Annotated in this window: 51 protein-coding genes, 2 pseudogenes and 1 riboswitch (2 of these 54 cut by a window edge); of the genes and pseudogenes, 27 read left to right on the top strand and 26 right to left on the bottom strand. The window is 51.8% G+C overall.

Annotated features, from left to right (window positions below):
* From ACZ5PT_RS13940 to ACZ5PT_RS13925, 4 genes and pseudogenes are all read right to left on the bottom strand, one after another.
* Window positions 1-202, bottom strand: partial view of a CheR family methyltransferase gene (locus ACZ5PT_RS13940; protein ID WP_464263638.1) — the 5' end (the start) only. The gene continues 638 nt to the left of window position 1, outside the view; only the first 202 of its 840 coding nucleotides appear in the window; the start codon lies at window positions 200-202; the stop codon falls past the left edge of the window.
* Window positions 202-4,302, bottom strand: a complete 4,101-nt coding sequence (locus tag ACZ5PT_RS13935) for a response regulator (protein ID WP_464263637.1) — start codon at window positions 4,300-4,302, stop codon at window positions 202-204. Before ACZ5PT_RS13935 ends, ACZ5PT_RS13940 begins: the two co-directional genes overlap by 1 nt.
* Before the next feature lie 298 nt (window positions 4,303-4,600).
* Window positions 4,601-5,095, bottom strand: a pseudogene (locus ACZ5PT_RS13930) (transposase); the annotation flags it as partial.
* A gap of 232 nt (window positions 5,096-5,327) precedes the next feature.
* Window positions 5,328-5,888, bottom strand: coding sequence for a recombinase family protein (locus ACZ5PT_RS13925; RefSeq protein WP_464263636.1), 561 nt, complete (start codon window positions 5,886-5,888; stop codon window positions 5,328-5,330).
* A gap of 160 nt (window positions 5,889-6,048) precedes the next feature.
* Here ACZ5PT_RS13925 and ACZ5PT_RS13920 point away from each other — a divergent pair, with 160 nt between their 5' ends.
* Window positions 6,049-6,291, top strand: coding sequence for a type II toxin-antitoxin system ParD family antitoxin (locus ACZ5PT_RS13920; RefSeq protein ID WP_464263635.1), 243 nt, complete (start codon window positions 6,049-6,051; stop codon window positions 6,289-6,291).
* Window positions 6,291-6,608: a type II toxin-antitoxin system RelE/ParE family toxin gene (locus tag ACZ5PT_RS13915; RefSeq protein WP_464266744.1), complete on the top strand. Its 318-nt coding sequence runs from the start codon at window positions 6,291-6,293 to the stop codon at window positions 6,606-6,608. The genes ACZ5PT_RS13920 and ACZ5PT_RS13915 overlap by 1 nt, the downstream gene beginning before the upstream one ends.
* A 466-nt stretch (window positions 6,609-7,074) precedes the next feature.
* On the opposite strand, the gene ACZ5PT_RS13910 is transcribed toward ACZ5PT_RS13915, so the two are convergent.
* Together ACZ5PT_RS13910 and ACZ5PT_RS13905 are read right to left on the bottom strand one after the other, a co-directional pair.
* Complete coding sequence (locus ACZ5PT_RS13910) at window positions 7,075-7,461, bottom strand: cytochrome c3 family protein (RefSeq protein WP_464263634.1); 387 nt, start codon at window positions 7,459-7,461, stop codon at window positions 7,075-7,077.
* A 22-nt stretch (window positions 7,462-7,483) separates the two neighbouring features.
* Window positions 7,484-9,025, bottom strand: coding sequence for a flavocytochrome c (locus ACZ5PT_RS13905; RefSeq protein ID WP_464263633.1), 1,542 nt, complete (start codon window positions 9,023-9,025; stop codon window positions 7,484-7,486).
* A 213-nt stretch (window positions 9,026-9,238) separates the two neighbouring features.
* On the opposite strand from ACZ5PT_RS13905, the gene ACZ5PT_RS13900 reads away from it, so the two are divergent.
* Complete coding sequence (locus ACZ5PT_RS13900) at window positions 9,239-9,511, top strand: hypothetical protein (RefSeq protein ID WP_464263632.1); 273 nt, start codon at window positions 9,239-9,241, stop codon at window positions 9,509-9,511.
* Between the two features lie 304 nt (window positions 9,512-9,815).
* Here the strand turns inward: ACZ5PT_RS13900 and ACZ5PT_RS13895 are convergent.
* Window positions 9,816-10,181: pseudogene (locus ACZ5PT_RS13895) on the bottom strand (IS30 family transposase); the annotation flags it as partial.
* Between the two features lie 30 nt (window positions 10,182-10,211).
* On the opposite strand from ACZ5PT_RS13895, the gene ACZ5PT_RS13890 reads away from it, so the two are divergent.
* Genes ACZ5PT_RS13890 through ACZ5PT_RS13865 form a run of 6 tightly spaced genes read left to right on the top strand, consistent with a single transcriptional unit; the run spans window position 10,212 to window position 14,462 of the window.
* Window positions 10,212-10,430, top strand: a complete 219-nt coding sequence (locus tag ACZ5PT_RS13890; protein WP_464263631.1) for a hypothetical protein — start codon at window positions 10,212-10,214, stop codon at window positions 10,428-10,430.
* A 42-nt stretch (window positions 10,431-10,472) separates the two neighbouring features.
* Entirely contained in the window at window positions 10,473-11,687 is a 1,215-nt protein-coding gene (locus ACZ5PT_RS13885; RefSeq protein WP_464263630.1) for an IS256 family transposase, read from the top strand.
* Between the two features lie 4 nt (window positions 11,688-11,691).
* The gene (locus ACZ5PT_RS13880; protein ID WP_464266743.1) at window positions 11,692-13,317 is read left to right on the top strand and encodes a BCCT family transporter; all 1,626 of its coding nucleotides are present in this window, start codon (window positions 11,692-11,694) and stop codon (window positions 13,315-13,317) included.
* Window positions 13,317-13,445 carry a hypothetical protein gene (locus tag ACZ5PT_RS13875; protein ID WP_464263629.1) on the top strand — a complete coding sequence of 43 codons (129 nt, stop codon included), beginning with the start codon at window positions 13,317-13,319 and terminating at the stop codon, window positions 13,443-13,445. Before ACZ5PT_RS13880 ends, ACZ5PT_RS13875 begins: the two co-directional genes overlap by 1 nt.
* Before the next feature lie 18 nt (window positions 13,446-13,463).
* Entirely contained in the window at window positions 13,464-13,928 is a 465-nt protein-coding gene (locus ACZ5PT_RS13870; protein WP_464263628.1) for a hypothetical protein, read from the top strand.
* Window positions 13,929-13,949: 21 nt separating this feature from the next.
* Window positions 13,950-14,462, top strand: a complete 513-nt coding sequence (locus ACZ5PT_RS13865) for a hypothetical protein (RefSeq protein ID WP_464263627.1) — start codon at window positions 13,950-13,952, stop codon at window positions 14,460-14,462.
* Between the two features lie 342 nt (window positions 14,463-14,804).
* Here the strand turns inward: ACZ5PT_RS13865 and ACZ5PT_RS13860 are convergent, their stop codons facing one another.
* Complete coding sequence (locus tag ACZ5PT_RS13860) at window positions 14,805-16,586, bottom strand: HD domain-containing phosphohydrolase (protein WP_464263626.1); 1,782 nt, start codon at window positions 16,584-16,586, stop codon at window positions 14,805-14,807.
* Between the two features lie 532 nt (window positions 16,587-17,118).
* Between ACZ5PT_RS13860 and ACZ5PT_RS13855 the strand changes: the two genes are divergently transcribed.
* Window positions 17,119-18,138 carry an IS110 family RNA-guided transposase gene (locus tag ACZ5PT_RS13855; protein WP_464263625.1) on the top strand — a complete coding sequence of 340 codons (1,020 nt, stop codon included), beginning with the start codon at window positions 17,119-17,121 and terminating at the stop codon, window positions 18,136-18,138.
* 318 nt (window positions 18,139-18,456) lie between these two features.
* Here ACZ5PT_RS13855 and ACZ5PT_RS13850 read toward each other — a convergent pair whose 3' ends face one another.
* Window positions 18,457-21,234 carry a PAS domain S-box protein gene (locus ACZ5PT_RS13850; protein WP_464263624.1) on the bottom strand — a complete coding sequence of 926 codons (2,778 nt, stop codon included), beginning with the start codon at window positions 21,232-21,234 and terminating at the stop codon, window positions 18,457-18,459.
* 1,201 nt (window positions 21,235-22,435) lie between these two features.
* On the opposite strand from ACZ5PT_RS13850, the gene ACZ5PT_RS13845 reads away from it, so the two are divergent.
* The 3 genes from ACZ5PT_RS13845 (at window position 22,436) to ACZ5PT_RS13835 (ending at window position 24,680) form a co-directional block, all read left to right on the top strand.
* Window positions 22,436-23,257 carry a sulfide/dihydroorotate dehydrogenase-like FAD/NAD-binding protein gene (locus ACZ5PT_RS13845; protein ID WP_464263623.1) on the top strand — a complete coding sequence of 274 codons (822 nt, stop codon included), beginning with the start codon at window positions 22,436-22,438 and terminating at the stop codon, window positions 23,255-23,257.
* A 36-nt stretch (window positions 23,258-23,293) separates the two neighbouring features.
* Window positions 23,294-23,488, top strand: a complete 195-nt coding sequence (locus tag ACZ5PT_RS13840) for a hypothetical protein (RefSeq protein WP_464263622.1) — start codon at window positions 23,294-23,296, stop codon at window positions 23,486-23,488.
* 241 nt (window positions 23,489-23,729) lie between these two features.
* Window positions 23,730-24,680 carry an IS1595 family transposase gene (locus ACZ5PT_RS13835; RefSeq protein WP_464263457.1) on the top strand — a complete coding sequence of 317 codons (951 nt, stop codon included), beginning with the start codon at window positions 23,730-23,732 and terminating at the stop codon, window positions 24,678-24,680.
* A gap of 6 nt (window positions 24,681-24,686) precedes the next feature.
* Here the strand turns inward: ACZ5PT_RS13835 and ACZ5PT_RS13830 are convergent, their stop codons facing one another.
* Window positions 24,687-25,295, bottom strand: coding sequence for a hypothetical protein (locus ACZ5PT_RS13830; protein ID WP_464263621.1), 609 nt, complete (start codon window positions 25,293-25,295; stop codon window positions 24,687-24,689).
* A 268-nt stretch (window positions 25,296-25,563) separates the two neighbouring features.
* Here ACZ5PT_RS13830 and ACZ5PT_RS13825 point away from each other — a divergent pair, with 268 nt between their 5' ends.
* A complete protein-coding gene (locus tag ACZ5PT_RS13825; RefSeq protein ID WP_464263620.1) occupies window positions 25,564-25,929 on the top strand; it encodes a hypothetical protein in 366 nt (121 codons plus the stop codon).
* 87 nt (window positions 25,930-26,016) lie between these two features.
* On the opposite strand, the gene ACZ5PT_RS13820 is transcribed toward ACZ5PT_RS13825, so the two are convergent.
* The 10 genes from ACZ5PT_RS13820 to ACZ5PT_RS13775 all read right to left on the bottom strand — a co-directional run bounded on the left by ACZ5PT_RS13820 (window position 26,017) and on the right by ACZ5PT_RS13775 (window position 36,419).
* Entirely contained in the window at window positions 26,017-26,451 is a 435-nt protein-coding gene (locus ACZ5PT_RS13820; protein ID WP_464263619.1) for an MOSC domain-containing protein, read from the bottom strand.
* Window positions 26,452-26,469: 18 nt separating this feature from the next.
* The gene (moaA, locus tag ACZ5PT_RS13815) at window positions 26,470-27,447 is read right to left on the bottom strand and encodes a GTP 3',8-cyclase MoaA (RefSeq protein WP_464263618.1); all 978 of its coding nucleotides are present in this window, start codon (window positions 27,445-27,447) and stop codon (window positions 26,470-26,472) included.
* 37 nt (window positions 27,448-27,484) lie between these two features.
* Entirely contained in the window at window positions 27,485-27,766 is a 282-nt protein-coding gene (locus ACZ5PT_RS13810; RefSeq protein WP_464263617.1) for a DUF4242 domain-containing protein, read from the bottom strand.
* 52 nt (window positions 27,767-27,818) lie between these two features.
* On the bottom strand, window positions 27,819-29,816 hold the full coding sequence (locus ACZ5PT_RS13805; protein WP_464263616.1) for a (Fe-S)-binding protein: 1,998 nt from the start codon (window positions 29,814-29,816) through the stop codon (window positions 27,819-27,821).
* Window positions 29,817-29,864: 48 nt separating this feature from the next.
* Complete coding sequence (locus tag ACZ5PT_RS13800; RefSeq protein WP_464263615.1) at window positions 29,865-31,196, bottom strand: FAD-binding protein; 1,332 nt, start codon at window positions 31,194-31,196, stop codon at window positions 29,865-29,867.
* A gap of 32 nt (window positions 31,197-31,228) precedes the next feature.
* Window positions 31,229-32,041, bottom strand: a complete 813-nt coding sequence (locus tag ACZ5PT_RS13795; protein ID WP_464263614.1) for an electron transfer flavoprotein subunit beta/FixA family protein — start codon at window positions 32,039-32,041, stop codon at window positions 31,229-31,231.
* 75 nt (window positions 32,042-32,116) lie between these two features.
* Window positions 32,117-32,935 (bottom strand): HesA/MoeB/ThiF family protein, encoded by an 819-nt coding sequence (locus tag ACZ5PT_RS13790; protein ID WP_464263613.1) that lies wholly within the window; start codon window positions 32,933-32,935, stop codon window positions 32,117-32,119.
* Between the two features lie 2 nt (window positions 32,936-32,937).
* Window positions 32,938-33,162, bottom strand: a complete 225-nt coding sequence (locus ACZ5PT_RS13785; RefSeq protein WP_464263612.1) for a MoaD/ThiS family protein — start codon at window positions 33,160-33,162, stop codon at window positions 32,938-32,940.
* 125 nt (window positions 33,163-33,287) lie between these two features.
* Window positions 33,288-35,015 (bottom strand): aldehyde ferredoxin oxidoreductase C-terminal domain-containing protein, encoded by a 1,728-nt coding sequence (locus ACZ5PT_RS13780; RefSeq protein WP_464263611.1) that lies wholly within the window; start codon window positions 35,013-35,015, stop codon window positions 33,288-33,290.
* Window positions 35,016-35,054: 39 nt separating this feature from the next.
* A riboswitch (molybdenum cofactor riboswitch) is annotated at window positions 35,055-35,173 on the bottom strand.
* 82 nt (window positions 35,174-35,255) lie between these two features.
* Window positions 35,256-36,419 (bottom strand): iron-containing alcohol dehydrogenase, encoded by a 1,164-nt coding sequence (locus tag ACZ5PT_RS13775; protein WP_464263610.1) that lies wholly within the window; start codon window positions 36,417-36,419, stop codon window positions 35,256-35,258.
* Window positions 36,420-37,072: 653 nt separating this feature from the next.
* Here ACZ5PT_RS13775 and ACZ5PT_RS13770 point away from each other — a divergent pair.
* The 8 genes from ACZ5PT_RS13770 to ACZ5PT_RS13735 all read left to right on the top strand — a co-directional run bounded on the left by ACZ5PT_RS13770 (window position 37,073) and on the right by ACZ5PT_RS13735 (window position 45,454).
* On the top strand, window positions 37,073-37,873 hold the full coding sequence (locus ACZ5PT_RS13770) for an ABC transporter substrate-binding protein (RefSeq protein WP_464263609.1): 801 nt from the start codon (window positions 37,073-37,075) through the stop codon (window positions 37,871-37,873).
* 9 nt (window positions 37,874-37,882) lie between these two features.
* Complete coding sequence (locus tag ACZ5PT_RS13765; protein WP_464263608.1) at window positions 37,883-38,569, top strand: ABC transporter permease; 687 nt, start codon at window positions 37,883-37,885, stop codon at window positions 38,567-38,569.
* A 4-nt stretch (window positions 38,570-38,573) separates the two neighbouring features.
* Window positions 38,574-39,296, top strand: coding sequence for an ABC transporter ATP-binding protein (locus ACZ5PT_RS13760; protein WP_464263607.1), 723 nt, complete (start codon window positions 38,574-38,576; stop codon window positions 39,294-39,296).
* Window positions 39,263-40,456 carry a molybdopterin molybdotransferase MoeA gene (locus ACZ5PT_RS13755; RefSeq protein WP_464263606.1) on the top strand — a complete coding sequence of 398 codons (1,194 nt, stop codon included), beginning with the start codon at window positions 39,263-39,265 and terminating at the stop codon, window positions 40,454-40,456. The genes ACZ5PT_RS13760 and ACZ5PT_RS13755 overlap by 34 nt, the downstream gene beginning before the upstream one ends.
* Before the next feature lie 96 nt (window positions 40,457-40,552).
* Window positions 40,553-41,701, top strand: coding sequence for an iron-containing alcohol dehydrogenase (locus ACZ5PT_RS13750; protein WP_464263605.1), 1,149 nt, complete (start codon window positions 40,553-40,555; stop codon window positions 41,699-41,701).
* 24 nt (window positions 41,702-41,725) lie between these two features.
* A complete protein-coding gene (locus tag ACZ5PT_RS13745; protein ID WP_464263604.1) occupies window positions 41,726-43,402 on the top strand; it encodes a GAF domain-containing sensor histidine kinase in 1,677 nt (558 codons plus the stop codon).
* Window positions 43,403-43,408: 6 nt separating this feature from the next.
* Window positions 43,409-44,944, top strand: coding sequence for a sigma-54-dependent transcriptional regulator (locus ACZ5PT_RS13740; RefSeq protein WP_464263603.1), 1,536 nt, complete (start codon window positions 43,409-43,411; stop codon window positions 44,942-44,944).
* 60 nt (window positions 44,945-45,004) lie between these two features.
* Complete coding sequence (locus ACZ5PT_RS13735; protein WP_464263602.1) at window positions 45,005-45,454, top strand: NUDIX domain-containing protein; 450 nt, start codon at window positions 45,005-45,007, stop codon at window positions 45,452-45,454.
* 173 nt (window positions 45,455-45,627) lie between these two features.
* On the opposite strand, the gene ACZ5PT_RS13730 is transcribed toward ACZ5PT_RS13735, so the two are convergent.
* The 5 genes from ACZ5PT_RS13730 to ACZ5PT_RS13710 all read right to left on the bottom strand — a co-directional run bounded on the left by ACZ5PT_RS13730 (window position 45,628) and on the right by ACZ5PT_RS13710 (window position 51,199).
* A complete protein-coding gene (locus ACZ5PT_RS13730; RefSeq protein WP_464263601.1) occupies window positions 45,628-45,807 on the bottom strand; it encodes a hypothetical protein in 180 nt (59 codons plus the stop codon).
* A 128-nt stretch (window positions 45,808-45,935) separates the two neighbouring features.
* Window positions 45,936-47,503 (bottom strand): IS3 family transposase gene (locus ACZ5PT_RS13725; RefSeq protein ID WP_464263600.1). Its coding sequence is split into 2 segments (ribosomal slippage): window positions 45,936-47,023 and window positions 47,023-47,503, totalling 1,569 coding nucleotides; the frame shifts between segments, so codons are not numbered across the junction.
* Between the two features lie 818 nt (window positions 47,504-48,321).
* Window positions 48,322-48,777 carry a hypothetical protein gene (locus ACZ5PT_RS13720; protein WP_464263599.1) on the bottom strand — a complete coding sequence of 152 codons (456 nt, stop codon included), beginning with the start codon at window positions 48,775-48,777 and terminating at the stop codon, window positions 48,322-48,324.
* Between the two features lie 804 nt (window positions 48,778-49,581).
* On the bottom strand, window positions 49,582-49,992 hold the full coding sequence (locus ACZ5PT_RS13715; protein WP_464263598.1) for a response regulator: 411 nt from the start codon (window positions 49,990-49,992) through the stop codon (window positions 49,582-49,584).
* Window positions 49,993-50,998: 1,006 nt separating this feature from the next.
* Window positions 50,999-51,199: a hypothetical protein gene (locus tag ACZ5PT_RS13710; RefSeq protein ID WP_464263597.1), complete on the bottom strand. Its 201-nt coding sequence runs from the start codon at window positions 51,197-51,199 to the stop codon at window positions 50,999-51,001.
* Window positions 51,200-51,284: 85 nt separating this feature from the next.
* Between ACZ5PT_RS13710 and ACZ5PT_RS13705 the strand changes: the two genes are divergently transcribed.
* The 5 genes from ACZ5PT_RS13705 to ACZ5PT_RS13685 all read left to right on the top strand — a co-directional run bounded on the left by ACZ5PT_RS13705 (window position 51,285) and on the right by ACZ5PT_RS13685 (window position 55,396).
* Window positions 51,285-51,422: a hypothetical protein gene (locus tag ACZ5PT_RS13705; RefSeq protein WP_464263596.1), complete on the top strand. Its 138-nt coding sequence runs from the start codon at window positions 51,285-51,287 to the stop codon at window positions 51,420-51,422.
* Window positions 51,423-51,511: 89 nt separating this feature from the next.
* Complete coding sequence (locus ACZ5PT_RS13700; RefSeq protein ID WP_464263595.1) at window positions 51,512-52,195, top strand: DUF4336 domain-containing protein; 684 nt, start codon at window positions 51,512-51,514, stop codon at window positions 52,193-52,195.
* Window positions 52,196-52,380: 185 nt separating this feature from the next.
* Window positions 52,381-52,752: a DUF4389 domain-containing protein gene (locus ACZ5PT_RS13695; RefSeq protein ID WP_464263594.1), complete on the top strand. Its 372-nt coding sequence runs from the start codon at window positions 52,381-52,383 to the stop codon at window positions 52,750-52,752.
* Window positions 52,753-53,003: 251 nt separating this feature from the next.
* Complete coding sequence (locus tag ACZ5PT_RS13690; RefSeq protein ID WP_464263593.1) at window positions 53,004-53,714, top strand: ABC transporter permease; 711 nt, start codon at window positions 53,004-53,006, stop codon at window positions 53,712-53,714.
* Window positions 53,715-54,202: 488 nt separating this feature from the next.
* Window positions 54,203-55,396, top strand: a complete 1,194-nt coding sequence (locus ACZ5PT_RS13685; protein WP_464263592.1) for a Fic family protein — start codon at window positions 54,203-54,205, stop codon at window positions 55,394-55,396.
* Between the two features lie 623 nt (window positions 55,397-56,019).
* Here ACZ5PT_RS13685 and ACZ5PT_RS13680 read toward each other — a convergent pair.
* Window positions 56,020-57,671, bottom strand: the 3' portion of a protein-coding gene (locus ACZ5PT_RS13680; protein ID WP_464263591.1) for a bifunctional diguanylate cyclase/phosphodiesterase. 505 nt of this gene lie beyond the right edge of the window; the window shows 1,652 of its 2,157 coding nt (coding positions 506-2,157); the start codon falls outside the window, past its right edge; the stop codon is at window positions 56,020-56,022.

The raw sequence follows: 57,671 nt of genomic DNA, 5'->3' as shown, positions 1-57,671 counted from the left end.
CGAAACAGGCTTTGTCATAAAGAACTTCATGCTGCAGAGCGGATATGCTGGGGACATTCAACTTCTGCATGGCATGCTTGATTCTGCGCCGCAGATGCGCCTCGGAATAATCCCTGAAGTCGTAACCATATTTACGGAAAACCGTCTCCGCCAACATGGCCAATTCGATCTGGACATTTTGTAGATCCTGAGTGTCACCCATCAGCTGTATAACCAGACCCGCAAGAGTGAAAGTAACTTCTTGGTATCAACCGGTTTCGACAGGTAATCGTTAGCACCCGCCTGAATACATTTATCCCGATCACCCTTCATCGCTTTAGCCGTCAGGGCGATGATCGGTAGTTTCCGGTATTTGCTGTTTTTACGGATCTGGCGCATCGCTTCATAACCGTCCATCTCCGGCATCATGATGTCCATCAGCACCAGATCGATACCAGGAACCGATTCAAGTTTGCTCAGACCTTCCCGACCGTTTTTACCAACAATCACCTGCATACCGTTCTCTTCCAGTACACTAGACAGAGCAAAGACGTTACGCATGTCGTCATCAACCACCAGGACCAGCTTACCTTCACAGCCGCTATCGGCACTCTGCACACTACGCAGCATTTTTTGTTTGGCGTCCGGCAGCTGGGTTTCGACCCGATGCAGAAAAAGAGTCGTCTCGTCCAGCAACCGTTCCGGGGAATGAGCTCCCTTGATAATGATGCTTTCCGCACTCCGCTTCAAACGCATCTCCTCGTCCTGGGTCAACTCCCTGCCGGTGTAAATGATAATCGGCACATCCGCAAGCCGGGGGCTCTGCTTGATGCGATCAAGCAGCTGGTAACCATCCGAGCCCTTGAGGCCAAGATCGAGGATCATGCAGTCGTAACTGTCGTTACAAAGGGCCTGGTAGGCCTCTTCAGCAGTCGCAACCGCCTTCGAGTCGACGTCGTTATCCCCGACCAGTTCAATAATACTGTCACGCTGAATCTTATCGTCTTCAACGACCAACAACTTTTTCATCTTCTTGGAGATGACCTGTTCAATTTTGCCAAAAGCTCTGAACAGCTCGTCCTCGGCAACCGGCTTGGTCAAAAAACCGATCGCCCCCATACTCATGACATTGGCTGAGCGCTCCCGACCGGAGATGATATGCACGGGAATATGTCGCGTGGCGGGACTGGCCTTCAAACGCTTGATGACTTCCAAACCGTCGATTCCGGGCAGACCAAGATCGATGATGGCGGCGGAGGGATGGTAGTAATCAGCAAAGTGCAGGCCCGACTCCCCATCCTCGGCGACCAGACACTTAAAGCCGCGCTCCCGTGCCAGATCCCTGAGCACCCGGGCAAAGTCCCGGTCATCTTCGATGATCAACAGCACCCGATCATTTTCATGCAGCTCTTTCCGGTCATCTTCGACATAACTGGTTGCGGGTGGTTTACTGACCGGGGCACTGGTCCCAGACTCCACGGCCATCGGGGTTTCAGTCGTTACTTGTTCCTCAACGACAGATGGTTCCGGCGCCGGGATCTTCTCAACAGGGGTCAATGACGGCAGGAAAACGGTAAAACGGCTCCCCTTGTCCGGTTTGCTCTGCAACTGGAGCTCCCCTTCCAGCAACCGGGTAAATTCTCGCGAGATAGACAGACCAAGTCCGGTCCCGCCGAACTTGCGACTGGTTGTGCCGTCGACCTGCTGAAAGGCTTCGAAAACCGCGTCCTGCTTGTCGAGCGGAATTCCGATACCGGTATCCTCAACAGTGAAGGCGATAACCGACCGGGCGCGCAAACTCTCATCCTTAAAAAGGGTCTCCGCCGCTGGCGTGGAGATCCGCAGGGCAACCGAGCCTTTAGCGGTAAACTTGATGGCGTTGGAGAGCAGGTTCTTGACTATCTGTTGCAGCTTCTGCCGATCACTCAGAAAGGGCGTCGGCAGGTCGGGGCTGCAGTCGACGATGAATTCTATCTCTTGATCTGTGGTCAGCGGAACAAACAACGACTCCATCTCATGGGCAACTTCAAGCGGACTGACCTCCTCGACCAGGATTTCCATCTTGCCCGCCTCAATCTTCGAGAGATCGAGGATATCGTTGATCAGGTTGAGAAGATTGGTGCCCGAGTTATGGATGGTCTGGGAGTATTCCAGTTGTTTTTCCGTAAGATTGACCTCCTTATTATTGGTCAACAGTTGTGACAGGATCAGAATACTGTTCAGTGGGGTGCGCAATTCGTGCGACATGTTGGCCAAAAATTCGGTCTTATACTGACTGGCCCGCTCCAGATCGCGGGCCTTCTTTTCAACGCTTTGATTGGCTTCCAATAGTGCCAGGTTCTTGCTTTTAACCACGTCACTCTGCTCTTCCAGGGCTTTGCTCCGTTCTTCCAATTCCTCATTGGTAACACGCAGTTCTTCCTGCTGGGCCTGCAACAGCGCTTCAGACTCTCGCAGCTTCTTGGTCTGCTCCTCCAACTCTTCGTTGCTGACCCGCAACTCTTCCTGCTGGGCCTGTAATTGTGCCTCCGATTCCCGCAGTTGCCGCGCCTGAGCCTCCAAATCTTCGTTGGTCACCCGCAGTTCTTCCTGCTGCTGCTTGGCCTGTTGCAGCAGCTGCTCAATCAATTTACGGGATCTTGCCGCATTAAAGAGAATGGCAATATTGCCGAGATTCTGCTCCAGCAGTGTTTTCTGCAAAGGGGTAAAAGGGGTCTGGGAGCCGACCAGGAAAACCGCCAACACCTGATCTTCAAAAATCAGCGGGGCAATCACGAAATGAGCAATGTCGGTCTCTGCGACCCCGTAGTTCAGATCCGGCGCCTGGTCTTCGACGTGGGAGAAATAGAGAATCTGTTTCTCCCAGGCGGCCTGACCGACCAGCCCCTCGCCGAAGGCAAACTCCGTGAAGTGACCGCGGCGGTCGCTGAAAGCGTGGCTGGCAACCAGCCGCAACTTGTCACTCTCTGCATCCGCCAGGTAGAGGGCGCCCAGCTGAGCAGCGAAATGCCGGGTCACAAAACCGATAAACCGTTCTGCCAACTGCTGAATATCATGGTCTCCGCGTAGCTCATCATCGAACCCCTCCTTGCCCCTTTTGAGCCAATCGAGGGCACGCAGGTTCCCGGCCATGCCGTTCAGCGCTGCAGCCAAGTTGCCAAGCTCGTCATTCTGATCCAGGTCGAGACTCGCCTCCAGCTCGCCCCTGGAGATCGATTCGGCAAAGCGGATGTTGTTGAGGATCGGCCGGCTCAGGTTGCGCGCCAGCAGATAGGAAGAAATAGCCAGCCCTAGCAGAATAGCCAAGCCGGACAGCAAGATGCTGTCGATCAAATCCCGGATCGGCGCAGTCACTTCTGTCTTGCTAATCTTGGAGATCAACGCCCAGCTGATATCCTGAACATCGACCTTGTCATAGGCAATCAATACCTCGCTGCCGATACTGTCGAAGTAGAGCCCCTTGCCGCTATCCGCTGTATTCTCATCAAAGGCGTCCAGCCAGTATTCGGTAGGGCTGATCGAAGCCCCGACAACATATTTACCGGCCCCCATGGTCTGCATATTACTGCGGAACTCATAACGCCGATGCAGCTGATCATAAGCCACCAGATAGGTTTCGCCGGTTTCTCCCATACCATCGCGGGAATCCATGATCTGATTGATCGTTTCAGGTCCGAGCTGCAGAGCAATAACACCGGTCATACGGCCATTCTGGTCATAAAAGGGGTAACCGAGATAGGCTGACTCCTGTCCGTCACTTAAGGAATCATCGCTAAAATCGATAAAAACATAAGCCTGACGCTCTTTGACCGTTTGCCAGAGTTTGGACAGATTGGAATTATTATGCTGACCATGGCGCAGGTTGGTGCCGGCTGCGGCCTTATTGTTCAGGGTGAACATCACATGCCCATGTTCCTCACAAAGAATAAATATCTCGCGGTAGGCAAAGGCCTTGATGTAGGCATCAAAAAAATCTCTATTGGCTAAATGGAGCGCCACATACTCTTCATTATCAATCGGAAAAGGATGGTCGGGGAAAATCACTCTTTTGCTACGATAGTCGTGTAAGGCCGCGTAGGTTGCAGCGATATCCCGGCTGTTCGCCAGAATTTTCAAGTCCGTTACCTGATCTCTGAAGTAGGCTTCAATCTGATTTTTTTTCGCGGCTTGCGAGAGGAGGAACTGATCGAAAGACTTATCCATCAAGGTATTGGTCACCAGATGACTGACCAGAAAGCTGATCAACAGCAGCGGGATCAGTCCTGCCAAGAGAAAAAGCGAGACCAGTTTCGGTTTTAATTTCAGGTCCTTAAGCATTCTCATAAATGCCAACTCCAACAACATTGCTAAACATCAACCGTCCCAAGAGCAAACAACGGGGCTAAAGAATTATGACCGACGCAGAAACTCTTGCAAGCGGCTCTCCCCAAAAAAACTTCTCAGGAGCAGCCTGCATTCCGCAGCACAGCTGAAAACAACTCGGAAAAGCAGGGTTGCAAAGCAAAAAAGTGCCCTCCAGGTTTCGCCTGAGGGGCACTTACAGATCACTGACAAACCCCACGTTTTCGAATGTGCGGTTTTGTTTTGCTCTTTTTACGGGTTCCCTTGAACGTTCAGAACTTCAATCCCAGGCGGATCTTTGCGCCAGCCCCATAAGTTCAACTCCGCGACTAAATAGCGTCCAAAATGTAAGCGAAGAGCCTTTTTTGCTCTTCCCCTCTGAATTGCCCAGCATCAACGCCATCTTTTTTATATTCTGACAGGCGGCTGACAGCAAACACTGCTCTTGGGCACGGAGTAATCCACGCATCCGGATGTAGCGGTGCCCATGGAGCTGTTTGGCATCGGCGAAGCTGCGCTCGATGGTCTCCTTGCGTCGTTTGTAGAGGGCTTTCCCCTGCCTGGTTTTACGGTGGGAATCAACCTTCTCCCGATAATCTTCCCAAACATGTCGAGTGACGATTTTTATGTATTGAGCGTTGCTGGTGCATTGTCCCAGCAGGGGACAATGCTGGCAGACTTTTGGGTCGGAGCGGTATTCGCGATAGACTTCCCGGTTGGTGGTGCGGTAGGTCAAGAGCCGGCGGGTGTCACGGTAGTCGTCGTGCCGAACCTCAACATAGTAAGAAACGTCCGAAATGTTGTGTTATTGAAATTAGCCGGTCATTTGGGGCAGAAGTAGAGCTCTCCCACCTGCCCCAATATTCTGGAAATCAGATAGAGGTGACAACTACGCTGACACATAGGGATTGGAATTTTGATGGGGCTGGATGTCTGATAAGTCACCCCATTTAAACACGTGAATGACCCATGATTAGCAGATCATGGACCATTCTTGCTTTGCTGCATTAATCGGAAAGGTTTTGGCAGCGTTCTTTGTAGATTCGATAGACCGATGAACGACTTAGACCATAGAACTCAGCTAGGTCTTTTTTACTGACATCTGGACTTTCATAATCCCGAATTAGTTGGGCGATTTCAGTTTCTGATAGCTTCTGCGGTGCTCCAAACTTAACTCCGTTAGCGATTGCCTTCTCGCGGCCCTCTCGGGAGCGCTCTTTTATGATCTCTCGCTCGAACTCACCAATCGATGTCAGGATGTTGAATTGAAGCCGTCCGTACATGGTTGTCGTGTCGATTCCCTGATCAAGAACGACGAGATCTACCTCTTTCTCCTGCAGGAGGGTGATAATCATAGCCATATCGACAACCGAGCGAGCGAGTCGATCTAGCTTGGTGACAACCAAAACATCGTCGTCCCGAACAAAATCCAGTGCTTTCAAAAGTTCTGGCCATGAGGTCGTAGAAGATTCGGATGTTTTTTCATAATAGACACGATCACAGTCTTCCAGTTTGTCAAGCTGCACATCAAGTTTTTGCCCGGCACTACTGTACTCTCGCGTAACCAATTCTCATTCCCATGGCTTCCTCCTTCCGGTAGAGAAAAGAAAACCCTGTCGTGGGAGCGGTTAAGTGAAAGTGAAAGTGAAAGTGAAAAGAGTGTGACTTATTCCCCTTGATCAATACCGATAAGTATTAGATAATAATATCGTCTTTTGTGGAGGTTTTATGTCGAAAAATACTAGCGTCACTCTTGGTCCCCATTTCGAGGAATTTGTTGGTAAACAGGTAGAATCGGGCCACTATGGCTCGGTGAGCGAGGCCATCCGTGCCGGTCTTCGTCTTTTAGAAGAAAAGGAAGCCAGGCTCAATCTTTTACGCAAGGCATTGGTAGAGGGTGAAAACAGTGGTACTTCTGATTATTCGCTGAATAGCTTGATTCAGGAACTCGACGCAGACGATCTGAAATGATGGCAACATTCACCCTTACTGAAAAGGCCAAAAGTGATCTGAAGGATATTGCACGTTTTACGCAGAAGCGTTGGGGCCGTGACCAGCGGAACAAATATCTCAAGGATTTAGATGCCTGCTTTTTTCGCTTGGCAGCCAATCCATCTCTGGGGCGAGAATGCAGTGAGGTTCGAACCGGGTATCATAAGTTCCCAACAGGGAACCATGTGATTTATTTCCGCAGCATCGCAAAATCACAAGTCGAAATTGTCCGCATTCTCCATGAGAGTATGGACGTAGAAATTCAGCTTACAACCAGACAGGAAGATCCGCACTGATAATTAATCATGCGGCTCTTTTACTGGAAGTGGCGATATTCAGGGGATCAGGGTCCGATAAGTCAATACTTGCAGGATTCAGAGCGGTGGATGTCAGTCCAACTTACTATATTGGAGACTGGGAATTGTCTGCTTGACTGACAGCGATTCAATCGCACCAACCTACTCGCCAGCGTGAATGGAAAATGCGGCGCTTCAAGTCGCGAAGACAGCTCCAAGCATTATCTATCATTCCATGGTCTGGCAAATAATCTGTTCCGCCATCAGCGACATTTGATGAGCGAGAAAAACTATCGTACCCTTCGTGATCGAGTCGTTGAAATCTGGCAGCAGAATACCTGTGCCAGTTGGACCGGATGAGTTTGAATTGACTTAACAAAACTGCTGGTTCACACCCCAAACCTGTTAAGTTGTCAATACAGCCCGGCAGGTACTGCCGGGCTGTTGATGTCTCTAAGTTGTTTAATTATTCCTGGAACTTATCATAATGGAACGAGTGGCAACCTTGGCAAAGCGGCTTGCGTGATTCATGCTCACCGTGACACTCCATGCAGGGCACGTCTTTGCCGTAATGCATGTTGTTATGCGGGTTCTGCCCTTCTTCATCTTTCGGGCGCTCGGTTGATTTGATCAGCTCGTCCAGATCGTGACACGCCAGACAGGCATCATCAGCCGGGAAGTTCAATGGCTTTTTGCTGTCGTGGCAGGAATCACAGGATTTACCGTCATAAAAATCGGTATGATAGCTTCTGCCTTTAATCCCATCATACTGCTCGAGAGTCTCTTTTGCCTGAACAGTGAAGGCAATAAAGACGAGCAGCATTGCGAAAATCAACTTTTTATATGACTTCATGTTTTCTCCTTACCGACTCGAATTAGGCCTTCATCATGTTTTCAGCAGCAGTCATTCCCATAACCATACAGTCGGGGATCGAGCAGCTACCGAGTCGACTGACACCATGCATTCCACCGGTCACTTCCCCAGCGGCATACAACCCTGGGATCGGTTCCCATGTGGTGGAGTCAATTACCCGGGCCTGGACATCGATCTTGGCACCGCCTTGGCAGTAGTGAACCTTCGGCCAGTTACGAACGGTGACAAACGGAGCCTTGAGGTACTTTCCTGCAGCCTTTGCCATCGGCTTGCCAAACTGCTTGTCCTCGCCTGCTTTGACGTAGCCATTGTACTCTTCAATCTGCTCGTTGAGGGCTTTGAGCGGTATGTTGTGATGCTTGGCCAGCTCTTCAACGCTATCGAATTTCCAGCCGACGCCATACTTGAGGACCTTTTTCATGGTCGGATGTTCCTTGGCATGCTCATAGCTAGTGATGGTGACCGGTGGCAATGGATTGCCGTCATCGTCGCGACAGGCCAATTGGGCGTCGGAACGGGTTTTGCGATCGGCGATTTCGTTCATGAAGCGCTTGCCGCTTTTCGGGAAGACCGAGATTGAGTGAGCAAAATTGTAAATTGAGTAGTTGGAAACGTAGCCGAAACCATCCTCATCGGCGGATGCCCAAGGACCGGTCTGAATATGCGCCATATGGACCGGAACGGCACCGACCTTATAAAGCTCAAGCATTCCCTCGCCTGTTGCATTTGCCGGGTTGGTTGAGCCAACTTCAGCTGTCAGTGTTGGATCCTGAGCGGAGCGCAGACCTACGTTGCGGGCAAAACCACCGGTCGCCATCAAAATGCCACGCTCAGAGCGGACACTGATCGGGGTGCCTTCCTTGCCGCGACCAAAATAATGGCCTTCAAGGATTTTGGCACCAACAACCTTGCCCTTGTCATCAAAGATCAGGCTGTCAAACTTAGCGCGGTTGACCAGGCGCACACCGAGTTTCTTGCACTCGTTGAGCAGCGGCTGGGTAATACCGGAACCAACCGCAACAGTGGTCTGATAGGTCCGTGGAACCGAATGCCCACCGAGCTGCTGAAGATAAGGGAAGTACTCGGAACCAGCATCCAAGGTCATCTGCAACGCCCTGCCGGCATTTTTAGCGACATGCAGTAACAACGCCTCATCGGCAACGCCACGGCCTGCTTTGGCCTGGTCGGCGACCATGATTTCAGGAGAATCCTTAAGACCTTCTTTTTTCTGCAGTGGCGAATCAGGAACGCCAAACAGGCCTCCATTAACAGCGGAGTTGCCGCCGAAAACTGCCATTTTTTCGTAGATGACCACATCTTTGGCGCCAAGCCGCTTGGCCTGAATCGCTGCAGCCAGACCAGCAAAGCCGGAGCCGATAATCACCAACTCGTGTTCTTGATCCCACTTGGTGACACACTTGGTGTCACACTTGTTACTCGCTATGGCTAAAGCAGGCCCTGCCAAAGTTGCGGCAGCGCCTGCGATTCCCATACCGACCAGAAATTTACGACGATCAGCATGATGACCTTTCTGTTCCTTCATTCTCGACCTCCTTTTGTGGTTGCCACTCTTTAACACAAGCGCGGGAAAGGAAATTATCGGGGCAACATACTGATTTATGGTCCTTTCCTTACAGAACTCTACCTTTTTCTGGGAGGTTAGCAACACACTAAAGAGTTATTATTTTGAGCAGGATTTTAACACCGAGCCGTCTCGTCTATTGATTAATAAGGCCCTTCGGCTAAACTTCTGAAATTGCAGGACGGCAGGACGGCAGGACGGCAGGAGGGAAAGAGGGAAAGAGGGAAAGAGGGAAAGAGGGAAAGAGGGAAAGAGGGAAAGAGGGAAAGAGGGAAAGAGGGAAAGAGGGAAAGAGGGAAAGAGGGAAAGAGGGAAAGAGGGAAAGAGGGAAAGAGGGAAAGAGGGAAAGAGGGAAAGAGGGAAAGAGGGAAAGAGGGAAAGAAGGAAAGAAGGAAAGAGGGAAAGATGGCCAATTTTAATGTTTCAAAATGGAGAAGTGAGAATTAAGTCACCAGATTTGAGGCGATCTTAAATTCTGAAATGTCACGACTTCTGAGGCAAAAACGGGCGCGTTATTGATAGAGACATTTAAGACGACAAAATGATGGCCACCTGGATCTATTCCGAGTGGCCATTTATTTTTTGTCAGGATTTATAGAAATTAGGTAGAAAACTGCAATCCATTGTTATCTTCATCCTGAATGTTAAAATTAAAGACAACGGCACGGGGCTAACACTTCTTCCGTTCCCTGGAGGCTCGACAATGGGTTCATCAAGTAAACTCAGAGTTATAGTTGTTGAGGCGGTGAATTCAATTTGTAAGTGCACCACGAGCAACAGACCAGAACACTTCATAAGGGGTTCGGTATCCGAGACATTTTCGTGGCCGGTTATTTAACCTTTTGACGGCTTCTGCAACAGCGACTCCATCGATTGTACGAAAGTTGATTCCCTTCTGAAAGTACTGTCGCAATAATCCGTTGGTGTTTTCATTTGCACTACGTTGCCATGCGGCATAGGGATCAGCGAAGTAAACAGTCAGTCGGGTCTTTTTCTCCAGTTCTTTGAAATTCGCGAATTCGGATCCATTGTCCAGCGTCAAAGTTTGGCGCATTCTTCGGGGAATAGGACCCCTCTTTGTGATTAAATCAGAGATTTCTTCATACGAAGGCACTGCTAATTGCCTGTTCAGTAAAGAGGAGAAGATATGAGCCACTACGTTGACGAACAAGATGCTCATTTGAAGCAGGAGCTAGTGGGTAAGCTCATAAAAGCCGAGAAAGAGGCTCGCCGCAAAGCGGTTAAAGAGCGTGAACACTTCCGGGGTTTACAGATTCGACCGACCGCTTCCCTCTACGATGACGCAGAGAAGAAGGATCCAGGGGAAGATAACTGGGTTGGCGAGGGTGTAAAATCTTTTGTGTAAATGCTCCCAGTCGGTTACAACCCGTAACCACTGGAGGAACTGATGACCATACCCGACGACTTGCTCGACTCCCTGATGAAGGATTACAAGAATCCTGAAGATCTTATCGGGGAAACTGGGCTACTGAAACAACTGACCAAACAGCTTCTGGAACGTGCAATGAAAACCGAGCTGACCGAACATCTCGGCTACGAAAAGAATGCTCCGTCAAACAACAAGGCTGGTAACGCCCGCAACGGTAGCTACCAGAAGAAGGTCAAAGGCGAGTTCGGCAATCTTGACATTACCGTTCCCCGTGACCGTGATTCCAGTTTTGAACCGATAATACTGCCTAAAGGGCAAAGCCGCTTCAGCGGTTTTGATGACAAGATCATCGCCCTGTATGCCCGTGGCATGACGACCCGCGATATTCAGGCGCATTTGGAAGAGATGTACGGTGTAGAGATTTCACCGACGCTTGTTTCCCAAGTGACGAAAGCGGTCCAAGAGGAAATCGTTCTTTGGCAGAACCGGCCGCTGGATGATATCTGGCCGATTGTTTATCTCGACGCCATTCGGATCAAAGTACGGCAAGAAAATCGAGTCATTAATAAGGCTGTTTATCTTGCCGTTGGTGTCAACCTTGATGGCCTCAAGGAAGTCCTTGGCATGTGGACCGCCGAAACTGAGGGTGCCAAGTTCTGGTTGCAAGTTGTCACAGAGTTGAAGAACCGGGGCGTAAAGGATATCTTCGTCGCCTGCGTCGATGGCCTGAAAGGCTTTCCTGAAGCGATTGAGACAGTCTTCCCTGATACACAGGTTCAACTCTGTATTGTTCACATGGTGCGGCACAGCTTAAACTACGTTTCCTGGAAACAGCGGAAAGAGGTCGCCAAGGATCTGAAGGCAATTTACTCATCAGCGACTGTCGAAGAGGCCGAGTTTAACTTAGAGCTGTTCGAAGATAGATGGAACGCCAGTCACCCGACAATTGCTAAATCCTGGCGACGCAACTGGGAGCGGATTACGCCACTGTTCTCATATCCGTCCGACATACGCAGAGCGATTTACACGACCAATGCCATCGAATCGGTGAACATGTCACTGCGGAAGGTCACGAAGAACCGGGGATCGTTTCCCAATGACGAATCAATGATCAAGCTGCTCTACTTAGCGTTACAGAATATTTCAAAGAAATGGACAATGCCGATCCACAACTGGCGATCGGCACTGAATCAATTTTCGATTATATTTGAAGGGCGAATGCCGCTACTCTGACCGACTGGCCATTTACACAATCTGCGTTACAGGCCCCATTCATCCGCAAGTTACCTTTCTGTCTACGGCTGTACTCATTGCCTTTATCCTGCTGACCATCATGTTCCACGAACAGGCCACAGAGCTGTTTAGTGTAACCTTGGCGTTCATATCCAAGACGTTCGGTTGGTTTCTGATCCTTTCCTCCAATGTTTTTATTCTTGCCTCCCTGTTTTTCGCTTTTAGTCGATTTGGCAATATCCGTATCGGTGGTATCAAAGCGCGGCCTGAATTTACCACCGGAGCCTGGTTCGCTATGCTGCTCAGCGCCGGTATGGGGATCGGTCTGATGTTCTGGAGCGTCGGTGAGCCGATGTATCATTTCAGCTCCCCATCACCTATGTTCAGCGGCGTTGCAGGCGGAACCCCGGAAGCCGCTCAGGCGGCGATGGGGATCACCTATTTTCACTGGGGCCTGCATCCTTGGGCGATCTATGCGATCGTTGGCCTCGGTCTGGCTTTTTTTGCTTACAACCGAGGGTTGCCGTTGACGATTCGCTCCATCTTTTACCCGATTCTCGGCAACCGAATTCATGGCGGTTGGGGCAACTTTATCGATATCCTTTCGGTCCTGGCGACCATGATGGGCCTGGCCACCTCTCTGGGCCTTGGTGTCAAACAGGTCAATGCCGGATTGAATTACCTGTTCGGCATTCAGGTCAGCGTCACAACCCAGGTCATCCTGATTGTTGTGATTACCGGCCTCGCGACGCTCTCGGTCCTGTCTGGTCTAGACGGTGGGGTCAAACGGTTGAGCCAGTTGAACATGGGCCTGGCGGGACTACTCATGCTCTTCCTGATCATTGCCGGGCCAACAGTATTTATTCTCAGCGGTTTCACTCAAAATCTCGGTTACTATTTAACCAAGCTGCCCCAGATCAGCCTCTGGACCGAGACATTTAGAGAATCAACCTGGCAAAGCTCATGGACGGTCTTTTACTGGGCCTGGTGGATATCATGGTCGCCTTTTGTCGGCATGTTCATTGCGCGTATTTCCAAGGGACGCACTGTGCGTGAGTTTATCCTCGGAGTGATGTTAATCCCAACCTTGCTCTCCTTTGTGTGGATGTCTGTGTTCGGTGGTTCGGCAATCTACCTGCAGAGCAATGGTGCCGTAGATATTGTAAGCGCGGTGAAAACCGATGTGGCAACCGCACTGTTTGTCATGCTGGACCATTTTCCGATGCCGGAACTGCTTTCCCTGGTTGGGATTGTGCTGGTAACGGTCTTCTTTATCACCTCTTCAGATTCAGGTTCTTTGGTGGTCGATCACCTGACTTCCGGTGGCAAACTCAATTCACCGGTGACACAACGGGTCTTCTGGGCCCTTATGGAGGGTGCGGTGGCCGCTGTGCTGTTGATTGGTGGCGGCCTGACTGCATTGCAGACTGCTGCCGTCAGCACCGGTCTGCCCTTTGCCATCGTGCTGCTGTTTATCATCTATGCCCTCTATGTTGGCTTTTCCCAGGAGCTATATGTCGAGGATGCAGTTAAGCACAGCTTGAAACGAGTGGAGGAAGAACACCGACTCGCGGTGGCGATCGATATAGCAAGTAGTGATGATGATGAATGTGAAGCAAAGGAGATATAATGCTGAAATCAACTAAATTGTTATATGTTTTGGGTTTCTTGATCTTCGGTTTGGTTGGTTTAAGCCTGGTCGCCGAGACAATCGATAACCAGACTCTGCTCAAGGAGATTCGGACCTTGAGTGCCTAGGTCGCGGAGATGGACGCTATGGAAAAAACGCTTGGCCAAGCTGGAATTGATTGTCGCCGGGCAACAGGCCCAGACTGCAGAAGCTGCGGCGCAGTCAACCTTCACCGTGACCGTCGTCGAATAAGTTTTGGCGAAAAGCGGCCGATTGCCTTTGGCGTTGCCATGCGTGTCAACTACGGCTACATGGATTGGGACGATGATCAGAAAGAGAAGTATGACGATGGCGAGGTCGATCTGTTTCGGGTCAATGCCTATGGCGCGATTGGTTACTGGATTCTCTCAGCCGAATATCGCTTTTATTCCTACATGAACACCATTCATCACGGTTATGTTGGCAACAATATCAATGACAATTGGCAGGTTCAGGCTGGTGTGCACCAAGTCCCCTTCGGTCTGCAACCTTTTGCTTCGCACAACTTCTGGTCCAGCGGCGCTTACTATGTCGGCCTGGAAGACGACTACGACATGGGTGTCAAGGGTTAATATAGTGACGGACCCCTCGATTTGACTCTGGCCTTCTTCAAGAATGACGAACTGGGTAACTCCTCGAGCACCGATCGTTACTCGATTGATGTCATCAGCAATGATGACGACGGCTTCTCAGGGGCTCAGGGTGCGGGCAATGAAGAGACCAACCAGTTCAACGGCCGGTTGGCATACACCTTCAATCATGGCGACCTCGGCGACACAGAACTTGTCGTCTCCGGGCAGAGGGGACAGCTCTACAACAAAAACACCCGTGACCAATGGGCGGCCGGACGGCACATGAATGGCAATTACGGCAAGTGGAAGGTTCAACTCGAGTATGCGACTTACGAGTACAATCCGGAAAACCCAGATGGTTACGATGACAACATCATCACCATGGGCGCGTTCGCCATCTCCTGGGGCGCACCTGCGGAAGAAGATATTGCAATCGCCAACGTCGCCTACTCGCTGCCGACCAACCTGAAGTGGCTCGATAGCATTACCCTCTATTCCGATAACACTGTCATCAAGCCTTCAGACAGCAATTAACCGACTATCTGGCAGAACGTGGTCGTAGCCTTGTTTGCCTCTGGGCCGGTCTACACCTATCTGGGCATCATATCCGGGGAGAACATGATCTTCAGCAACGGCAATATGGTGGATGAAAGCGTGCGCAATAACGATGAACGGTCCACTCGCCTGAATCTTAATGTCAGGTATTACTGGTAACCTCTTCGAGATCCTTTTAGACAATATAAGGTGTGTCCTTGACATGAAGGGTACACCTTTCCTTTTTAATTACTACTTTTGCGACCCCCCTGCCCCCTACTGGTATCGTCGTGCTCAATCGAATCAGCGAGTAAAATGCCGTGCGCGAAATGGATGTCCCGCTCAGTCGTCCAGGGCGGCAGCGACGCTCGTGGCGGCCGCAGAGGAGTAGCGTGCTCGAATAGCCCGCGCCTCGTTGAGGTTTTCCAAAAATATGTCCACCAGGTAGGGGTCGAAATACTTTCCGCGTTCGGCACGGATATATTTCAAAATTCTCTCTGCCGGCCAGGCCTTTTTGTAGGAACGGGCCGATGACAGGGCGTCATAGATGTCCGCCAGCATGGTAATTCGGGCAAGGATACTAATCTCTTCGCCTTTGAGACCGTTGGGGTAGCCGCTACCGTCCCAGCGCTCATGGTGCTGATAAGCGATGATTCCGGCGATTCTCAGCAGCTCTCGGTTCGATGTCCCCAACAGCTCCTTACCGATATCGGTATGGGTCTTGATGATGTCAAATTCCTTATCAGTGAGCTTTCCGAGTTTGTGCAGGATGCTTTCGGGAACGCCGATTTTGCCCACATCATGCATCGGCGAGGCGGCTTCAAGCATTTCCAGTTCATGCTCACTCAAGCCAATCTTTTCCCCGAGCATCCGGGATAGTTTAGCCACCCGTTTCACATGGTTGCCGGTCTCCTTGGACCTGGCCTCGATCACCTCCCCCAGGGTGCTCACCAACTCGCGTTGCGTCTCGATCACCTCCTTGTCCAGTGCTAGCAGGCGCAGGTTGGCGGCATTGATGGTGCGCTGTTTTTGCAGGTTAAGGAAGAGAAGCGTCGTGATAATTGCAAGTATGCCGATCACGCCCCCGGCCAGCAGTAATACGTCGCGGTGTTTTTCATAGAAACTTAGGGGTTTGTTGATAAAGATCACATTCTCGGGCAGCAGGTTTTCATTGATGCGGTACTGTTTCACCACCGCAAAATCATAGAGATTTTCAAATACGGACAGGTTCGTCTGGAAGGACGCCACCGGTTGCCCGCTTAGGAGCTGTAAAAGCGTGAGCATGGCGAACTCTCCCAGATGGTGCGGAGAAATAACATGACCACCGATGACTCCGGTACCGAGCTGGAAGGACCAGGTGGCCAGAATCGGGACGGTGGAAACGGCAGAGAGTTCCCTGGCCGCCTGCCCCTGCGCAAATACCGCTCCGGTTGCATCCCTGAAAAAAGGCAGAATATAGGCGAGATCCGTTGCCTTGCGGGTGGAAACGAAGCGCTTCATTTCTGCAAGGCTTTTATCGGTTATGAACTCAACGGCAAACGGGACTTCGATGGCAGCGAGAGACTGCTCGACCTCGCGGGCAATGTACCTACCGGTCGGGGTCGCATCGTAGAGGACATAGAGGGTTTCCACTTCCGGCCAAAATTTCAGAGCTTGACGGATGGTCCCGGCATGGTCAGAGCCTTCCGCGATAATACTTTTGACGTTGCTCCCTTCTGCCGGTGGGATTGCGTCATTGATCCCGCAAGCCACGAGCGGAACGCCAGGAAAGATCGCTTTGCCATAGCTGGTCATAAAGTTCAGGGCATTATTGTCGGTGACGACAATACCATCCAGGCGGATTCCGGCGTATTTATCGGTATAAACAGCGGCAAGATTTTTCAGGTATGAGGGGTTAAAGAAGTTCTTGGTATCCATGAACTCAACCCGGAATTGAGAAGCCGGTGAATGTTCTTCAAGCGTCTCGGTGATCCCCTGATGCAGCCCCTCCGTCCATTGGAAGTCCACGGAATAAGAATGCAGGACAAGGATTTTGTAGGGCCGGAACGCCGCATCGCCACGCGCAGTGAACAGCAACAGAGGCAGGACAAGGGCATAAATGAGAAAATAAGATTTCTGTTTCATGCTAACCTCCTCGTTCGCCGCACGCTTCACACGAAGCGGATCGTCATGAAGTACCGAACGGGACGTTTTTTTCTTCAGGCGAACTCACTCGATAGCAATTCTTCGTGAACGATTTGGGTATTCTCTCTTCCCTCCGTCCCGGACATCCCTCCTCTGAGGCATCCCAACAATTCTACCTTGAATTACAGACAGCAATAAATATATTGCCGGAATTATAAGGTAAAAGAAGCCGACTTTTTAACTATCGACTTCATCTGTCCAAGAAGTTGCTCCGTCTGGATATGAGTGGTTGTATAGGGAACCCAAAGCCGGTTCCTACAAATACCGACCTCCAGCCCCTCTCGACCGTTTTCGGGCAATTGTCAAAACTTAAAAGATCTGTCTCAAATATAGGGTATGCATAAATCGGACAGTGTTTACTGCAAATCGCCACTTTTGATGAAATGGTCTCCCCCGCTACCGAAATCGGCATCTATGCGCCATGATGGAGAGTAAGAAGCTAACCATCAACGTTGAGCGAGAGGAGACCGTAATGAATATTACCACTGTCGGCTTGGACTTGGCAAAAAGCGTCTTTCATGTTGTCTGTTTCAATGAGCGCAATAAGGAAGTCAAGAAACGTATGCTTCGACGTAATCATGTCCTTCAATTCTTTGCTCAATTACCACCATGTCGTGTCGGTATGGAAGCCTGCGCAACATCACACTACTGGGGTCGGGAATTGCGTGCCATTGGTCATGATGTGAAGTTGGTACCACCCCAGTACGTGAAGCCTTTAGTGCAAGGAAACAAGAACGACTACAACGATGCGCGGGCCATTGCCGAGGCACTTGACAGACCCAGAATTGCGTTCGTCGCTGTTAAAACAGTGGAAGAACATGACATGCAAGCCATCCATCGGATGCGCTCCCAGTGCTTGAGGGATCGCACCGCCTTGAGTAACTCAACACGGGGCTTGCTCGGAGAGTACGGTATCAGCTTCTCGAAAGGATTGACCGTTTTACGCAAAAAGATTCCGGAACTACTGGAAGATGCCGACAACGTGTTGAGCTTTCGGTTCCGCAACCTCCTGGCGCGACGCTATGAGCAGCTCGTCGAGCTTGACGAGCATATTGCGTTTTACACGAAGGAACTGGAGTTATTAAGTCAGCAGGATGATGCCTGCCAGAGATTACAAACAATCCCGGGCTTCGGTCCGATTGTTGCGAGTGCCTTTCGCAGTACGATTGGTGATGGGCGTGCCTATGTTCGCGGTCGACATGCAGCGGCATCCCTTGGCCTGGTTCCACGTCAGCACAGCAGTGGCGGCAAAAATGTTCTTTTGGGGATTAGCAAACGCGGGGATAAATACCTTCGCATGCAATTGATCCATGGCGCTCGTACCGTCGTCCTTCGAGCAGCCAATAGAGATGATCCCTTGAGTCGATGGATCAATCGCATCCGAGAACAAAGAGGGTGGAACAAAGCAGTTGTTGCGTTGGCGAACAAAATGGCGCGGATCGGTTGGGCTATTCTGAAGTACAACACATGTTATGAGCCGAACATAGCGTAACCATCGCATCGATCAAGCATTAACGAAGCGAGGAAAGGAGAACTCCCACCAGAAATTGCGAAGACCCTGTGATCAGTAATGACAAAACAGGTCAGACCGGCGCATTGAAAACCTGAGCGTCTCAACGGTTATTAAAAACCGAACTTTTGATAAGGACGATGCGCGCGTAAATCATTAAGGCCCGGCGGCGTAAAGCCGCTAAAAAGAGGCCGAATATATGGTAGCAACCTTGTCACTGTCATTCATCACAAAGTCCTTGCATGCAGGGGGGAGACCATATATGAGAATTAAATTACAATTAGGCAATCTGAGAATCCCTTACGATACAACTTCCCTCCTCCGATTCTCTTCGATGGTACTTTTCTCCTCTTCGGTAGTGGTTGGAGTATCCACCATCTCCACCAAGAAGGTGCTACCACCACCTGGAGTTTCCTCTACCCAAGTTTTGCCTCCATAGAGACGTGCAATCTTTTGCACTATCGCGAGGCCTACCCCAGTTCCTTGGATCTTTTTGCCGACAGAACCTCGGTAGAACACATCGAAGATGCGGCTGCGTTCCTCGGCCATAATACCTGGCCCATGGTCGCGAACATAGAAGCCAACCCGGGCTCCAGATCGTTCTCCTCCCACTTCGATGGAACCAGCCTCGGTGTCCGCATATCGAATGGCATTGCCAACCAGGTTGTTAAAGATCTGGGTCAGAAGGGTCTTGGGCACGAAGAGTTCCGGCATAGATTCCATTTTTACAGCCCCCCCCCTGCTGGCAGGAAGATTCTCCATGCTGTCGATAACTTCCTGCACCACCTCGTTTGGATCAACGGCTTCGGCTGGTCTTTCCAGGTGTCCCACCTTGGCCAGGGAGAGGAGGTCTTCCATCAGGGCGACCATTTTGTCGCCTTGGGTTTCGATGGCCGTCAGGCAATCCATGGCCTCCTCATCGAGACGCTCCTTGTAGGTCGCTTTGAGATGCTGGGCAAAACCGATGATGGGGGTGAGAGGGGAGCGCAGATCGTGGGAGACAGTGTAAACAAAGGCGTCCAACTCCCGGTTGGCCTCCTTTAGTTTCTTTTCAGCCTCCTTGCGGTCGGTGATGTCGCGAACCGACTCAATAGCACCGGCAAAATTTCCCTCCTGATCAAGCAGTCGTGACGCTGTTGCCCAGGCATAAGCCCCCTTCCCTTGGTAAAGGAACGGCAGGTATTGTTCGACGAATTTTGTTTCACCTCGATTCCCGAGGGAATCGTATTGCACCTTTTTCTCCAATTCAGGAGAGGCGATCAGATCAATCAGGATCGGTCTTCGTTTTCCGTAAAAAGGGATGGCGTAGGCATAGTCTCCCTGACCAATCATCTCTTTTTTGCCGACTCCGCTCATCTTTTCCATGGCCCGGTTCCAAGCCACAACCTTTCTGTCACGGTCGATGACGAAGGTGGCATCGGGCAGAAATTCGATGATGTCCCGCATTTGTCGGTGAACGGTGCGAAGGTTCTCCTCGGCCAGTTTGCGGTCGGTGATGTCGCGAATCGATTCGATGGCACCGACGAGATTTCCCTCCGGGTCATGAAGTGGCGAGGCCTTTATCCAGACATGGGCCCCTTTCCCTCCATAAAGGGTCGGCATGAACCGTTCGGCGAACAGGGTTTCGCCCTTTTTTTCCACAAAGTTGTACTGTGTCACATTTTCAGGATCGGAGCAGCCGATCAGATCAATCAGAATCGGTTGGCGTGTTCTGTATAAGGCAACGGCGTAGGCGTAATCCCCCTGGCCGAGGATGTCTTCCTTGTGAACCCCAGTCTTCTCCTCCATGGCCCGGTTCCAGGCCACGACCTGTTTGTTCCGATCGATGACAAAGGTGGCGTCAGGCAGAAATTCGATGATGTCCTGCATTTGTCGGTGAGCGGTGCGAAGTTCCTCCTCCGCCCGCTTACGTTCGGTGATGTCCTCGAAGCTGCCGAGGATGCCGACAACGTTTCCTTCGGCATCATGGAGAGGTACTTTGTTCGTATCCAACCAAGCCTGTTTACCATCGGCCTGAAGCTGTGGCTCGATGATATGCAGCTCCGGCGCGTCGGCTTCCATCACCCGGCGGTCGCACTTCCGGTAGAAATCGGCCTCCTCCCTCTTCCAGGCTAAGTCGTAGTCGGACTTACCAATGAGATCTTGGGGCCTCTCCACCCCTGCGGCCCTGGCAAAGTTGCGATTGCAGCCGAGAAAGACGGAATCGCGATCTTTCCAGAATACGTGCTGGGGGATGTAGTCGAGGACCAGTTGCAGCATCTGTTTCGACTCGCGGATCTGGTTTTGTACACGTTTGGACTCGGTGATGTTATGCACGTTGGCGGCAAAATAACGCAGCGCTCCGTCCGAACCAAATACTCCTGCCACCGTGGCATGGCCCCAGATAACAGAACCGTCCTTGCACAGGTAGCGCTTCTCATAGTCGACGACTTGCCTGCGCCCCATCCGGATTTCGTCGTAAAGCTGCCGCGTTATTTCACGGTCATCGGGATGGGTTACCTCAAGGATATTCATTTCCAGCGTCTCTGCCTCGCTGTAGCCAGAAAGGCGGCAGAAGGTCGGATTGGCCCGCATGGCCCTCCCCTCAAGGTCGATGATGGCCATGCCGGAAGCAGCCGAATCGAAAAACGATCGAAACCTCTCCTCGCTCTCCTGAAGCGCCTCGTACGACTGTTTACGCTCGGTGATGTGCCTCCATTCGCGTAGGGCTCTTTCTGCTATACGGGGCATTTCGGCCAGTGCTGTGGATGATTTGACCACATAATCCACCGCCCCAGCCTTCATCGCCTCGACCGCCGCTTGCTCGTCCCCTTGGCTGCACATTATCACGATAGGGTAGGCCAGTTTTTTCTTTTGGGTCGGCAAAAGTTCGACGCCATTACCGTCGGGCAGAAGCAAATCAATGATTACCAGATGGGGCAAAGACTCACTCAGACAGGCATGAGCTTCAGCAAGATTTTGCGCGACAGTTAACTTAACCGGGATGTAGCCAGACTCTAGGGCTTCTTGAATGATCGTCACGGAAGTGGCAGAGGCTTCAACTAAAAGGATGTGAATTGTCTCTCTGCCTCTGGCCATGAAGGTCCCCTCAAGCTCATCTTGTTAATTTCAATGGTGGTGAAATTTGACCATTGTAGGCCACCTTCCGCCCCCATTGAAAGGTAAATATTGCGCTATTTGGTTTCACGGTAAAGGTGTACGTAAGCCTCCAGCTTCAGTTGTTTTTCAAAAATCAGACGTTGTGGAAGGTGACCAGCGTAACCGGCAATTCTCTTCAGTTCGTTTCGCAAATATCCTGCCAAAATGGGTTTTCTGATGGGGCCGGATGTCTGATAAGTCACCTCTTTAAATACGTAAAAAGCCCACGGTTACTATATCGTGGGCTTTTCTTGGAATAGGGCATTAATCAGACGGTATTTCTCTCGTGGAGCCTTAGGTGCAGGCTCTCTTGATCACGAAATAATCGTTTTTTCACCATACAATTCCTGCCTAGGATCAATCGACTCCTGAGAAACAGATGATATGCGTTGGTGTTGCAGAGAATAAGAATCTGCCGACAGTACGCCAGACAACAGGGCGAATTTCAGGTCATCACCGCTGGCATGTTTTGTTGTTTTTTTGTTGAGCCTAACCCAAAACCTCAAAGCGATTTCCTTTCCAAATTTCATAGCTATGAGGGTACGAAAAAAGAGCTGGGCAGTTAAGTTATACTAATATTAAAAGAGTCTTCTGGGTCGGTGAGAAAGTGACTGCTGGGAAACCTGAACTTAGACATCAGGTTGTCACTCATTGAGGCATCCTTACTGGAAGTGGCGAATTACAGTAATGCTCGATCTAGCCACCCTCCAGACCCATAATTAGATATGGAGCAACTTCCGAGACACTTGCCCCAGGTTGACGTTTTCGAGTTGAAGTAGCTCCTGCTCGATGTTCTACAAGTCTACACTTGCAGGAATCAGAGCCGCTGCCTGTCACAACTTACAATATATGAGATACGTCTTCCCCCTGTTTTTCAGGAAACCTTTCGGCCCGTAGCGTTGTCGCAACGCCCCCGTAAACAACCACTATATATCGTCTGTTTAAAGCACCTCACAAAACGCTCAATCGTGAGACTAAGTGCATCAGAACAGACCACCACCTCAGACCGCCACCACCTCAAAACCACAGATAGAATCTATTTCGTCTATGAAAACTTGCCGTTTACGGGTTTTCGAAAGATGGCATACAATTCGCTAGTGGATGAGAAAAGTTTCTTTTAGCAGATATTTGCGAGGTATACATGTTTCCCGTCCTGAGGAATGATCTTATCGCTCCCAGTCTACATCGCCTCGTGGTCAAGGCTCCTGAAATTGCAGAGAAGTGCAAGGCCGGACAGTTTGTTCTTGCCCGTAACAGGGCGGGAGATAAACGAATCCCGCTGACAATTGGCGATGCCGATAGCGAACAGGGAACCATTTCCTTATTCGTACAAACGATCAGCGCCTCCACGCAAATGATCGTCACTGTCCCGGTGGGGAGTTTTTTTACGGAGGTAACTGGCCCACTGGGATTACCGACCGAAATCGAAAAGTGGGGACGCGTCGTTTGTGTCAGTAGCGGTGTCGGCACCGCGGTGCTCTATCCGATGGCCAAGGCTCTGGTCGCGGCCGGGAATGAAGTAACCACAATCATCGGCGGACGGACCAGTTCACTGATCATCCTCGCCGCTGAACTCTCCGAATTCTGCCATGCGGTGCATATCACCACCAGCGACGGCAGTATCGGCACCAAGGGCCTTGTTACCAATGAACTCGATACCCTGATCAGAAACCCGGAATCCAGGCCGTGCAGGGTTTTTGCCGCAGGCCCAGTTCCGATGATGCGAGAAGTCTCTGAACTGACCCACTATCATGACCTTCCCACGGTCGTCAGTCTCAACCCGATCATGATTGATGGCACCAGTATCTACGGTGGCTGCCAAGTCCAGATCGGCACCGAAATGAAATTTACCGGCGTTGACGGTCCCGAATTCAACGGACATCTGGTTGATTTTGACAGTCTGTCCAAACCTTCAACGATGTATAAAACGCACGAAGAAGTCTGCCACCAGTACGGCATCTGATTTTTTCACACATAAAACAACAAGAGGAGATTTCCCATGGCTAAAAAGAAAGAAAATTCGAAGAAGTTTATTATTTCTTGCCGGGTCGACGACAACGAGATGATCATGCTTAAGCAACGCGCCCATAAGGACGGAGTCAGCATCACCCAACTGGTGCGCAACTGTCTCGACTTCGCTGAAAATAAAGCCCGCCGTCAGGGTGCAGGCAAAAGCGAATATGCCTGCGGGTAATATTTAAGGACTGATCCGAACCGGCGATGCCAGGCAATGAAGTTCCTTGCAGGTTAAGCCGGTCGGTTTTTTAGAAAGTCATAAAGGATCGCCGTCACGCCGGGATTGCTGCGATGGTTGAAGCGGAATACAGCCTCAATCATAAATAGTCCTGATTAGTGTCGAGCTTCAGCCAGTGAGTGACATAGCCTGACAGGCTAACTGTGTATCATCACATGGACAACACGCAAAGGAGGCGTCCATGAAGATGAATCGTATTCAGTTTCAAGCTGGCCTGAGCCTTAACCAGTTTCTAAGTCGTTACAGAACCGACGAGCAATGTGAGGCTGCGCTTGAAAAAGCTCGCTGGCCACAAGGCTTTACTTGTCCATGCTGCCAAAGCAGCAGCCATTGCAACGTCTGGCATGGCCGGGTCAAAACCTTTCAATGTAACCGCTGTCATAAGCAGGTGACCTTGACCAGCGGAACGATTTTTCACGCGACTAAGCTGCCGCTGTCCATCTGGTTTCAGGCGCTGTTCTTTTTGACGCAGACCAAAACCAGTATCTCGACACTGGAGCTTATGCGGCGGATCGGCGTCAGTTACCGCACAGCCTGGCGCCTGAAGCACAAGCTAATGCAAGTTATGCATGAGCGCGAAGACACAACAGTGCTTGCAGATCGCGTTGAAATTGACGATGCCTACCTGGGTGGTGAACGCACTGGAGGCAAGGTCGGGCGGGGTTCAGAAAACAAGTTCCCCTTTATAGCGGCTATAGAGACGAACTCCCAAGGTCACCCTAAACGAGCCGTCTTTACCCCCGTTAAAGCATTCAGTAGCGCTGAAGTAAAAGCATGGGCTCAGCAGTTTTTAAAAGCGTCCGCAACAGTCGTTTCAGATGGTCTGGCTTGTTTTCGAGCCGTTGAGGCGGCTGGTTGCACACATCAACGTGAAGTCGTCGGCACCCAGCGAAAAAGCATCGACATGGGCTGCTTTCATTGGGTCAATACGATCTTGGGCAATATCAAGACTTCTATTGATGGTAATTACCACGGTTTCAAATTCGACAAGTATGCCCATCGGTACTTGTCCGAAGTTCAGTATCGATTCAACCGGCGCTTTGATTTAGCCAGTATTCTACCGCGCCTTCTCTTTGCTGGCTGCCAGACTAGCCCAAGGACAGAGACTTGGTTGCGACTGGCTGAAGATTAGCGCTAATCAGGTAAATAGTTGGCGTAACATTGCCGTGCGAGGTTTTTTCCTGCGACAAAGCCCTTGCATGATCTTCGCCAGTTTTACAAGATCACCCCGCCAGTGGCTGCGCTCCTGTTGCCTTACCTCGTTGGCCAGAAAAACCTGGCAGACAACTTCCCCCAAGGGTGCCTCAAAGCACATTATTTCCGAATACCACCAGAAGTAGCCCAACGATCCGTCAGCGCTGTCCTGGGGGGGCACCTGCGGACCAAACTCAACCCTCGCGGTTTCGGCAGCGACCAACAGCGAAAGGCCCTCCTGCCGACGACCTTCCGATGACAAACGACACTGCGAACGTGCATAGCGTTTTATCCCCTGCTGGATCAGTTCATTGTGACGGCGCACGGTTTTCGGATCCAGGTGGAGATCCCGGGCAACGGTTGCGATCGGTACAGCCAGCCAGTAATAAAGAGCAATCTGTTTGAGAGTTTTAGCCGCAAGTCGACTTCGAAACAGTCGGCTGGAGTATTTTTTTCCGCAACGCCGACACTTCTTCCTGCCATCACCAAGCCGGTAGCCTTCCCTTGCCCCACATCCGGGACAACAAATATGTCTGCTTTGCTCTGGATTCATTGTCTGCTTTTTTAAGCCAGAAAGAAGGCTACCAAAAGTACGAGATCACTCGCTGGAAGCTCTTTTCGGCGGTCCGTTTAACTGGCTGAAGACAGCCCGCCTCAACTTGTTATCTCATTATTTACCGTATACAGTATGTCATATCTACATTGCGCAGCAAATGTCTTTTTTCTAACTGGCTGTAAAACAGGCGGAAAACAAATTACCAGCGGCGAGGCTGCGAAAAGAATCAGGGCGGGTGCGAACAAACAACGAAAGGGAGGAAATGATGAGAAAGGAAACCCAGGCCTACATAGCATACTGTGCCGGACGATTAGGCGCTGATTGGGACACCTCTTCTGTTTGGGACAAAGACCGGGAAGAGTCAATACCGATCGATAAAAATGGAACCGGACTTAAGTTGCAGAAAGAACCATTCCAAAAGGGCTGTACCGCAAACAAGAGTATCGACGGCATCAACCATTGCATCGTCGACGCGGACAAAGGGCATCATGTTTGCCTGTCTGTTTACGGAAAACTGTTCGATGGCTATGATCATGCCAGTACGTCCCACTTCAGCGGAATAGTCAATGACGACAACGTCGAGCTCTATGATTACAGCGAATCAGATTTTTTCAGGTTTGAAAAGGCTTAGTTTAGAACACCCCTTGCCTGTCCCTGAGTAGAAACCTCCGATCCCCTGCCCTGTGGCAGGAGGTCGGGGGCTCTATCCTTCAGCCGTTTACTGCAGTACCGATATCGGGAAACCAGGCTCAACCGGCCCCCCGGCCAGCACCTTAACAAAAATACCCTCCTTCGGCATAACGCAATCCCCGGCCTGATAATAGATGGCACAACGGTTATGACATTCTTTGCCAATCTGCGTTACCTCGACAAGGGTCGAACCGACGTTCAAGCGGGTGCCGAGCGGCAGCGAGACAAGATCAATGCCGCTGGTGGTGATATTTTCGGCGAAGTCCCCAGGGCCAACCTCAAGCCCGAGAGCTGTCATTTTATCAATGCTTTCCATGGCCAGAAGACTGACCTGCCGGTGCCAGGGGCCGGCATGGGCATCGTCGGTAATCCCGTGCTGCTCTTTAAACTGCACACTGCCAACAGGAGTTTTGCGTTCACCTTTATTTTCACTGGTACAGACAGCAACAACCTGAGCTTTCATAACAGACGTCCTTTCCATTTAACCCCCGATATTCGACATCGCAAAGGGAACATGCGGGGCCTCTACTGTTGATAAATGATGACGATCCGGTTTACCACCGATCATCGCTCTAAGTTCAGAAACCAGGGCGGCATCCTTCCCACTGTCCAGGGCAGAGCGCAAATCCATTCTGTCATCAGAAAACAGGCAGCTACTCGCATGACCGTCAGCTGAAATCCTGATCCGATTGCATTGTTCGCAGAAATGGCCGGATAATGGCGTGATCAAACCGAAGCTTCCGGAGGCATCTTTAACACGAAACATCTTCGCCGGGCCGCAGCTGCGACCGGCCTCGATCTGCTCGACCCGGTGAGCCCTAGTGATCACCTCGAGAATCTGCGGCCCAGTCATCACCAGCGACTGCCATTCTGGCGCCTTGATCACCGGCATATATTCGATAAAACGCACACTCAGCGCTTGATCCAAGGTCATGCGGATGAAATCGAGAATTTCGCTGTCATTCACTCCCCGCATCACCACAGTGTTTATTTTTACCGGCAACCCGGCGTAACCCGCCGCCTCGATGCCCGCCAAAACGGTAGAAAGCCGCCCCTGACGGGTGATCCGGGCAAAGGTTTCGGCCTGAAGCGAATCGAGACTGATATTCAGCCGCTTGACACCAGCAGCATGAAGATCGTCAGCCATCTCAGGCAACAGCGTACCGTTGGTGGTCAGCACCAGTTCCTTGAGCAGGGGCAAGCTTGACAGCCGAGCGAGAAATTCGATGATGCCTTTTCGCACCAGCGGTTCGCCACCAGTGATGCGGATTTTTTCTATCCCCATCTCGGTCGCCACGCTGGCAATGCGGTACAGCTCTTCGAATCGCAGTATTTCACGATGCGGCCGCTTGACCACCCCTTCTGCCGGCATGCAATAGCTGCAACGCAAATTACAGCGATCGGTCACGGAAAGCCGCAGATAGTTTATTTTTCGCCCAAAGGTATCGATCAAGGACATTGGACCTCCAGTTCACAGCTGCCACAGGGCCGCGACTTTAAATACAAGCTTCCGCAGTGGTCGGGTCGATCATCCGCCGAATCTCCGCAACACTGTTGGCGGGGAATTCTCCCTTCCGAGCGTGTTCGCGGACCGCTTCTTCGCTGTTGGCAATATAGACGCAATAGAGTTTGTTGGCGGTCAGGTAACTTTCAACCCACTGAATCTTAGGGCCCATTTCGCCGAGGATGCAACGAGATTTCAGTGAAATGCTCTGCAGCTCAGCAGGTTTGAGATGACCCGCTCCGGGGATTTCGCGTTCGATAATGTACTTGGGCATGTCAGGACTTCCTTTCGCTATAAGAACATTTACGGATTGGTATAAATTGAAGCTACAACGCTTTGCACCTGTTGCTTTTCAATGCCTCCGCAACAATTTCAGCGATATCCTTGACCCGGGTCGTCTCAGCGCCCTCATCTTTGAGCCCATCCTCCATCATCGTCATGCAGTAGGGGCAGGAAACACAGAGGGTATCCGGCTCGTGCGTCAGCGCTTCTTTGACCCGCGTGCGATTGATCCGCTCGCCAGTCAGTTCCTCCAACCACATCCGACCACCACCGGCACCACAGCAGAACCCACTCTCACGGCTGCGCTCGAACTCGACAGGTGCGCTGCCGGTAGCACTTTTGAGCACTTCGCGTGGAGCTTCGTAGGTATCATTGTGGCGGCCCAGGTAGCAAGAGTCGTGAAACAGCAACTTGCCCTGATCAACCCGTGGCAGTTTGAGCTTGCCTTCTTTCAGCAAGTCGCTGATCAGCTCACTGTGATGCAGTACCTCGATTTCCAGACCGTACTGGCGGTAGTCATTTTTCAGGGTACTGAAGCAGTGCGGACAGGCAGTAACAATTTTCTTGACGCCTTTTTCCTTAAACTGCGCAACGTTCTCTTTGGCCATTTTATCAAAGACATACTCATTGCCGAGCCGCCGCAAGCTATCGCCGCAGCACAGCTCTTCTTTGCCGAGCATCCCCCAGCTGACCCCGGCAGCATCGAGGATCGTCGCCAGAGCGACGGAAACATGTTTGGCGCGGTTATCGAAACTGCCGGCACAGCCGACAAAGAACAGCACTTCGGTTGTTCCTGCTTCGAAGGGGCGCTCGCCGAGCTGAGTACTCCACTTGGTCCGCTCCGAAGGAGCGATGCCCCAGGGGTTGCTGCGCTGCTCCATATTCTCGAACAGGTTGAGCAGCTCTTCTGGGAATTCGGCCTTCTCCTGTACCAGATGCCGGCGCATTTTGACGATCTTCGGCATCTGCTCGATCAACACCGGACAGACGCTGACGCAGGAGCCGCAGGTAGTGCAGTCCCACAAGGCTTCGACGCAACTGCTGCCTTCGGCCTGCTCTGCGGCGATCAGCGGCAGATTCCCGGTCTGGCCGTTTTTCAGCGCCGGACCATTGTGCAGCAGATTGACCTTGATATCGTGAACGATCCGCCGGGGATTGAGCGGCTTGCCGGTAGTGTGCGCCGGACACAGATCCTGACAGCGACCACACTCGGTGCAGGTCATGCTGTCGAGCAGATCCTTCCAGGAAAACTGCTCAACGACACTGACGCCAAAGCGCTTGCCTTTGGCAAACTCTTCCCGTGGCTGGGTATTCGGTTTTTCCAGACTGGACAGATAGGTATTGGGGATGGCGGTCAAAATGTGCATGTGCTTACTGCGCGGCAACAGGTTCATAAACACCAGCAGCACCACGGCATGCAGCCACCAGGCGCCCAGCGCCAGGGATTCGAGAGCGGAAGAGGAAATGCCAGCAAGCAGCTTACCAAACAGAGCCGATATCGGCCGCGCGGCATGGTCAGCGCCGAGGGCAATCTGCGCCCCGTGCAGAAAGAAGAAAGCCAGCATCAGCGTGGCGATCATACTCAGAATCAGCAAGGCTTCGCCGCTCCGAGGTGACGTATAATCGTTACCCAGATAGTCGGGCGCAAAGAACAGCCGACGGGAAAAAGCAAAGATGACGCAGGCCAGAGTCAGCAGTGAAACGGCATCAAAAACAAACGCCAGGCTTTGATGCAAAAAAGCCGGCAACAGCGCCAAAGAGACTGAGGGGAACAGACCCTCCAGCAGAAACTCAGCGTTGGCTAGCACCAGCAGCAAAAAGGCCCAGAACAGCAGCGAGTGGTTAACGCCAAAGGGGCGCTGGATGACCCGCTTCTGGGCGAAAGCATAGCTGAGCATGCGCATAAAACGAGTTCCAGACCGGTCGTTGCGCTGTTCAGCAGTCCCCAGAGAGATTAATTCCAACCGCTGGTAGCAGCTGAAACAGAAGCACAGCAGCGAAACAGCCAACAGGGGGATATATATAGTTTGATTGATCGACATGACGTATCTCATTACTCCTGGATATAAAACGTTAGCAGCGACAAAGTGTTACGCGGCGTGGTCGCTTCGACGTTGCTCTTTCAGCGCGCGGATTCCCTGAGTCAACGCCGGCACCACCTGAAACAGATCGCCGACAATGCCGTAGGTGGCCACTTGAAAAATGGATGCCTCGGGATCACGGTTGATGGCGATAATTACGTCTGAGTCCTGCATGCCGACCATGTGTTGAATGGCACCGGAAATACCACAGGCGATGTAAATCATCGGCCGCACCGTCTTGCCGGTTTGACCGACCTGACGACTTTGCGGTTTCCAGCCGGCATCAACCGCGCTACGCGAAGCGCCAACCACCGCGCCAAGCTCGTCAGCCAACTCCTGGAGGAGAGAAAAATTATCTTTATTCATCATGCCACGGCCACCCGAGACGATAATCTCGGCGCCGGCGATGTCGACCTGATCCTTGCCCCCCTGATCCGTAAGCACCTCCAGCACCTTGACCAGAATGCTCTCTTCACTCGGAGCAAACGATTCCCGCGTCACCTTGCCACTACGACCGGCAACATAGGCCGGAACCTGCATCACCTGCGGCCTGACAGTCGACATCTGCGGCCGGAAGCGGTCGCACATGATGGTCGCCATGATGTTGCCACCAAAGGCTGGTCGCGTCTGCGCCAGGTTGCCATGGGCATCGATCGCCAGTCCGGTACAGTCGGCGGTCAGCCCGGTACCGACCACGGTCGCCACCGAGCCGGCTAGATCGCGACCTTGACCTGTCGCGCCCATCAGGATGATCTCTGGTTTGTGTTTATCAATCAGGAAACAAAGGGCGTCGGTAAAGGGCTCGGTCCGATAGTCGGCATAGACGGCAGCATCCAGCGTAATCGCCGCGTCGGCGCCGTAAGCGTAAGCTTCACTCCGAACCGCTTCAATATCCTGGCCGATAATCACCGCTGAAAGCTCAACACCGAGCTTATCCGCGAGCTCCCGGCCGCTGCCGAGCAGTTCCCAGGAGACCTTGGCGATCTCGCCTTGATATTGTTCGATAAAGACCCAGACCCCTTTATACTGGGCGAGCCTTGCGCGCAGGGCAGCCTCTTCGGGAGTTAACTCTTCAACACCATTTTTCTGTGCTTCCCAGAGTCTGAGCTGCTCGACTTGCTCCGGGGTATAAAACATCTCCAGGGCACCAACCGCACAGACCTTGACGCACTTGTCGCAGCCGACACATTTTTCCTCATCGATGGAGAGCAGTTCACCCGCGTCGTTGATGCGGATGCCGTCAACCGGACAGGCGCTGGCGCAGCGTTCACCGCAAGCAACACATTTCCCCTCGATACAACGAGCCACGCCCCGTGGCTTTTTAACTTTTGTCTCTTGCATAGCAATAAAATCCTTACAGAGTTTCTGGGCGGTTAAACCGCCAAAAGATCCTTGGATAAAAGTTTGTCGATGAGCAGTTGCGCCGTGCCTTGCGGGTCGTTGATGCCATCACCAATGATCTCGCCCTGATCGCGCTGCGGAGAGAATATTTTACTGACCCAGGTCGGCGAGCCCTTCAGGCCGATGGTCTCGACATTCAGCTGCAGGACGCTGTTGTCCCAGGTTGTCACCTCGGCATCTTCGGCCGCCAGCCGCATCGGCACGGTCGGGTAGCGTGGTTGGTTGATTTCACGGACCACGGTTATCGTCACCGGCAGCGGCGCTTCGACGATCTCATAACGCCCTTCCAGCTTACGCCGGACACGGATCATTTTGCGCTGCAGATCGAGATGTTCAATCCGATCGACCAGGGTGAGCTGATGCAGGCCGAGCCGCGAGGCGATACCAGGACCAACCTGGGCGGTATCGCCATCGATAGTCTGCTTGCCGCAGAAGACAATCGCCAGTTCGTCGGTTTTGGCCAGTAGATCGATGGCAGCCGAGAGCACGCAACTGGTGGCCAGGGTGTCGGCGCCGCCGAAACAACGATCCGAAAGCAAAATAGCGTCATCGACCCCCAGCGCGCAGGCCTTGCGCAGCGTCGCTTCGGCATTCGGTGGACCCATCGACAGCGCAACACTGCGCACCGCGTACTGGTCGCGCAGCCGCAGACTTTCTTCGAGAGCGTGGGTGTCGTAGGGATTCATGATGAACGGGATGCCATCGCGAATCAGAGTGTTGGTAACCGGGTCGATCTGCACCTGAGTGGTGTCAGGAACCTGCTTGATACAAGAGATGACCAGCATGAAATCAATGTCCCTTCGAAAGGTTATTCGGAATTCTTCGGTTCTGAAAGCCAGCGGGGTGGAGCGAGATCTGCTTCAAAGCGATATTTCGTGAAATTCCATATCGAGCAGATCGATATTCAGGATGCGCCCCCTAAGAAGCGTCCCCTTGCCGAGGAGAAGCTTGCAGACCTCGGCGACTTCAAGGCTGGCAACAACTGCCGGGGTAAAAGAAGGGTTGCCCATATTCTGTTCCACGCCTTTTCCACTGTTGTTATGGGCGTAGAGTTTTTTTAGCGATTGATCGCCGGGAAAGACCGAGCAGACATGTCCGTACCAACCGGCAATCGCCCCGTGCACCATCGGCAGGCCAAGCCGCGTACAGACCTCAGCCAGATCCAGCCGGGTGTTAACGCTGTCCAAACAATCGACGACAACATCGGCGTGCTGCAGCAGTCGCTGACCATTGTCCAGACCGAAGGTCTCCCAACATGGAGTAACGGACACGGCTGGATTTATGTTGGCAATTCGCTCGTCGGCCGCATCGACTTTCGGCTGTCCCAGACTTTTGATCGATGCCAGCAGCTGTCGGTTCATATTGTGCTCTTCGAACATATCGGGATCGATGGCGATAATCTTGCCGACTCCCAGACGGGCCAGCTCTTCCAGAACGTAGCCACCGAGGCCGCCACAGCCGATCACCGCGACACAGCTGGCAAACAGCTGACGTTGTTGGGCAACGTCAAGCATCGCCCGGTTGCGCTGATAACGGGCTGGAAGAAGATCATTTTCCAGGGCAATCGCTTCAATTTCGGCAATGCTTTTTCGGTAACAACAACTGGCCGCGAGCTGAATAGACCAGGGCAGCAGATCGCCATCGCTTCTGGCACGGAGAAAGCTAAGGGCATCGCACATACTCAGCCACCACCGACCAAGGGAAACAGCGCCAGGGTGTCCCCTTCGTTCAAGGGTTGCGATAATTGCGCATGGCGGCCATTGATAAGCACAATACCAATTTCTATTTCTGGAATCGTTAAAACCGCGACCACCTCGGCACAGGTCGTGCCGACGGCTATTTCCTGTTCCTTGATCTTGAAGCGATCATTGCGAAAATTGGCAAAGAGTTTAACGGTAATCTTCATCTCATTCTCCCTGTTTTCTGCAATCCATCACTCACGCTGGTACTCGTGAAAAAAATCCCGGTGTGGCCGCACAGTGACGGCCACACCGGGCAGGAGAGAGAGTTTACACCCTCTTGAGAGATGGTTTAAAAGTCCCAGAATGCATCGATCTCGTCACCAGTGAAATCCCAGACCGCATTGTGCGGCGCGACCGGCTCGAGGAAGAATTCGGGCAGCCGATCGTCCTTATTGGTGAAGCCAGCGCCAATATTGAAGGCACGCTCGGTCTTGAGGACGCTTTTGCCGAGGTTGGTGACATCGTCGCCGGTCAGTTCGATCCCGAAGCGGGCGTTGATCATGTCGATCAGCGCCGGCAGACACTCAGGGATGTCCAGAGCCGGGAAAGCGACAAAGATACACATACCGGTCGAGTCGACGGCGGCGGTAGCAATCTGCAGGTTGCGAGAGAGCTCGACCTGACCATCCTTCTTCAGCGGGTCAACGTAACCGCCGATATTCAGGATATTGGTGGCGATAGCGTAACCGGCAGTGTGGTCGGCGCCCATGGTGCTGGTCGCGTAGGTGATGCCGATACCCTTGACACTGCGAGGGTCGTAGGCAGGGATCGCCTGATTCTTGACCACTGGGACGCGGGTGACGCCGTAGGTTTTGCCGACGCTGCCGGCACCACCACCGAGAATCCGGCCGAGCGGGGTGACTTTGCCGATTTCTTCCCTCAGTAAACGGATGACCCCTTTGCCGTCGCCAAAGGGGAGAATGCCGGCTTCCATGGCGACACCGAACATGACGGCGGTCTCGATGGAGTCGACACCGATATCATCCATGATGCTGTCGGCTACGGCGATATCATCGAGGATCTCGATACAGCAGTTGGCACCTAAGCCCCAGATGGTCTCGTACTCAAAGCCGGAAGTAAGGTACTTGCCGTCCTTGTCATTGTAGACCTGTGAGCATTTCATGATGCAACCGGCATGACAGCCGTGCTTGGTCTTGCCACCGCGCTCGACGATGGTGTCATGCATGGTCTCGCCGCTGATGTTGTCGTGTGCTTCGAACTGACCGTAGGTGAAGTTGCGGGTTGGCAGACCACCAGCCTCATTGAGGATATTTACCAAGACGTTGGTGCCGTAGGTAGCCAGACCTTCACCAGCGACCGGGTGATCAAGAATCGTCTTGGCGAAAATGCGGGCCGCGGCCTTGAATTTCTCCGGATCGGCGATGGTGACGCCGGGAGCGTCGCTCGCATCAACGGTGATGTACTTGATCTTTTTCGAGCCCATGACCGCACCCATGCCGCCGCGGCCGTGGCTACGGATCTTGCTGTCGGGGTCTTTGACCGAAATATTGGCAGCGGCCATCTTCGCTTCACCGGCCTGGCCGATCATCATGATGCCGACCTTCTTGTCGAACTTGGCCTCAAGCGCCTCAATGACAGCAAAGTTACCTTGACCGAGCAGCTCAGTCTCTTCGGCGATGGTCACACCGTTAACGGTGATGTTGAGGCTGTAGAATTTGTCTTCCTTCGGCAGGCCCTCGATTATCAGCGCTTTGATGCCCATCTTGGCAAACTGCTGAGCGGTGGTGCCGCCGGTGTTGCTCTCTTTGATGGTGCCAGTCAGGGGACTCTTGGCGCCACAGGACATTCGCCCGGAGTTGGCGGCCGCAGTGCCTGAGAGCAAACCAGGAGCGAAGACCAATTTATTATTTAATCCCAGCGGGTGACAGGCGGGATCGACCTCTGCGGAAACGATGGTCGAGGTCAGGGCGCGGCCACCGAGGCCAGCCCAGTTTTGCGGAACCTCCTCAACGCTGCTGGTGAGGTCGGTCATGTTAACGCGAAAAATTTTGTCCATGTTGTAGATACTCCCATTCGGCAAAGATGATGCGTAATGCACATATACGTTCAATCTCCTTTTCGAAAGGGAGGCCGCGCCGTTTCCAGCGGAACCCGGCGGCCTGCCACCATCAGGAAAATCCTCTAAGGTGATCAGGCTCGGAGATCGATATTTGTTTCAATAACTAACAGCCAGATTGCTGCTTATTGCAAAAAAGGGCCGGGAGAGTATTCACCCCGGCCCCAGAATCCGAAACGCTTACATTGCGGCCTGGTAGATGCCGATGACGTCATCGAGGTTCGCCTTGCGCGGGTTGGTCAACATGCAGGCATCGTTCTGAGCGTTGCCTGCCATAACGGCAAGGTCAGCTTCCTTAACGTTGAGTGCGGTCAGACCGGTCGGGATGCCAATGTCAGCAGAGAGCTTGCGGATTGCCGCGATGCCCTTGGCGGCAGCAGCAACAACACTCAAACCGTCAATGTTCTCACCCATCGCCACGGCGATATCAGCGAAACGCTGTGGGTTGGCGATAACGTTAAATTCGCAGACCGACGGCAGCAGGATAGCGTTACAGACACCATGGGGGAGATTGTAGAAGCCACCGAGCTGGTGGGCCATAGCGTGGACATAACCGAGGGAGGCGTTGTTGAAGGCCATGCCAGCGAGGTACTCAGCGTAGGCCATCTTGTCACGCCCTTCGAGGTTGTCGCCGTTGGCAACGACCGGACGCAGGTACTCGGCAACCAGCTCAATCGCCTTGATGGCACAGGCGTCAGTGATTGGGGTGGCAATGGTCGAGACGTAGGCCTCAACCGCGTGAGTCAGTGCATCCATGCCGGTTGCAGCGGTCAGGGCAGCAGGCTTGCCGACCATCAGGACTGGATCATTGATGGCGATATTTGGCGTGCAACGCCAGTCAACGATAGCCATTTTCACTTTGGTATCGGTGTTGGTGATGATGCAGAAGCGGGTCATCTCTGAAGCGGTACCGGCGGTGGTGTTAATGGCGACAAAAGGAGGCATTGCCTTAGTGGTCTTGTTAACGCCTTCGCAATCGCGGATGTGCCCGCCATTGGTGGCAACCATGCCGATGCCCTTAGCACAGTCGTGGGAAGAGCCGCCACCGAGGGAAATGATGGTGTCGCATTTCTCGCCCTGGTAAACCTCCAGACCGTCATGAACGTTTTTGTCGGTCGGGTTTGGCTCGGAACCGTCGAAGATGACCACGGGAATACCAGCGGCTTCGACCTGAACTTTGATCTGCTCAGCCATGCCCATAGCGACAATGCCCTTATCGGTGACCAACAGTGCCTTGGTGCCGCCCAGCGCCTTGACCTGTTCGCCGGTTTCCTTTGAGGAACCTACGCCCATGAGGGAAACAGTCGGAATATAGAATCCATAAGTTTGATCTGCTAAAGCCATTTTTTCTCTCCTTGTTGTTTCATTGGTGTTGTTGTGTTGCCAGAAAATATAAAAAGTAAAACGTAGGTTTAGGACTAGAGCAACAAGGGTGCCAGTTGCGAAAAAAGTACTTAACATACCGTAAACACAATCTTATTTCTTGCCATCGCTGACAGAAACAGTATTGAACTAAATTTCTCCTTCAGGACTATTTCGGCACAGAACGTTCCAGAACGGATCGATCTGCTACACCTGCCACACCTGTCACACCTCCCCCTACCCTCCCTGCGACAAACACAGTTCATGGCACAAATCGTTCCAAAGTGGGACAATATGTACCTATTTAATACATTCCACTACATGGTAGCCCTGCTGTTCAACGAGCAGGGATCGCCGAAAAGGACAGCCCATATAAATATCTAAAACCCACCCCAGCTCCCAGCCCGTATACGTAACAACGTTTAACTCTGTCGAACTGCCGCCTATCAGCACACTCTCGTCGTCGCGATAAACCCATCGTCTGGAAGGAAAACTGGAAATTTGCATGACTTTTGCAATTGATGCCCTGCCTGAAAGAAAGGCTGTCGCCGGACAAAACTGCAAGCGACGGTTTTCGCCTTGCCCTAAACGGACAACCTATCTATTCGACAAACACAAGACAGAAGGATGAACCAATGAAATCAAGACTGACGTTGTTAATCACCGCTTGCCTGTTAGGGGCACTGACCACCCCTGCGTTGGCGACCGAGCATCTGCGCCTGGCAACCACCACTTCGACAGAAAATTCAGGGTTACTGGCGGTACTGCTCCCGCCTTTTGAGCAGGCCAATGATTGCCAGGTTGATGTAATCGCCGTCGGCACCGGCAAAGCAATCAAACTGGGGGAATCGGGCGATGTTGATGTCGTCATGGTGCATGCCCGCAATAAAGAAGATAAGTTTGTTGCCGCAGGCTACGGCGTCGACCGGCGGGACGTGATGTACAACGATTTTGTCATCCTCGGACCAGCCAAGGATCCGGCCGGCCTTAAAGAAGCAAACGATGTCGCCGCCGCCATGGCCAAAATTGCCGCGACCGAAGCGACCTTCGTCTCACGCGGCGATGACTCCGGCACCCACAGCCGCGAGAAACAACTCTGGCAAGCGGCCGAGGTCACCCCATACGGCGACTGGTACCTGGAAGCTGGCCGCGGTATGGGCGAGGTGATTGTTATGGCAGGAGAACGCCAGGGCTATACGCTGAGCGATCGCGGCACCTATCTGGCGTTCAAAGGCAAGACTGATCTGCAGGTTGTCAGCGAAGGGGACCAGCGGCTGTTTAACCCCTACGGCGTGATCATGGTCAATCCGCAGAAACATCCACACGTCAAGGTAAAATTGGCCGAAAAGTTTCTCGACTACCTGACTTCCCCTCAGGCGAAAAGCCTTATCACCGCTTATCGCCGCGGTGGTGAGCAGCTTTTCTACGTCCAATAAGGGAATAGCTTGGGCTATCTGAGTGGATCATTATTGCAGGCGATTGAGCTGGTATTCGCCTTTGATCGGGAGATCCAGAGTATCGTCTGGACCTCCCTCTATACCTCCTGCACGGCCATTGTCCTGTCGGCGCTGCTGGCTGTCCCTGCTGGCGTGTTGCTCGGGCTGGCACAGTTTCGCGGTCGGCGCGTACTGGTTACACTGCTGAACACCCTGATGGCGCTGCCGACCGTGGTTGTCGGCCTGGTGTTGTTTGGACTGTTCAGCAGGCAGGGTCCGGTTGGCAGTCTCGGCCTGCTGTTCACGCCACTGGCGATGATTGTCGGCCAGATGGTGCTGGCCATACCGATCATCGCCAATTATGTTCTGGCCGCTGTCAAGGGTTCAGACAAACGGATCATCAACACCGCGTTGACGCTGGGGGCGACGCCACTTCAAGCCGGAATACAGTTGCTTAGAGAGATCCGTTTCGGGGTGATGGCGGCAGTAATTGCCGGTTTTGGCCGGGTTATCGGCGAAGTCGGGGTCGCGATGATGCTCGGCGGCAATATCCGCGGTTCAACCCGCACCATGACCACGGCGATCGCTCTGGAAACCAGCAAGGGAGAATTCGCCTTCGGCCTGGCGTTGGGGATGGTGCTTTTGAGTGTCGCCCTGTTCGTAAATCTATTTTTGAACCTGTTGCAACAAAGGTAAGTTGATGAAACCGGTACTCCGCTTAAAAGATGTGATCATTCGTCAGGGGCAGAGCTTCAGCCTCTCGATTGAGAGACTGGAACTGTTGCCAAACCGCAGCTATGCGCTAACGGGAGACAATGGGGCCGGGAAAAGCACCCTGCTCAGGGCGCTGGCTTTTTTGAGCGTGCCGCAGCGAGGGACTATTAGCTTCGCCGCGACAGCAGAAACCCTGACGCAGCGACGGCAGAAGGTCACCCTGGTCGAGCAATCCCCCTACCTGCTCAAGGGGACGGTGGCGGACAATCTCACTTTCGGGCTGAAGTTGCGCGGCATTCCGGGAAAAGAGCAAAAAATACGGATCAAATCGACCCTTGAGACGGTCGGCCTGAACGGTTTCGAACAGCGTAAAGCCGACAAACTCTCAGGAGGGGAAGTACAACGAGTGGCCTTGGCCCGTGCTCTGGCCTTGCAACCTGAAGTGCTGCTGCTAGATGAACCGACCGCGAACATCGACAGCGCCAGCCTGCCCGCGTTTGAGGAATTACTCAGCAGGCTTCCAAATTATGGCGTTACGCTGATCTTTACCACCCATGATCTGACGCAACCCGAGCGGTTGGGCAGCGAAACCATCCGGCTGGAGAATGGTCGCCTGATCGCCAGCCCCAAAAACCCAATGAAACAGATTGAACTCACCACCATGGAGCAACACAGATGGCTAAATCCTTTGAAAGTGCAAGGGCTCTGATCCTCGACCGGGTCATGCCGTTAGGTAGCGACTCGGTCACCTTACTTGATGCCGTTGGCCGTGTCCTGGCAAAGGACATTGAATCGCCCTGCGAACTGCCGCGTTGGGACAATTCGGCCATGGACGGCTACGCGGTCCGGCACGAAGACAGCCGCGTTGGCGCGCGACTGACCATAAGCGGCTATATTTCGGCTGGCGCCAGCGCCGGGGATCTTCATGTTGCTCCGGGAAGTGCAATAAAAGTTATGACCGGCGCGCCAATCCCGAGCGGCTGTCAGGCGATTGTCCCCATCGAAGAGACCGAAGAGGATGGCACACAGGTGGTCATCGTCAGCCCGTTCCAGGTTGGTGATCATATCCGTTTTCGTGGCGAGGATATTCCGCAGGGTGAGGTGGTTATAACCACCGGCAGCATTCTGCGTCCGGCGGAAATCAACCTGCTCGCCTCCTTTGGTTGCAAAACGGTCAAGGTTTTCAAACGGCCGCAAGTCGCCATCCTGTCGACCGGTGACGAACTGGTCGAACCAGGGGAACCGATCGGCCCAGGACAAATAGCCAACAGCAATGCCTACTCCCTCGCGGCCGCGGTTAAGGAAGTTGGCGGTGAACCGGTGCTGCTCGGCATTGCACGTGACAATCGCGACAGCCTCAAGCAAAAACTCAACGAAGGCTTACAGGCGGATGTCTTGATCACTTCGGCTGGGGTGTCGATGGGGGATCGTGATCTGGTCTGCGAAATGTTGCAGGACGCTGGGGTCGAGCAACTGTTCTGGAAGGTCAACATCAAACCAGGACGACCGACGGCCTTCGGTTTAAAGGACGGCAAGCCAGTCTTTTCATTGCCCGGCAACCCGGTCTCGACCATGGTGACATTTGAGGAATTCGTCAGGCCGGCGCTGCTGAAAATGCAGGGGCATCTCAACCCCATCAAGCCATGCGTTAAAGCTACGCTGCAAGAAGCGGTCAAAAAGAAGCCTGGACGGGTGCAATTTCTACGGGTTTTCGTTACCGAGCACGCAGGCCGCCTGAGCGCCGCAAGTTCCGGTGATCAGAATACTGGTATTTTAAGGACCATGCTACGGGCCAACGGGATCGCCATCCTGCCAGCGGCACCTGAACGAATCGAGGCAGGCGAGCCGGTTGATGTCCATCTGATTTAACAGTTTTTCAGGCAGTGAAAGCATTTTTTTGCGATAATGGAAAGAATCAATGGACACAGACAATACAACGGCCTTGATCTGCCGGAAAGAGCGTACATGAATATCAGCAAGTTTGTTACTCCGGAAATTATCTTTGGCTGTGGTTCTTTGAGCCAAATTGGTGAAAGTGCCGTTCGGCTTGGAGCCGGTAAAGTATTCCTGGTTAGCGACGCAGAAGTTATCAGCGCCGGGTGGGTCGATATCGCCTGCAACTATCTCAAACAAGCCGGTCTGCAGACGGAAATTTTTTCTGCCCTTACTACCAATCCCAAAGATCTTGAAGTCGGCGCGGGGCTTGAACACTATCTGCAGTCCGGCTGCGATGCGATCATCGCCGTCGGTGGCGGTAGCCCGGTCGATGTTGCCAAGTCCGTCGCCATGCTTGCCAGCAACGGCGGGACATTACAGCAATACGAAGGAATCAATAACATCACCCGCCCCCTGCCGCCAATGGTCATGGTTCCCACCACCGCTGGCGCAGGTTCGGAAGTCAGTCAGTTTGCCATCATTGTCGACACGGAGCGCAAACTGAAGATGTCGATTATCTCAAAGTCACTGGTTCCCGACATCGCCATTGTCGACCCTGAGTTGCTACGCACCAAAGACAGTCTGTTGGCGGCAGCCACCGGCGTCGATGCGCTAACCCACGGCATCGAATCATTCGTATCTCTGGCGGCAACACCGCTGACCGACATTCACGCACTCAATGCCATCCGGCTCATCTCGCAGAACTTGCGTCAAGCAGTGCAGCAGCGTGACGATATCGAGGCGAATACCAACATGGCCATGGCCAGTCTTTGCGCTGGAATCGCCTTTTCCAATGCGATTCTCGGTGCGACCCATGCCATGACCCACCAGATCGATGGCTTACTGGATCACCATCATGGTGAAACCAACGCAGCGATCCTGCCACATGTCATGGAATTCAATCTGAGCGCTAATCCGCAAAAGTTCGTCACCATTGCCAATGCTCTCGACAAAAATACCCGTGGCCTGAGCACGGCCGCTGCGGCACGACTTTCAATCGAAGCGATCAATGAAATACTCGACGACATCGGACTAGCCAAAGGGCTGGCCGAGTTCGGAATCAAAGAGGAGATGATTCCGCCCCTGAGCAAAAACGCCCTGAACGATGCCTGCTTGGTCACCAACCCGCGAGCGGCAAACCTTCAGGATATTGAAGACATTTTCCGCAGGGCGCTATAGGCTCCAGCAATGAAGGACTTCCCTGTGGATAATCACGAAACGCTGTTAGAGCAACTGACCGGTGTCAACTCCTCGAAGCTCAACTACTATGTCGAGCTGAAGAAGACGACCGAGGAAGCCCTCAAGCAGAACAGCCGCCTGGAAATTCTTCATCAACTGACCCGGGATATCAATATCGACATGTCGATACAGGACATGCTCGACCGGGCCTTCAGCAAACTGCCCCAGGCGCTACCCTGCAGTTTTATCGGCATAATCACCCTCAAGGAGGAAAACCTCCACCTGAAGGCGGTTACCCCACGCGACTTCTGCCGGATTGATGAATTTCCTGAGGACTCCCCCTCCTGGGTGGTTATCCGAAGTAAAAAGGCCGCAATTTTTGCTGATCAGAATTATGCTCACCATGTCTGGCACAGTTCCAAGTATCCGGGCCAAGTAAATTCCTTTGCTATCGCACCGATGTTTGAACGTGCCGAAGTCATTGGGGTTTTAGTGGTCGGCCGGGCGAGCGAGCCGAAATTTTCAACTGCAGAGCTCCAGTTTGTCAATCACCTCGCCGACCAACTGGCGATCAGTATCCAGAACGCCCGTCTTTACAAACAGGTTTCACGAACGACAAAGGAATGGGAGGCAACGTTCAAGGCGGTAACCGACCCCATCTTTGTGATCGATACGGATTATAATGTATTACGCCACAATGACAGGTTCTCTCCCGAGATCAGTCAGTATTGGCAACAGGGCATGGAGAATAAATGCTTTGCCAAACTCCGTGGACTAACTGAGCCCTGCTCAGACTGCCCGCTGGATGAGATCAAAAGAACTGGACAACCGTTGCAACGCAACTGGCAGACCGATTCCGGCACCTTGCTGGAAACGGACTACTACCCGGTTTATAATGATGAAAAACAACTCGCGGCGATCACCATAATCCTCAAAGATGTCACCTTGAAAACCAAAATGGAAGCCCAGTTGGTCCACTCTGCAAAACTTGCCGCCCTCGGGGAGATGGCTGCAGGAGTCGCCCATGAACTGAACAGTCCGATGACGGTTATTATCGGCACCGCGCAAATGCTCGCCAGGGATTTCCAAAGTGAATCACTGGAGCATGAAAGCCTGCAGGACGTGATCAATTCAGGGCTTCGTTGCAAGGGAATTATTCAAAACCTGTTGACCTTTTCCCGCCAGGATCAGGTGCCGATGGCCGACATTGATCTGAATGAACAAGTCAGACGTGTGCTCGGCTTGATCCGCTACCAGATTAACCGGAATCAGGTTCAGATCGTCGACCGTCTCGATCCGAACCCTGTCATGGTCAACGCCAACGGGCCGCAGTTGCAGCAGGTATTAACCAATCTGCTGATCAATGCCCGCGACGCCGTGAAAGATTGCGGCCGAGAGAATAAAACGATTACCGTCTACTCGTTTATCTGTCATGACGGGGAGAAATCGTCAGCCGTGGTCAGCGTTCATGACAATGGCATCGGTATCAATCAGGAAAATCTGAAAAAAATCTTCACCCCGTTTTTTACCAGTAAGGACGCAACCAAGGGGACCGGTCTCGGCCTATCAGTCAGTCTCGGGATTGCTGAGTCGCATTCGGGAACGATTGAAGTCGAAAGTACGCTCGGCATGGGAAGTACCTTTTCTCTGTTGTTGCCGGTGGATTCTGAGGATCACGCTGTAACCCTTCAACAAAGGTAAAAGACATTGTCTGAAAACCGGATACTGATCATTGACGACGAAGCGGATGTCTGCAACTTTTTCAGACGTCTCCTCGGCAGAAGAGGCTATCAAGTAACAACAGCCACCAGTGAGAGAGATGCCCTGCTGGCCCTTAATGACTGGGATTTCGGCGTCGCCATGGTCGACCTGAAGCTGCCTGACACCGACGGGCTGACCCTGCTGCAGCATATAAAGAAAGCTCAGCCGGGCTGCGAAGTCATTATCATGACCGGCTTCAGTACCATCAAAACAGCTGTTCAGGCCATGCAGTTGGGGGCGTTTGAATACATTGAAAAGCCCTTTGATGACATCGGCGAAATCGAAGCATTGATTGAAAAGGCCGCCAATCACGCACTGAAGCTGCAAACTGGCCAGATCGAAGAGGAAGACTGGCACACCGTGGCTGAGCGGGTCGGTTTTTTCGTCGGCCGGTCGCAGGAAATGCGCCGCCTCGTCAGTCTGGCGTACAAGATTGCCGGCAAAAATATCAACGTGCTGATACAGGGCAATACCGGATCGGGCAAGGAAGTCCTCGCCCGATTTATCCATGCGGCCTCCGGTCGGGCCGATCAAGCCTTCATCGCTGTCAACTGTGGGGCGCTGCCGGAAAACCTTCTCGAAAGTGAGCTTTTTGGTCACGAGCGCGGAGCTTTTACCGGGGCGAATCAGTCGCGCCGCGGTATTTTCGAGTTAGCTCACCAAGGAACCCTCTTTCTAGATGAGATCGGTGATGCCAGCCCGTCGATTCAGGTCAAATTATTGCGGGTGCTGGAAACCGGTGAATTCTGCCGCGTCGGCGGAGAACATCCGATTAAGACCGATGTCCGCATCCTTTCGGCAACCAACGTCAACCTGGAAGAAGCCATTCGTGACAAAACCTTCCGCGAAGATCTCTTCTACCGGCTCAATGTAGTGCAACTGGTCTCACCAGACCTAGTTCAGCGGCAGGAAGACATCAAGGCCCTCTCCGAACACTTTATCCTACAGTTCAGTCCCGGACTCACGCTGCATCCGAAGGCTATAGCGGCCCTTGAGGCCTATACCTGGCCGGGAAATATCCGTGAACTGGCCAATACCTTACGTCGGGCGGTCGCGTTGTGCGATGGCGAGTCGATCCGCATTTCGGACTTGGGAACCAAGTTGACCAGTGAGGACCTGTCACCACAAGCGTTGATGTTCCCAGGACAAACGGAGGGCCGGACCGAGCAGCGTGGTGCAAATGGGTGGGAAGACTTCTGGCAATACTATGCCCGGGAAGAGCATCTGCAGAGCCTGAGTCCTGGGGAATTAAATCAACTGCTACTGTCGCTGCACGGGCTGGAAAAAACTCTCATTAGCGTGATGCGCGACAGGGGACTTAAGCCTCCGCCAAACAAAATCCTCAAAGACTCTGAAGTGGAGACCATAAAAAAGACCCTTGAGGAGCAGCGCTGGAATATCACCACAACAGCCAAGGCCCTCGGCATTGCACGCAATACCCTGCACCGCAAAATAAAACTATACGGGCTGGACAATACTTAACCGCGCTCTGGCCATGACCATCTTCCCGTAGTTCAATAACTGTGATGTGAAAGATAAATTATGCATGAGAATATTTTGAAGTGCCCCAAGTGTGATGCCGCCGTTACCACGTTCAGAAACCCGTTCCCCACGGTCGATATCATTATTCGTCAAGGTGAACAGATTGTACTCATCGAACGTAAAAATGAACCATACGGCTGGGCGCTGCCCGGGGGATTTGTCGACTACGGCGAGAGCCTTGAGCAGGCCGCGTTGCGTGAAGCTAAAGAGGAAACGGCGCTCGATCTTAACAATCTGTGCCAATTCAGAGCCTACTCAGACCCCAACCGAGACCCACGCCAACACAATATTTCCATGGTCTTCACCGCCGAAGGGGAAGGTCTGTTGTGCGGTGGCGATGATGCTGCCCGGGCGCAACTTTTTGCGCTGGCTCAACTTCCGTCTGAGCTGTGCTTCGATCATGCCCGGATTCTACAGGATTATCGCAACGGCCTGGCTGACAAACCCTGATCATTGAACGACGTCGACAAAAGACCTAATGCCCTTATCCGCTCGTTTGGCAACCTGAGTCAGGGCAACCGGTCATCACGAGATGGATAAAATCCGCGTGAGCAACAGTATTGCGCAGGGCGACTTACCAGGTAACGTTTGTCTCTGGTCGAGGAATTTAAGCTCTCCAAGTTTCATGGAAGATAATAGGTAATTTCATTCATTCCGACAAGAAATTCTAAATTGCGGGGGGAAGGCCGATCACAAGGAACAGCCCCCCAGCGATTAAGAAGTTCCTCGGCATGGTCGGCACAGGCAGGAGTGAAGTAAAGGTCGATGCCGCCATCGTCTCGCTGCAGCTGAAACAGAGCCATCACCCTAGGTGCGCATGCTGCGGCGAAAGCTTCAGAAAAAAATTCCTTGCGGGACTCCACCTCACCCGTTGTTACTTGGTTACTGTTCAGAGCGGCGGGTGTCAAGGTAGTTGTCGCCTCAAGCCGCACTATGCGACCTTCTTTAAAGGAGTCTCTTCTGATGGTTCGCTCTTTTCAGGGTTGAGTCGAACTACGGCGATGGACTGCCAGTTACGGGTCTGACCGGACCAGCGGTCCGGATTCTTGTGCCGTGCCTCGGAGTAGACTTTTCTCCGCTTCTTCAGGATCGTTTCTTCCCGCCCATAGTGCCGGTCATCCGGAGTCACAAAGCGGATCTGGCTATGCAGATGTTCGGTGTTGTACCACTGAACAAATTTATCGACCCAGCTCTGGGCAGCCCCCAGGTTTGCGAACGGCCCGGCGGGGTACTCGGGGCGATATTTCATGGTTCGGAACAGCGACTCGGAAAACGGATTATCGTCACTGACTCCGGGACGACTGAATGATGGAACTACGCCTAACCGCTGTAAAGTGGACAGCATGGTGGAAGCTTTCATCGGGCTGCCATTGTCGGAGTGCAATACCAGGCCGTCTGGATCAATCTTATGCCGATGACAGGTTTCAACAAGCATCAGTGCACTGTTTTGGCCACATTCTTTCTCGAACACTCTGGCAGCAACAATCTTGCGGCTCCAAACATCGATAGTCAGATACAGATAGTAAAATCGTCCCCTGACTTGAGACTTCAAATACGTAATATCCCAGGACCACACTTGGCATGGGCCGGTTGCAACTTTTTCACGCGGGCGGCGGTGAGTTGCAGGTCGACAACGCTCCCGATGAGCCAGTTGATTCTCTTCACGCAAAATACGGTAGAAGGTCGATTCCGAAGCAACGTATCTGCCTTCATCGGCCAAGCGAGGCACGATCTGCTTGGGTGAAAGATCTTGATACTTTGGCGAGTTGGCCACCATCAAGACCTGTTCCCGTTCGGCCGACGTCAATTTGTTTGCAGGGGCGGTCAGTGGTCTTGAACGCCGGTCCTCTCCGCCGTCCAGTCGTCGCCAGCGTTGAATGGTACGGGCAGCAAGACCCAGCAATTGAGCTGCAGGTTTCAATCTGGCACCCAAAGCAACGGTTTCATCAAGAAGGTCGAGAATCTGACGTCGAACTAACTGTCCGTGTTGTCGTCCTCGTCCCCCCAGATCATCCGGGCTTTTTTTTTGAGAACCAGCAGGGCCGCAGTTTCAGCGAGTGCCGCGTCTTTACGCCTGAGTTCCCTTTCCAGCCCACGGACACGCTTGGTTTCTGGGGATTTCTTGCCAGGGGCGATTGGCTTTGGTTCCAAGCCAGCAAGCATCTGCTCTTGCCACTGCTGTAACTGCGCACTGTGAAGTCCTTTACTGCGTAGGAATGCGCCGAGATCTTCATCGGTCAAAGATGCTGCTTCGAGCACGGCAGTCAGCTTTTCTTTTGCACTCCAGTCTTGCGGGCGTTTCATTTTGGAAGGCCTCGGTAATGTAGTAGGAAGTTTGTTCGGGTCTATGGCTTGACGATCAACAGTAGCAGCATCCCGCTGCCACCGATAGAGTGACGCACGAGAGGCACCAATCTCATCGGCCAGTACCCCAGGACTGGGGCCAGCAGGATCTGTCATTTTCTGAACCATCAAGGCTCGGAATGCTTTGGAATACATGTGCCACCTAACTGCCCCCAGTTCATATTGATATTTTAAGTTCAGTTAGAGGCGACAACTACCCTGGCACAGGGGGAGAGTCGATCGATACCAGGTCATCGTGGTTGCTCCTTACTGCTGCGTTTAATTTAACACCAATGATAAGCTTTGCCTGGAAAGTGTCAAGATAGTTGCACAGCAAACGTCCTCTTGGGCTAAGGGTTGATATGATTGAGCCATCAAACTTGATTCAAAAGAGCCCCACGGGTTGACCGTAGTGTAATGGTCAACTATGGGCCCCCAAGCAGACAACCTATTTATAACCGGGGGGAAACTTGCGACTAACAAAACTTAAACGATGTGAAAGGCGACCAGCGTAACCGGCGAGCCCCTTCCGCATCAAACACTAACTTACTGGAAGTGGCGACTTCCAGTAACGATCGATCTAGCCACCCTTTAGACCCATAATTAGATATGGAGCAACTTCCGAGACGCTAAACCAGGTTGGCGTTTTCGAGCTGAAGTAGCCCCTGCTCAATGTTCCACAAGTCGACACTTGCAGGAACTTGCCTGTCGAAACTTACAATATATGAGATACCTTCCTGCCTTGATTGAGTGTGCCGTTGGTCCTTAGGCAAAGCAGGATCACATTATCGGTCAATTTACAAAACTTGGGAAAACAGGTGCCGGAGATGCCTTCCTTTCCGGCTGCAATCAGATTCAACCAAAATGTGCGCTGTATCCTAGTAAATATGCTGTGTAATTCACGGAGATTGAAACAATCTCCGTGAATTACACAAGCAAACGGGGGGGGGCAACCTATCTTAGTCTGCAAGAAATCAGTTCAGGGGACAAACGCCGTCGTTCTCAGCCTCAAAAATATCTTTCAAACTCTCCATCGCTTCAGACCCGGGCGTAAAAGATTCCGTGTCAAAAAGTGCATTGACCATGGCCGCAACCCCTCCATCTCCCTGGAAGTCACATCCAATGGCACTGCCATTTAGCAAAGCGGCAACAGCATGACGCAAAAAGGCGTTAAGTCCACCTCCACCAGCCTTGAGGGCGTTCAGAAGGGTTGCTTGCTCCAGAGGGGTGCCATTTTTCAGTTCCAGACCTGCCGGGCAATTGAATACCTCGCATAGAGGAGTATCAGGTTGATAACCAACCCAGGAAGCTGCGTGCTGGGGTTGTTTCCAGTAACCAGGAGTACATCCCTCGTTGCATGCAAATGAATTAACGCTGAACAATACTGAAAATATCACCGTTAGATTCAAGGCCCAATATAGTCTACTCATTTAGTGTCCTCCCTATCGTCTGTTTGAATTCATCAAAAAACAACTACCCACGTAATACAGCCCTTCCTATCTGCATAACCTCCTTGCCTTTTTATGAAAAAAAGTCCGACCAATAAGGGTGCTCCCCCGATAACTAAGTGATGTCAGCATATCTTGAAATCCAAAGCTGTCAATGAGGGGGCATTTGTCTGTCGACACGTTTTATACTTTTTTGTTTAGGTAGATGCGTCTCAAAACCCGATACCCTCTGGCCGTGCCGGTTCGATCCCGGTCTTCGACCATCAACAAAAACAAAAAGCCTAGCCAGAAATGGCTAGGCCTTTTGTTTTATCACCTTCTCGAAATGGTACAGCGGCGGTAGCAGTTAAATTGCCCGATAAACAGCACACTCAGGGTTCCGTCTCAAATATTTGGAGATATGCAAAGTGGTGTGACTTGTCCCTGCGAGCGCTATTCAGCATCTCACCAGTTGCGTCAAAATGGGATTTCAAAAGTCCAAGGACAAATTATACCAGAGGCAGCGACTGTCCGATTAATCACCCGCTATAGAACGCGAAACGCCCACGATTACCTGATCGTGGGCGTTTCTTTGAATAGGGTACATATCGAACACTGATTTACTGGAAGTGGCCCTCACAGTAAAACTCGATCTGTCCAACGGCCTGCCCCATAAACCAATACCGGGCAACTTTCAGGACAAATTCTGCCGGTCAACATTTTCGAGCCTAAATGAAGCCCGTTCACTGTCCAACAAGTCGACCTTTCGACCGCTGTGCCTCTCTCTACCAGGTCAATTGTAGCTAATTAGGCGTCGATGCATCCATCTAGCCACGCTTGGATATCCTTTATCGGAATGGGTTTGTCAAATATCTTGCACCCGAGAGATTCTGCGCGCTTTAAATACTCACTTGACCAGTCACCAGAAAAAATGGCTTTGCGGTGATCCATAATTTTACAGTCTTTTTCCTTGAGCCGCTCCAGGAATTCCACCCCAGTCATGCCAGGCATCTGGTTATCGGTCAAAAGAACATCAAAGCAAGGGAGGTCACTCTGGCAGCGTTTATCAATATGGCAAAGTGTCCCTGTCTCCCGATTCATGAAGAGGCACGGATCTGCAAAAGAGATTACTTTGAATTCTCCCTGCTCCAGGATAGCTTCCAATAAGTCACGATAGTCCTCGTTATCATCGAAAACCGCAGCTATTTTTTTACACATCCGCTCCCCCCCTTTCATTTCTCCCTCTACTAAGAAGCTACTACCACTTCATGAGAAAGCAACTTATGGGGCGAATGGAAATCCGGACATTGATAACTATTTTTTCTAAAAATGGACATACCCAGGATTTCAAAATAGAAAGTTAGCACTAATCCACTGCGACTAACGTATTGGATGAAGCAATGCGACCTACAGGTATGGTTCTATTGAATCACAATGTTGTTTTCCTGAACCGAAAAGCTGACAGATCGACAGGCTTATAGTTCCTCGCAATCCAGTAGACTTCGACCCAAGCAACCGACAAGTCCCTATCCGTTCGTTTGATAGATATCAGGTCAAAATGGGTTTTCATCTATCCGGAGGGATTTTGATGGGGGCCGGATGTCCGAGAAGTCACCTGTTTAAATACGCAAAACGCCCACGACTACCTCATCGTGGGGTTTTCTTCGAATAGGGTACTTATCAAACACTAACTTACTGGAAGTGGCGATATATAAGACACCCACGATCTGTCCGATATTCTGACCCATAAAACATTGCAGAACAACTTCCAAGACAGTTTCGACTAAGCGGCAATATCAGGCCGAATCCAGCCTCGTTCTATGTCCGACAAGTGGACACTTTTAAGAATAGAGGGCAACCGTCAGGAATGTCTGCTTGTTTATGGCACTGGCCATTTACACAAAATATTTTACAGGCCCCCTTCAGGTTGGTGGCGATTCTAATGTCAATATTTTACTAAATTCAGTTTATGGTTTTCGCGCATCAGACGCAAAATCCGCTAACGAGCGACGCGCACACCTTCACGAAACCGCAGTCGCGCCCAGACCTTGCGATGTCCCTCTCCGGTAAAGGGAGTGGTTGCCAGATCGTGACGGATCAAGGCCAGAAGGTCCTCGTCGCTGATCGACGGACGCGGGCCACGGCGGCCCGGTGTCGTACCGGAAACCTGACGGCCAACATTGTAGAACGTGGAGTGAGCCTGCTCCCAGATGCGGCAGACCGCTCAATTGATCTCTTCGAGTGAGTGAATAAGCTTGTGAACCGCTCTTGTTGTATTGACGGCCTCTTTGGTGATCGGTTCTGTTTTTCCGTAGGCGACTGCGATTTTGGAGGTAACGGAACCTAGTCGATCGGATATCTCACGCAATTCGTCAACAAGGGCTTGGTGTTCATCTGCTGAAAGACCAGGGTTCTTATCAGGCATTATTCATCCTCCTTTGATTTGAGTTGTTGGGTGGTTCTGATAGCCTGTCAGAAGGGGCGGGAAAACTCAAGACGGAAGAGAAGAGTTGGGTGGCGCGACCACTGAAGAGCTGTTGCTTGAAATCAATAATATGTTGGCGTGTCTTCAGGCGATTGAGTCGCTGCAGTCTTCGATTGAACAGCGGATCGGGAGCCCGACAGGATTATTGCCGCAACAGGAGTGATCGATCAATGCGTTGGCTGCTGATCTCGTCAAGTGTGGGCCTTCTGCACTGGAGGATCATAACCGGCTGCACATTAGGAGGCTGTCTGCATGCTTGAAGAATTTGGACCTTCTCTCTATGTAGCCGAGGGTCCGGCCGTATCGTTTTTCGGCTTTCCGTATCCCACCCGTATGGCGGTGGTACGACTCTCGGACGGCGGCGTATGGGTATGGTCGCCAGTCGCCCTGACCGACGAGCTGGCCAGCTCGGTCGAGGCAGTCGGACCCGTACGTCATATCGTATCGCCGAACAAAATACATCATCTATTCTTGGGAGAATGGGCTGAGCGATGGCCTAGTGCGCGGCTGTATGCTCCGCCTGGTCTTGCCCGTAAAAAGCCGGAAGTTCACTTTGATGCTGATCTTAGCGATGAACCCGATCCGGCTTGGGCGGCGGACATCGATCAAGTGATCTTTCGTGGCTCATTGGCAATGGACGAGGTCGTGTTTTTCCACCGGGCGTCTTGCACTACGATCATTTGCGACCTCATCCAGCGGCATGCGCAAGAAAAAATGTCGGGCTGGAAAGGTAAGCTTATGCAGCTAGATAGCTTGGTTGGTGAGCAAGGCAGCACACCGCGGGAGTGGCGGGCTAGCTTTCTTAGCCGCGGACCCGCCCGCGCTGCTCGTCAGAAAGTGCTTGGCTGGGGACCCAGCCGACTACTGATTGCGCACGGCGAATGCGCACAAACCGGGGCAACAGAGATTATCAGAAAGGCGCTGAGCTGGATCTAGAATGTCTATCTCGGGACATTAGCGGACGGCCATAGTGTCTTCCGCTAATATAGACAACAGTCATTTGGGCATGTGCAGTATGTTGCTCCATAACCAGCGAATGCAGTGGACGCTAAAAGCGCCACTGATTAGGGCGTTGAGCCTGTAGAAAAACCTGTCCAATAAATCACCCAAAAGGAGATATTATGTCACCAGAATCAACGAAAGGTGAAAATACACAAACGACACCCCAAGAACCTCAGGAACAAACAGAAAAAGAACAGCAACCTGTTGTGTCTGGAAAACAGATCGGTATTCGATTGCTATACACCATTCTGTTCCTTGTCATTCTTGGAATTGTGATGGTCATTGTTAAAGTCGTAGTTATCTTTCAATTTATTTATTTTTTCAGCACCCGGAAACCAAATGAATCGGTTCGGGAATTTTCCAACAAAATTTCCACCTATGGATATCGAATATTCCGATATGTCACTCTGAACGAAAGCCAGCGTCCTTTTCCTTTCACCAATTTTCCTCCAGAACTGGACCCCCCTGAAGAGCAAATCATGTCAGATTAAAGACTACGTTGAAGCTGTATAAAAACCTTTCCCATAAGGCACTCCTTTAAACACGCGAAAGCCGCATGATTACCAGATCATGCGGCTTTCTTGGTATAGGGTACATATCGGACAAGCGCACTTGCTTCGTTAAGGGGGCAGTTTACCTGCTCGTCATCGGACTGGTGATCTATGTAGCCTGTTTGTTTTTAGGCTGGATTGATTGAGTGCTATGATCGGGTCAATTCTAACCCATAAGAGGGACTACTACGATGAACCCGTCTATCTATCAGCTTTCAGTTGCCGACTTGTTGTGGGCCAGCGTTCCGGTTCTGGCGGTCTTGGCCATCTTCTACAGCTGGTCAATCGAGATTGGCCAGACCCTGCAGGGCCTCGCCAGAATGGTGGTGCAGTTGGTTTTTGTCGGTTATTTACTCACCTATATCTTTGCCGCCACCAACCCCTACCTGATCAGCGCTATCCTTTGCCTGATGCTGTCGGCAGCTGGCTGGATCTCCCTGCGTCCTCTCCAACGCCGCAACAAGAATGCCTATTGGCTCTCCCTGACCTCGATCTCCGGCGGCAGTCTCTTCACCCTGCTCATTGTCGTTAAAGGGGTACTCTGCCTCTCGCCTTGGTATGAACCGCGCTACCTGATCCCTATTGCCGGCATGATCCTTGCCAATGCCATGAATGCGGTCAGCCTGGCGGCAGAGCGTTTTCAAAGCGAGATAGACCGCAAACCCGACTACCAAGAGGCCAGAAACAAGGCCATGCATACCGCCATGATCCCGATCACCAACTCCCTCTTCGCTGTGGGTCTGGTCTCGCTGCCCGGCATGATGACCGGGCAGATCCTCTCCGGCACATCACCACTGATCGCGGTTCGTTATCAGATCATGGTCATGTGCATGGTCTTCGGCTCAGCAGGAATCTCCGCTGGCCTCTACCTCTTTTTATTAAGGGATAAGGTTAGAACTTAACGTCCTGCAGACGGGCTTTTCCGTCATTGAAGTAGATCTGTGATAGTGGACATCATAACGTTAATCATTCGACTCGCGTCGACTGAAGGATGTCTGACAAGTCACCTGTTTCAACACGCAAAAAGCCAACGATTACTAGGTCGCGGGATTTTCTTTGAATAGGGTACTTATCAAACACTAACTCCTACTTACTGGAAGTGGCGATATTCAGTAATGCTCGATCTGGCCGATTTCCTGATCTATAAAACAATGCAGAACAACTTCCAATACACTTTTGACTGATCGATAGTTTCGGGCTGAAATCACCCTCGATCGTTGTCCAACAAGTCGATACTTGTCGGAATAAAGTCGGCCAAAACTTACAATATTTGTTCGCATGAGGCAGTAAACTGACATGCATTGCCTCACTTTCTGATGCATTAAGCTTGCTTTTTAATCTCATGTGGAACTACTATTGCCTCATACTTTGATGCAATGGAGACCCTTTTATGCCTCAACATATCTGGCAACATCCGACCTGGCCGAGCTTCTCAATGGACTTTGAGCAACTTACCCCACAATTAGGCCGCTGCCGACACCTCCAAGGACAACTCTTCCAGCAGATAAAATCTCTTGGGCTTGATCTGGAACTCAAGACTCAACTGGAGTCCTTGACAAATGAGGCTGTCAAGACAGCAGAGATTGAGGGCGAGCTACTCAACCCAGATTCGGTTAGATCTTCTGTTGCAATTCGACTGGGCTTGCCGACTGGTGGTCTCCCGTCTGCCGCCAGGAATGTCGATGGGCTGGTTGATGTCCTTATTGATGCCACCACCGGAGACAGCAAATCCTTAACTGCAGAGCGACTGAAAGCCTGGCAGGCAGCTCTGTTCCCAACTGGGTATTCCGGCCTTTACAAGATCATCACTGGAGATTGGCGCACAGAACCTATGCAAATTGTTTCCGGTCGAATAGGGCGGGAAAAGGTTCACTACGAAGCTCCTCCCGCTGACCGGGTTGACAATGAGATGGAAGCCTTTTTGACATGGTGGCAGGAAAGTCACCCAGAACAAGGGAACGTTGATCCGATTCTTCGAGCCGGTATTGCGCATTATTGGTTTGTTGCGATCCATCCTTTTGATGATGGGAACGGTCGTATTGGCCGCGCACTGGCCGATATGGCGCTCGCGCAGGGCGAGGGAACAGCAAAGCGTTGCTACAGCCTCTCATCGATAATTATGCAGAGTAAAGACACTTATTATAACGTTTTGTCGCACACATCAAACGGTGAAGGTGATTTGACAAAGTGGTTGTCCTGGTTTCTAAGTTGCCACGAACATGCGATGCAGGAAGCTCAAACGACAATCAACAAAGTCATGGGAATCTCGCGCTTCTGGCAGAACGTTTCCCACCTTGATATGAATACTCGACAGAGGAAGGCCCTCAGCAAACTTCTTGAGGCGGGAGAAGACGGTTTTGAAGGCGGATTGACAGCGAAGAAGTACCAAGGCATGTCAAAAGGAAGTCGCGCAACCGTAACGCGGGACTTGGCTGATCTGGTCACAAAAGGAGTTCTGTCTATGGAAGGCGAACGCCGGACAACGAAATATAGACTGAACTGGGAATACACTAAAGAGGTTTTGGCTCGGGAAAAGCCCGCTTTGGAAGATAACCAGGACGAAGATTTATCCTTCAAGCCATAGGGGCGAAAAATTATCGGCTTAGCTCACCCCTTTAAACATGCGAATGGCTCATGATTACTAGATCATGGGCCATTCTTGCTTTGTTGCATTTAACAGATAGATTTTACTGAAAGTGGCGATTTACAGTAATTGATCGATTGGCCGACTTGCGGACCTATAATTTAATCCAGAACAACTTCCGGCACACTTTCGATTGATCGGGATTTTGGGGTAGAAGTCAACCTCAATGAGTGTCCAATTAGTCGATACTTGCAGGAATCAGGTCTGCCGGTCAAAACTTACTCGTTTTGCGGGTGGGGTCTGTAATTCCTGAAGATCGTTTCCGGAAGTAAAATTCTGATTTTTAACAAATCAAATCTGTGCAGCATTTCCTGAGGTAAAGCAGGCCCACCTTATCGGGCAACCTACACAAAGACACCGACCCGGATAAACACTAGCCGGTTCATATAGGTGTTGAAACCCAGCAACGGCAATGATTCCAAAATGTTGGCCGCTATGAGTCCAGACAGAAAAAGCCCTACAATCTCAATAAATTGCGGGGCTTTTTCTGTTTTTCAACACCTTTGTACACCGGCTAGCGTATAAACAGGTTGGGGCTTATTTTGTTCTGGAATAGGCGATAATTAAAACAGATCTTTAAATGGTTTTTCAAGCTGGCAAAGAGAGAGGAGGTCATCAGGCGGCAGGGGACGACTGAACAAAAAGCCTTGTCCTAACTTGCATCCTAACCGACACAGTAACTGTCTCTGCTCCTGCGTTTCTACTCCCTCAGCGACCACTTCAAGGTCCAAGCTTTTTGCAAGAGCCTGTATGGCCTCCACAATAGCAAAGTCGTATTGGTCTGTCAGGATCTCCATCACAAAGCCCTTGTCAATTTTTAGGGTTGTAATGGGGAGGTGCTTCAAGTGACTCAACGAAGAGTGTCCTTTACCGAAATCATCGATTGCCAACCAGACCCCCATCCCCTTCAGGGCGGCGAGGCGGGAAATAGTCTCGCTGGCGTTTTCCATGGCGATACTTTCCGTAATCTCCAACTCCAACCACTGTGGCGCAAGGCCCGTCTCATCCAGGATCTGGGAAACTAATGCCGGAAAGTCCTGCGTTTTAAATTGATGCATGGAAATGTTGACACTCATTCGAAGATGGGGACTCCCAGCCTCCCGTAACGTTCGAGCATAGACACATGCTGTACGGAGAACCCATGTCCCTATGGCAACGATAAGCCCTGCCTCTTCCGCTAACGGAATAAAGTCATTAGGAGGGATCATCCCCTTTCCCGGGTGTTGCCATCGCACAAGGGCTTCCAGGCCAATAATCCGACCAGAGGACATGTCTACCTGGGGTTGGTAGTGCATAACAAGTTGATCTTTTTCCAGTGCTAGTCGTAGATCATTTTCCAGCAGAAGAAGTTCGTGCGCCTGGGCATCCATTTTCTGGGAATAAAACTGAAAGCTGTTTCTTCCGCTTTCTTTTGCGGCATACATTGCTATATCAGCACGCTTCAGCATGCTTTCTAAATCATCGTCGCAAGATGTGTAGAGGCTGATGCCGATACTGGCCGAAACGTAGCAAAGATGGCCGCCAACGGAAAATGGCGGTCCAAGGCTGTTGATAATTTTTTGAGCAATGCGTGCAACCTGTTTGATTTCTGTAACATCTTCGATAGCAATGGTGAATTCGTCCCCACCAAACCGAGCAATCGTATCCACGGCTCTCGTAGACGTCTGTAACCGTTCGGCCACCGCCCGCAATAGTTGATCTCCGACCTGATGACCTAGAGTGTCGTTGACTTTTTTAAATAAATCGAGGTCAAGAAAAAGAAGTGCAACTTGGCTTCCGTTCCGCCCTGCCCTCGCCAGGGACCTGGTGAGGCGATCCTGAAAAAGGTTACGATTGGGAAGTCCTGTCAATGGATCGTGGTAGGCAAGTCGCTTTAGATGGGACTTCTTTTCTATTAGGTCCAGTTCGATTTGTTTGTAAGCGGTAACATCTGAAACTGTTCCCGCCATGCGAACAGGTTTCCCTCCATCGCCAAAGATCGTCTTGCCCTGAGAGTGGATATAGCGGACACCTTGGTCTGGACGCACGATGCGGTAATCCATTGCAAAAGGGCCTTCTTTATCGAGCGCCCGTTTCATCGCCACCTCAACGAGGCTATGGTCTTCTGGGTGGATGGAAGCCAAAAAGGACGCGTAGTTCCAATCGAAGACTTTATAATCAAGACTAAAAATCTTATAAAATTCATCAGAACAGGAACAGGTATCCGTGAGGATAT

The sequence above is a fragment of the Desulfuromusa ferrireducens genome (genome assembly GCF_055389805.1).
This window is presented reverse-complemented; position numbering and strand designations above follow the sequence as displayed.

Bases quoted from the DNA above. Each gene is read 5' to 3' on its own strand.
- ACZ5PT_RS13935 (WP_464263637.1), bottom strand. From the start codon at position 4,302: ATGAGAATGCTTAAGGACCTGAAATTAAAACCGAAACTGGTCTCGCTT.
- ACZ5PT_RS13920 (WP_464263635.1), top strand. From the start codon at position 6,049: ATGTCGAAAAATACTAGCGTCACTCTTGGTCCCCATTTCGAGGAATTT.
- ACZ5PT_RS13915 (WP_464266744.1), top strand. From the start codon at position 6,291: ATGGCAACATTCACCCTTACTGAAAAGGCCAAAAGTGATCTGAAGGAT.
- ACZ5PT_RS13910 (WP_464263634.1), bottom strand. From the start codon at position 7,461: ATGAAGTCATATAAAAAGTTGATTTTCGCAATGCTGCTCGTCTTTATT.
- ACZ5PT_RS13905 (WP_464263633.1), bottom strand. From the start codon at position 9,025: ATGAAGGAACAGAAAGGTCATCATGCTGATCGTCGTAAATTTCTGGTC.
- ACZ5PT_RS13890 (WP_464263631.1), top strand. From the start codon at position 10,212: ATGAGCCACTACGTTGACGAACAAGATGCTCATTTGAAGCAGGAGCTA.
- ACZ5PT_RS13885 (WP_464263630.1), top strand. From the start codon at position 10,473: ATGACCATACCCGACGACTTGCTCGACTCCCTGATGAAGGATTACAAG.
- ACZ5PT_RS13875 (WP_464263629.1), top strand. From the start codon at position 13,317: ATGCTGAAATCAACTAAATTGTTATATGTTTTGGGTTTCTTGATCTTC.
- ACZ5PT_RS13870 (WP_464263628.1), top strand. From the start codon at position 13,464: ATGGAAAAAACGCTTGGCCAAGCTGGAATTGATTGTCGCCGGGCAACA.
- ACZ5PT_RS13860 (WP_464263626.1), bottom strand. From the start codon at position 16,586: ATGAAACAGAAATCTTATTTTCTCATTTATGCCCTTGTCCTGCCTCTG.
- ACZ5PT_RS13855 (WP_464263625.1), top strand. From the start codon at position 17,119: ATGAATATTACCACTGTCGGCTTGGACTTGGCAAAAAGCGTCTTTCAT.
- ACZ5PT_RS13850 (WP_464263624.1), bottom strand. From the start codon at position 21,234: ATGGCCAGAGGCAGAGAGACAATTCACATCCTTTTAGTTGAAGCCTCT.
- ACZ5PT_RS13845 (WP_464263623.1), top strand. From the start codon at position 22,436: ATGTTTCCCGTCCTGAGGAATGATCTTATCGCTCCCAGTCTACATCGC.
- ACZ5PT_RS13840 (WP_464263622.1), top strand. From the start codon at position 23,294: ATGGCTAAAAAGAAAGAAAATTCGAAGAAGTTTATTATTTCTTGCCGG.
- ACZ5PT_RS13835 (WP_464263457.1), top strand. From the start codon at position 23,730: ATGAAGATGAATCGTATTCAGTTTCAAGCTGGCCTGAGCCTTAACCAG.
- ACZ5PT_RS13830 (WP_464263621.1), bottom strand. From the start codon at position 25,295: ATGAATCCAGAGCAAAGCAGACATATTTGTTGTCCCGGATGTGGGGCA.
- ACZ5PT_RS13825 (WP_464263620.1), top strand. From the start codon at position 25,564: ATGAGAAAGGAAACCCAGGCCTACATAGCATACTGTGCCGGACGATTA.
- ACZ5PT_RS13820 (WP_464263619.1), bottom strand. From the start codon at position 26,451: ATGAAAGCTCAGGTTGTTGCTGTCTGTACCAGTGAAAATAAAGGTGAA.
- moaA (WP_464263618.1), bottom strand. From the start codon at position 27,447: ATGTCCTTGATCGATACCTTTGGGCGAAAAATAAACTATCTGCGGCTT.
- ACZ5PT_RS13810 (WP_464263617.1), bottom strand. From the start codon at position 27,766: ATGCCCAAGTACATTATCGAACGCGAAATCCCCGGAGCGGGTCATCTC.
- ACZ5PT_RS13805 (WP_464263616.1), bottom strand. From the start codon at position 29,816: ATGTCGATCAATCAAACTATATATATCCCCCTGTTGGCTGTTTCGCTG.
- ACZ5PT_RS13800 (WP_464263615.1), bottom strand. From the start codon at position 31,196: ATGCAAGAGACAAAAGTTAAAAAGCCACGGGGCGTGGCTCGTTGTATC.
- ACZ5PT_RS13795 (WP_464263614.1), bottom strand. From the start codon at position 32,041: ATGCTGGTCATCTCTTGTATCAAGCAGGTTCCTGACACCACTCAGGTG.
- ACZ5PT_RS13790 (WP_464263613.1), bottom strand. From the start codon at position 32,935: ATGTGCGATGCCCTTAGCTTTCTCCGTGCCAGAAGCGATGGCGATCTG.
- ACZ5PT_RS13785 (WP_464263612.1), bottom strand. From the start codon at position 33,162: ATGAAGATTACCGTTAAACTCTTTGCCAATTTTCGCAATGATCGCTTC.
- ACZ5PT_RS13780 (WP_464263611.1), bottom strand. From the start codon at position 35,015: ATGGACAAAATTTTTCGCGTTAACATGACCGACCTCACCAGCAGCGTT.
- ACZ5PT_RS13775 (WP_464263610.1), bottom strand. From the start codon at position 36,419: ATGGCTTTAGCAGATCAAACTTATGGATTCTATATTCCGACTGTTTCC.
- ACZ5PT_RS13770 (WP_464263609.1), top strand. From the start codon at position 37,073: ATGAAATCAAGACTGACGTTGTTAATCACCGCTTGCCTGTTAGGGGCA.
- ACZ5PT_RS13760 (WP_464263607.1), top strand. From the start codon at position 38,574: ATGAAACCGGTACTCCGCTTAAAAGATGTGATCATTCGTCAGGGGCAG.
- ACZ5PT_RS13755 (WP_464263606.1), top strand. From the start codon at position 39,263: ATGGCTAAATCCTTTGAAAGTGCAAGGGCTCTGATCCTCGACCGGGTC.
- ACZ5PT_RS13750 (WP_464263605.1), top strand. From the start codon at position 40,553: ATGAATATCAGCAAGTTTGTTACTCCGGAAATTATCTTTGGCTGTGGT.
- ACZ5PT_RS13735 (WP_464263602.1), top strand. From the start codon at position 45,005: ATGCATGAGAATATTTTGAAGTGCCCCAAGTGTGATGCCGCCGTTACC.
- ACZ5PT_RS13730 (WP_464263601.1), bottom strand. From the start codon at position 45,807: ATGGCTCTGTTTCAGCTGCAGCGAGACGATGGCGGCATCGACCTTTAC.
- ACZ5PT_RS13720 (WP_464263599.1), bottom strand. From the start codon at position 48,777: ATGAGTAGACTATATTGGGCCTTGAATCTAACGGTGATATTTTCAGTA.
- ACZ5PT_RS13715 (WP_464263598.1), bottom strand. From the start codon at position 49,992: ATGTGTAAAAAAATAGCTGCGGTTTTCGATGATAACGAGGACTATCGT.
- ACZ5PT_RS13710 (WP_464263597.1), bottom strand. From the start codon at position 51,199: ATGCCTGATAAGAACCCTGGTCTTTCAGCAGATGAACACCAAGCCCTT.
- ACZ5PT_RS13700 (WP_464263595.1), top strand. From the start codon at position 51,512: ATGCTTGAAGAATTTGGACCTTCTCTCTATGTAGCCGAGGGTCCGGCC.
- ACZ5PT_RS13695 (WP_464263594.1), top strand. From the start codon at position 52,381: ATGTCACCAGAATCAACGAAAGGTGAAAATACACAAACGACACCCCAA.
- ACZ5PT_RS13690 (WP_464263593.1), top strand. From the start codon at position 53,004: ATGAACCCGTCTATCTATCAGCTTTCAGTTGCCGACTTGTTGTGGGCC.
- ACZ5PT_RS13685 (WP_464263592.1), top strand. From the start codon at position 54,203: ATGCCTCAACATATCTGGCAACATCCGACCTGGCCGAGCTTCTCAATG.